The sequence below is a fragment of the Lapidilactobacillus gannanensis genome (assembly GCF_003946675.1).
Lineage (GTDB): Bacteria > Bacillota > Bacilli > Lactobacillales > Lactobacillaceae > Lapidilactobacillus > Lapidilactobacillus gannanensis.
This window is the reverse complement of sequence record NZ_RHOT01000003.1, coordinates 1-57,671: the sequence shown is the minus strand read 5'-3', so window position 1 is coordinate 57,671 and position 57,671 is coordinate 1. Positions and strand designations below refer to the sequence as shown.

General features: G+C 40.6%; 57 protein-coding genes, 2 tRNA genes and 1 other RNA gene (1 of these 60 running past the window's edge). 51 read left to right on the top strand and 9 right to left on the bottom strand.

From position 1 onward, the window contains the following. The 4 genes from cdaA to glmS all read left to right on the top strand — a co-directional run. Positions 1 to 300, top strand: the 3' end of a protein-coding gene (gene cdaA / locus EKM81_RS01655; RefSeq protein ID WP_125647464.1) for a diadenylate cyclase CdaA. 543 nt of this gene lie to the left of the window's left edge; only the last 300 of its 843 coding nucleotides appear in the window; its start codon lies off the left edge, out of view; the stop codon is at positions 298 to 300. Further along, entirely contained in the window at positions 297 to 1,373 is a 1,077-nt protein-coding gene (locus EKM81_RS01650; protein ID WP_125647461.1) for a CdaR family protein, read from the top strand. The genes cdaA and EKM81_RS01650 overlap by 4 nt, the downstream gene beginning before the upstream one ends. Positions 1,374 to 1,474: 101 nt before the next feature. Then, on the top strand, positions 1,475 to 2,839 hold the full coding sequence (glmM, locus tag EKM81_RS01645; RefSeq protein WP_125647458.1) for a phosphoglucosamine mutase: 1,365 nt from the start codon (positions 1,475 to 1,477) through the stop codon (positions 2,837 to 2,839). A 383-nt stretch (positions 2,840 to 3,222) separates the two neighbouring features. Continuing rightward, positions 3,223 to 5,037: a glutamine--fructose-6-phosphate transaminase (isomerizing) gene (glmS, locus tag EKM81_RS01640; protein ID WP_125647455.1), complete on the top strand. Its 1,815-nt coding sequence runs from the start codon at positions 3,223 to 3,225 to the stop codon at positions 5,035 to 5,037. A 291-nt stretch (positions 5,038 to 5,328) separates the two neighbouring features. Here the strand turns inward: glmS and EKM81_RS01635 are convergent, their stop codons facing one another. Continuing rightward, entirely contained in the window at positions 5,329 to 6,105 is a 777-nt protein-coding gene (locus EKM81_RS01635) for a sulfite exporter TauE/SafE family protein (protein ID WP_125647451.1), read from the bottom strand. Positions 6,106 to 6,354: 249 nt separating this feature from the next. On the opposite strand from EKM81_RS01635, the gene EKM81_RS01630 reads away from it, so the two are divergent. The 5 genes from EKM81_RS01630 (at position 6,355) to EKM81_RS01610 (ending at position 11,067) form a co-directional block, all read left to right on the top strand. After that, positions 6,355 to 7,233: a DegV family protein gene (locus EKM81_RS01630; RefSeq protein WP_125647448.1), complete on the top strand. Its 879-nt coding sequence runs from the start codon at positions 6,355 to 6,357 to the stop codon at positions 7,231 to 7,233. A 1-nt stretch (position 7,234) separates the two neighbouring features. Further along, entirely contained in the window at positions 7,235 to 7,966 is a 732-nt protein-coding gene (gene sfsA / locus EKM81_RS01625; protein WP_125647581.1) for a DNA/RNA nuclease SfsA, read from the top strand. Positions 7,967 to 8,356: 390 nt separating this feature from the next. After that, complete coding sequence (locus EKM81_RS01620; protein WP_125647445.1) at positions 8,357 to 9,328, top strand: ABC transporter substrate-binding protein; 972 nt, start codon at positions 8,357 to 8,359, stop codon at positions 9,326 to 9,328. A gap of 25 nt (positions 9,329 to 9,353) precedes the next feature. Continuing rightward, complete coding sequence (locus EKM81_RS01615; RefSeq protein ID WP_125647442.1) at positions 9,354 to 10,265, top strand: ABC transporter permease; 912 nt, start codon at positions 9,354 to 9,356, stop codon at positions 10,263 to 10,265. Next, positions 10,258 to 11,067, top strand: coding sequence for an ABC transporter ATP-binding protein (locus EKM81_RS01610; protein WP_125647439.1), 810 nt, complete (start codon positions 10,258 to 10,260; stop codon positions 11,065 to 11,067). Before EKM81_RS01615 ends, EKM81_RS01610 begins: the two co-directional genes overlap by 8 nt. A gap of 177 nt (positions 11,068 to 11,244) precedes the next feature. On the opposite strand, the gene EKM81_RS01605 is transcribed toward EKM81_RS01610, so the two are convergent. Then, complete coding sequence (locus tag EKM81_RS01605) at positions 11,245 to 12,471, bottom strand: DUF4097 family beta strand repeat-containing protein (protein WP_125647436.1); 1,227 nt, start codon at positions 12,469 to 12,471, stop codon at positions 11,245 to 11,247. Between the two features lie 236 nt (positions 12,472 to 12,707). Here EKM81_RS01605 and EKM81_RS01600 point away from each other — a divergent pair, with 236 nt between their 5' ends. The 16 genes from EKM81_RS01600 to EKM81_RS01525 all read left to right on the top strand — a co-directional run bounded on the left by EKM81_RS01600 (position 12,708) and on the right by EKM81_RS01525 (position 25,147). Next, on the top strand, positions 12,708 to 13,199 hold the full coding sequence (locus tag EKM81_RS01600; protein WP_125647433.1) for a VanZ family protein: 492 nt from the start codon (positions 12,708 to 12,710) through the stop codon (positions 13,197 to 13,199). Between the two features lie 144 nt (positions 13,200 to 13,343). Then, positions 13,344 to 14,081, top strand: coding sequence for a YebC/PmpR family DNA-binding transcriptional regulator (locus EKM81_RS01595; protein ID WP_125647429.1), 738 nt, complete (start codon positions 13,344 to 13,346; stop codon positions 14,079 to 14,081). Between the two features lie 169 nt (positions 14,082 to 14,250). After that, complete coding sequence (gene comGA, locus EKM81_RS01590; protein WP_125647425.1) at positions 14,251 to 15,258, top strand: competence type IV pilus ATPase ComGA; 1,008 nt, start codon at positions 14,251 to 14,253, stop codon at positions 15,256 to 15,258. After that, positions 15,212 to 16,246, top strand: a complete 1,035-nt coding sequence (locus EKM81_RS01585; RefSeq protein ID WP_125647422.1) for a type II secretion system F family protein — start codon at positions 15,212 to 15,214, stop codon at positions 16,244 to 16,246. The genes comGA and EKM81_RS01585 overlap by 47 nt, the downstream gene beginning before the upstream one ends. 2 nt (positions 16,247 to 16,248) lie before the next feature. Beyond that, entirely contained in the window at positions 16,249 to 16,575 is a 327-nt protein-coding gene (gene comGC, locus EKM81_RS01580; protein ID WP_125647419.1) for a competence type IV pilus major pilin ComGC, read from the top strand. Further along, positions 16,550 to 17,002: a prepilin-type N-terminal cleavage/methylation domain-containing protein gene (locus EKM81_RS01575; protein WP_125647416.1), complete on the top strand. Its 453-nt coding sequence runs from the start codon at positions 16,550 to 16,552 to the stop codon at positions 17,000 to 17,002. Before comGC ends, EKM81_RS01575 begins: the two co-directional genes overlap by 26 nt. Before the next feature lie 95 nt (positions 17,003 to 17,097). Next, complete coding sequence (locus tag EKM81_RS01570) at positions 17,098 to 17,664, top strand: ComGF family competence protein (RefSeq protein ID WP_125647413.1); 567 nt, start codon at positions 17,098 to 17,100, stop codon at positions 17,662 to 17,664. Then, positions 17,664 to 17,843 carry a hypothetical protein gene (locus EKM81_RS01565; protein ID WP_125647410.1) on the top strand — a complete coding sequence of 60 codons (180 nt, stop codon included), beginning with the start codon at positions 17,664 to 17,666 and terminating at the stop codon, positions 17,841 to 17,843. Before EKM81_RS01570 ends, EKM81_RS01565 begins: the two co-directional genes overlap by 1 nt. A gap of 94 nt (positions 17,844 to 17,937) precedes the next feature. Beyond that, complete coding sequence (locus EKM81_RS01560) at positions 17,938 to 18,951, top strand: class I SAM-dependent methyltransferase (protein ID WP_164509155.1); 1,014 nt, start codon at positions 17,938 to 17,940, stop codon at positions 18,949 to 18,951. A 13-nt stretch (positions 18,952 to 18,964) separates the two neighbouring features. Further along, positions 18,965 to 20,164 (top strand): acetate/propionate family kinase, encoded by a 1,200-nt coding sequence (locus tag EKM81_RS01555; RefSeq protein WP_125647404.1) that lies wholly within the window; start codon positions 18,965 to 18,967, stop codon positions 20,162 to 20,164. A gap of 111 nt (positions 20,165 to 20,275) precedes the next feature. Further along, entirely contained in the window at positions 20,276 to 20,740 is a 465-nt protein-coding gene (locus tag EKM81_RS01550; protein WP_125647401.1) for a hypothetical protein, read from the top strand. 82 nt (positions 20,741 to 20,822) lie between these two features. Further along, the gene (locus tag EKM81_RS01545) at positions 20,823 to 21,599 is read left to right on the top strand and encodes a Cof-type HAD-IIB family hydrolase (RefSeq protein WP_125647398.1); all 777 of its coding nucleotides are present in this window, start codon (positions 20,823 to 20,825) and stop codon (positions 21,597 to 21,599) included. A 194-nt stretch (positions 21,600 to 21,793) separates the two neighbouring features. Next, positions 21,794 to 22,160, top strand: a transfer-messenger RNA (tmRNA) gene (gene ssrA / locus EKM81_RS01540). A 254-nt stretch (positions 22,161 to 22,414) separates the two neighbouring features. Continuing rightward, positions 22,415 to 22,768 (top strand): hypothetical protein, encoded by a 354-nt coding sequence (locus EKM81_RS01535; RefSeq protein ID WP_125647395.1) that lies wholly within the window; start codon positions 22,415 to 22,417, stop codon positions 22,766 to 22,768. Between the two features lie 115 nt (positions 22,769 to 22,883). Next, positions 22,884 to 23,618 (top strand): response regulator transcription factor, encoded by a 735-nt coding sequence (locus EKM81_RS01530; RefSeq protein ID WP_125647392.1) that lies wholly within the window; start codon positions 22,884 to 22,886, stop codon positions 23,616 to 23,618. Then, on the top strand, positions 23,618 to 25,147 hold the full coding sequence (locus EKM81_RS01525; protein WP_125647389.1) for a sensor histidine kinase: 1,530 nt from the start codon (positions 23,618 to 23,620) through the stop codon (positions 25,145 to 25,147). The genes EKM81_RS01530 and EKM81_RS01525 overlap by 1 nt, the downstream gene beginning before the upstream one ends. Positions 25,148 to 25,300: 153 nt before the next feature. On the opposite strand, the gene EKM81_RS01520 is transcribed toward EKM81_RS01525, so the two are convergent. Then, positions 25,301 to 27,502 (bottom strand): LTA synthase family protein, encoded by a 2,202-nt coding sequence (locus tag EKM81_RS01520; protein ID WP_125647386.1) that lies wholly within the window; start codon positions 27,500 to 27,502, stop codon positions 25,301 to 25,303. Positions 27,503 to 27,769: 267 nt separating this feature from the next. Between EKM81_RS01520 and EKM81_RS01515 the strand changes: the two genes are divergently transcribed. The 3 genes from EKM81_RS01515 to EKM81_RS01505 all read left to right on the top strand — a co-directional run bounded on the left by EKM81_RS01515 (position 27,770) and on the right by EKM81_RS01505 (position 30,995). Further along, the gene (locus tag EKM81_RS01515; protein WP_125647382.1) at positions 27,770 to 28,387 is read left to right on the top strand and encodes a VanZ family protein; all 618 of its coding nucleotides are present in this window, start codon (positions 27,770 to 27,772) and stop codon (positions 28,385 to 28,387) included. A 164-nt stretch (positions 28,388 to 28,551) separates the two neighbouring features. Beyond that, positions 28,552 to 29,433, top strand: coding sequence for a class II fructose-1,6-bisphosphate aldolase (gene fba / locus EKM81_RS01510; RefSeq protein ID WP_125647379.1), 882 nt, complete (start codon positions 28,552 to 28,554; stop codon positions 29,431 to 29,433). A gap of 221 nt (positions 29,434 to 29,654) precedes the next feature. Further along, positions 29,655 to 30,995, top strand: coding sequence for a glucose-6-phosphate isomerase (locus EKM81_RS01505; RefSeq protein ID WP_125647376.1), 1,341 nt, complete (start codon positions 29,655 to 29,657; stop codon positions 30,993 to 30,995). Between the two features lie 233 nt (positions 30,996 to 31,228). Here EKM81_RS01505 and EKM81_RS01500 read toward each other — a convergent pair whose 3' ends face one another. From EKM81_RS01500 to EKM81_RS01490, 3 genes are all read right to left on the bottom strand, one after another. Continuing rightward, entirely contained in the window at positions 31,229 to 32,170 is a 942-nt protein-coding gene (locus tag EKM81_RS01500; RefSeq protein WP_225420142.1) for a DNA/RNA non-specific endonuclease, read from the bottom strand. 9 nt (positions 32,171 to 32,179) lie between these two features. Further along, a complete protein-coding gene (locus EKM81_RS01495; RefSeq protein WP_125647373.1) occupies positions 32,180 to 32,881 on the bottom strand; it encodes a hypothetical protein in 702 nt (233 codons plus the stop codon). A 259-nt stretch (positions 32,882 to 33,140) separates the two neighbouring features. Then, the gene (locus EKM81_RS01490) at positions 33,141 to 33,809 is read right to left on the bottom strand and encodes a histidine phosphatase family protein (RefSeq protein ID WP_125647370.1); all 669 of its coding nucleotides are present in this window, start codon (positions 33,807 to 33,809) and stop codon (positions 33,141 to 33,143) included. A gap of 75 nt (positions 33,810 to 33,884) precedes the next feature. Between EKM81_RS01490 and EKM81_RS01485 the strand changes: the two genes are divergently transcribed. The 4 genes from EKM81_RS01485 (at position 33,885) to EKM81_RS01470 (ending at position 34,633) form a co-directional block, all read left to right on the top strand. Continuing rightward, positions 33,885 to 34,211 (top strand): hypothetical protein, encoded by a 327-nt coding sequence (locus EKM81_RS01485; RefSeq protein ID WP_125647367.1) that lies wholly within the window; start codon positions 33,885 to 33,887, stop codon positions 34,209 to 34,211. Then, on the top strand, positions 34,204 to 34,398 hold the full coding sequence (locus EKM81_RS01480; RefSeq protein ID WP_125647365.1) for a hypothetical protein: 195 nt from the start codon (positions 34,204 to 34,206) through the stop codon (positions 34,396 to 34,398). Before EKM81_RS01485 ends, EKM81_RS01480 begins: the two co-directional genes overlap by 8 nt. Positions 34,399 to 34,483: 85 nt before the next feature. After that, positions 34,484 to 34,555: transfer RNA gene (locus tag EKM81_RS01475), tRNA-Glu, on the top strand. Positions 34,556 to 34,560: 5 nt separating this feature from the next. Beyond that, positions 34,561 to 34,633: transfer RNA gene (locus EKM81_RS01470), tRNA-Gln, on the top strand. A gap of 268 nt (positions 34,634 to 34,901) precedes the next feature. On the opposite strand, the gene EKM81_RS01465 is transcribed toward EKM81_RS01470, so the two are convergent. Then, complete coding sequence (locus EKM81_RS01465; protein ID WP_125647362.1) at positions 34,902 to 36,185, bottom strand: ISL3 family transposase; 1,284 nt, start codon at positions 36,183 to 36,185, stop codon at positions 34,902 to 34,904. Between the two features lie 261 nt (positions 36,186 to 36,446). On the opposite strand from EKM81_RS01465, the gene EKM81_RS01460 reads away from it, so the two are divergent. From EKM81_RS01460 to EKM81_RS01440, 5 genes are all read left to right on the top strand, one after another. Continuing rightward, a complete protein-coding gene (locus EKM81_RS01460) occupies positions 36,447 to 37,097 on the top strand; it encodes a TetR family transcriptional regulator (protein WP_125647359.1) in 651 nt (216 codons plus the stop codon). After that, positions 37,094 to 38,830: an ABC transporter ATP-binding protein gene (locus EKM81_RS01455; protein WP_125647356.1), complete on the top strand. Its 1,737-nt coding sequence runs from the start codon at positions 37,094 to 37,096 to the stop codon at positions 38,828 to 38,830. The genes EKM81_RS01460 and EKM81_RS01455 overlap by 4 nt, the downstream gene beginning before the upstream one ends. After that, positions 38,823 to 40,715: an ABC transporter ATP-binding protein gene (locus EKM81_RS01450; protein WP_125647353.1), complete on the top strand. Its 1,893-nt coding sequence runs from the start codon at positions 38,823 to 38,825 to the stop codon at positions 40,713 to 40,715. The genes EKM81_RS01455 and EKM81_RS01450 overlap by 8 nt, the downstream gene beginning before the upstream one ends. Positions 40,716 to 40,733: 18 nt before the next feature. Then, complete coding sequence (locus tag EKM81_RS01445; RefSeq protein ID WP_125647350.1) at positions 40,734 to 41,474, top strand: hypothetical protein; 741 nt, start codon at positions 40,734 to 40,736, stop codon at positions 41,472 to 41,474. Between the two features lie 319 nt (positions 41,475 to 41,793). Then, positions 41,794 to 42,795 (top strand): serine hydrolase domain-containing protein, encoded by a 1,002-nt coding sequence (locus EKM81_RS01440; protein ID WP_164509153.1) that lies wholly within the window; start codon positions 41,794 to 41,796, stop codon positions 42,793 to 42,795. Here the strand turns inward: EKM81_RS01440 and EKM81_RS01435 are convergent. Beyond that, the gene (locus tag EKM81_RS01435) at positions 42,792 to 44,138 is read right to left on the bottom strand and encodes a Mur ligase family protein (protein ID WP_125647345.1); all 1,347 of its coding nucleotides are present in this window, start codon (positions 44,136 to 44,138) and stop codon (positions 42,792 to 42,794) included. The genes EKM81_RS01440 and EKM81_RS01435 overlap by 4 nt on opposite strands. Before the next feature lie 653 nt (positions 44,139 to 44,791). On the opposite strand from EKM81_RS01435, the gene EKM81_RS01430 reads away from it, so the two are divergent. The 14 genes from EKM81_RS01430 to EKM81_RS01365 all read left to right on the top strand — a co-directional run bounded on the left by EKM81_RS01430 (position 44,792) and on the right by EKM81_RS01365 (position 57,122). Beyond that, positions 44,792 to 45,394, top strand: coding sequence for a thymidine kinase (locus EKM81_RS01430; RefSeq protein WP_125647342.1), 603 nt, complete (start codon positions 44,792 to 44,794; stop codon positions 45,392 to 45,394). Further along, positions 45,394 to 46,491 carry a peptide chain release factor 1 gene (gene prfA, locus EKM81_RS01425; RefSeq protein WP_125647339.1) on the top strand — a complete coding sequence of 366 codons (1,098 nt, stop codon included), beginning with the start codon at positions 45,394 to 45,396 and terminating at the stop codon, positions 46,489 to 46,491. Before EKM81_RS01430 ends, prfA begins: the two co-directional genes overlap by 1 nt. Further along, entirely contained in the window at positions 46,469 to 47,317 is an 849-nt protein-coding gene (gene prmC / locus EKM81_RS01420) for a peptide chain release factor N(5)-glutamine methyltransferase (protein ID WP_125647336.1), read from the top strand. The genes prfA and prmC overlap by 23 nt, the downstream gene beginning before the upstream one ends. Positions 47,318 to 47,377: 60 nt before the next feature. Beyond that, positions 47,378 to 48,403 (top strand): L-threonylcarbamoyladenylate synthase, encoded by a 1,026-nt coding sequence (locus tag EKM81_RS01415; RefSeq protein ID WP_125647333.1) that lies wholly within the window; start codon positions 47,378 to 47,380, stop codon positions 48,401 to 48,403. A 123-nt stretch (positions 48,404 to 48,526) separates the two neighbouring features. Beyond that, positions 48,527 to 49,765 (top strand): serine hydroxymethyltransferase, encoded by a 1,239-nt coding sequence (glyA, locus tag EKM81_RS01410; RefSeq protein WP_125647330.1) that lies wholly within the window; start codon positions 48,527 to 48,529, stop codon positions 49,763 to 49,765. A gap of 68 nt (positions 49,766 to 49,833) precedes the next feature. Next, a complete protein-coding gene (upp, locus tag EKM81_RS01405) occupies positions 49,834 to 50,463 on the top strand; it encodes a uracil phosphoribosyltransferase (protein ID WP_125647327.1) in 630 nt (209 codons plus the stop codon). Positions 50,464 to 50,635: 172 nt separating this feature from the next. Then, positions 50,636 to 51,346 (top strand): F0F1 ATP synthase subunit A, encoded by a 711-nt coding sequence (atpB, locus tag EKM81_RS01400; RefSeq protein ID WP_125647324.1) that lies wholly within the window; start codon positions 50,636 to 50,638, stop codon positions 51,344 to 51,346. Positions 51,347 to 51,377: 31 nt separating this feature from the next. Then, positions 51,378 to 51,590, top strand: coding sequence for a F0F1 ATP synthase subunit C (gene atpE / locus EKM81_RS01395; RefSeq protein WP_164509161.1), 213 nt, complete (start codon positions 51,378 to 51,380; stop codon positions 51,588 to 51,590). Between the two features lie 47 nt (positions 51,591 to 51,637). Continuing rightward, on the top strand, positions 51,638 to 52,156 hold the full coding sequence (gene atpF / locus EKM81_RS01390; protein WP_191987256.1) for a F0F1 ATP synthase subunit B: 519 nt from the start codon (positions 51,638 to 51,640) through the stop codon (positions 52,154 to 52,156). Further along, positions 52,137 to 52,694, top strand: coding sequence for an ATP synthase F1 subunit delta (gene atpH, locus EKM81_RS01385; protein WP_125647315.1), 558 nt, complete (start codon positions 52,137 to 52,139; stop codon positions 52,692 to 52,694). The genes atpF and atpH overlap by 20 nt, the downstream gene beginning before the upstream one ends. Before the next feature lie 29 nt (positions 52,695 to 52,723). Beyond that, positions 52,724 to 54,238, top strand: a complete 1,515-nt coding sequence (gene atpA, locus EKM81_RS01380; protein ID WP_125647312.1) for a F0F1 ATP synthase subunit alpha — start codon at positions 52,724 to 52,726, stop codon at positions 54,236 to 54,238. 57 nt (positions 54,239 to 54,295) lie between these two features. Then, entirely contained in the window at positions 54,296 to 55,228 is a 933-nt protein-coding gene (locus EKM81_RS01375; RefSeq protein WP_125647309.1) for a F0F1 ATP synthase subunit gamma, read from the top strand. Positions 55,229 to 55,258: 30 nt separating this feature from the next. Beyond that, positions 55,259 to 56,674 (top strand): F0F1 ATP synthase subunit beta, encoded by a 1,416-nt coding sequence (gene atpD, locus EKM81_RS01370; protein ID WP_125647306.1) that lies wholly within the window; start codon positions 55,259 to 55,261, stop codon positions 56,672 to 56,674. Positions 56,675 to 56,687: 13 nt separating this feature from the next. After that, on the top strand, positions 56,688 to 57,122 hold the full coding sequence (locus EKM81_RS01365) for a F0F1 ATP synthase subunit epsilon (RefSeq protein ID WP_125647304.1): 435 nt from the start codon (positions 56,688 to 56,690) through the stop codon (positions 57,120 to 57,122). A 144-nt stretch (positions 57,123 to 57,266) separates the two neighbouring features. Here EKM81_RS01365 and EKM81_RS01360 read toward each other — a convergent pair. Further along, positions 57,267 to 57,671 (bottom strand): IS30 family transposase (locus EKM81_RS01360; protein WP_125647302.1); only part of this gene is annotated, 405 nt, incomplete at its 5' end.

Below are 57,671 nucleotides of genomic sequence, written 5' to 3'. Positions count from 1 at the left end.
ATTGCTGTTGCGGCGGCCTATTTACCGTTATCTGAAAGTAATATGATCCCGAAAGAATTAGGCACACGTCATCGTGCCGCCGTCGGGATCAGTGAGGTAACTGACGCGGTGACCTTAGTTGTCTCTGAGGAAACTGGGGCTGTGACGATCACGAAGAATAGTCAATTGATGCATGATTTAAGCCGTGAAGATTATTTGAAATTCTTACACGTGCAATTAGATAGTCCTGAAAAGGAAAATACTTGGTGGCAAAACGTCCTCGACTTCTTTAAACCTAAGAAGGGAGGGGCCAAGAAATGAAAGATTTCTTTGATCGACCATGGGTATATCGGGTGATTGCCTTAGGATTGGCAGTTTTATTGTTTATTTATGTGCAGAATAATAGCTTAGGCTCAACCATTTCTAACAATATGAATCAGGAACAAACCGCAGCCGCAGACACAAAAATCACGTTGAAAGAATCGTTACAAGTTGAAGTGGATACTGATAAATACTTTGTAACTGGTTATCCTGAAAAAGTTGATATCACTATTGAAGGTGCTAAGTCTTTAGTGGCAGCAGCTAAAAATACCAATAATTTCCGAGTTTATATTGATTTACGAGATTTGAAGACTGGTACGCATACTGTCAAGGTTAAAGTTTCTGGCTTGAATAAATCGTTGAAGTATTCAATTAAACCCGATACAACAAAAGTTAAAATTCAAACTCGTTCCGATCGAACTTTCCCAATTCAAACAAAATATAATAGCAATCGAATTGCGGATGGCTATCTTGTTGGTACGCCAGAAATCAGTCCAGAAACAGTTCATGTTTCTGGTGCTAAGACTGAGGTGGCCCAAGTTAAACAAGTGGTCGCACAATTAGATTTGAGTGCAAATGCGAACGCGACTTACCAACAGGAAGTTCTTTTGCAAGCATTAGATAAAGATGGTAAAACTGTAGATGTACTTTTGACGCCGCAAACTGCTCACGTCAAATTACCGATTTATTTACCAAGTAAAAAAATGAATGTTGTCTTTAGACAAAGTGGCACCGGTGTTTCGGGCAGAACTTATTCGTTTTCAAGTTCAGTGACTGAAGTGAATGTTTCAGCACCACAATCTGTTTTGAATAACTTATCAAGTACGTTAACTGTCCCAGTCAATGTAAACGGCTTAACTAGCACCACTCAAAAGACGATTACGATTCCTAAGTCAGACGGTGTGATTGCAGTTGATCCAACTGCTGTTTCAGTTAATATTACGGTTAGTCAAGATAATGACGATGATGATACTAACACGAATAGTAGTAGTAGTAGTAGTTCCAGTTCCAGTTCAAGTAGTAGTTCTAGTTCGTCGGGTGCCTCGTCAAACACTAACAGTACTTCGCACTGAGATACTACGACTGCGACCACTGATGATGCAGATGACAATTAAACAAAATCAATCTAAATTCGATTAATAACTGAATTAAAGTGAGATAGGAGAAAATAATTATGGTGAAGTATTTTGGTACGGATGGTGTTCGTGGTGTTGCAAATAAAGAATTAACACCAGAATTGGCATTTAAATTGGGTCGTGCAGGTGGCTATGTTTTAACCCAACATGCGGATGACAAGGCCAATCGGCCAGCACCACGAGTTCTCGTTGCTCGCGACACGCGGGCTTCGGGACAAATGTTGGAATATGCCTTGATTTCCGGCCTACTTTCAGTAGGAATTGAAGTGTTAAAACTTGGTGTCATTACCACACCAGCAGTGGCTTACTTAGTTCGCGCGCAAGGTGCTGATGCTGGTATCATGATTTCAGCATCGCATAATCCAGCTGCCGATAATGGGATTAAGTTCTTTGGGTCTGATGGTTACAAACTACTGGATAGCGAAGAAGAAGAAATTGAAGCTTATCTGGACGCCACTAACGACGAATTACCTCGACCAGCCGCAGAAGGATTAGGTGTAGTTGAAGATTATCCCGAAGCTTCTCAGAAATACTTACAATTTATCGAACAAACAGTTTCTGAAGATTTTGGGGACATTAAAGTCGTTGTTGATGGTGCCAATGGTTCGACTAGCGGTTTAGTTAATCGTTTATTTGCCGATATCGATGCAGATTTCACAACAATCGCTACTTCACCAGATGGTATCAACATTAACGATCATGTTGGTTCAACTCATCCAGAAAAATTAGCGGCAACTGTTGTTGAAAAGGGCGCTGACCTTGGTCTAGCGTTTGACGGTGATGGTGATCGTTGTATCGCAGTTGATGAGAACGGTCAAATTGTCGATGGTGATAAAATTATGTATATTCTAGGGACGTTCTTTGCTGAACGCGGTCGTCTCAAGAATGACACGATTGTCACGACTGTCATGAGTAATATCGGTTTGTACAAAGCCATCGAAAAGGCCGGCCTAAAGTCTGTTCAAACTCAAGTTGGTGACCGTTATGTGGTTGAGGAAATGCGTGCTAATGGTTATAACTTAGGCGGCGAACAATCTGGTCATATTATTTTGTTTGATTTTCATAATACTGGTGATGGGATGTTAACGGGGATTCAATTGCTAAACATCATGAAACAAACCGGCAAGAAATTATCAGAATTAGCGGCGCCAGTTCAGACTTACCCACAACGGTTAGTCAATGTGCCAGTCACTGATAAGAAGAACTGGCAAGCGCATCCCGCAATTGTTTCAATTATTGACACTGTCGAAAAAGAAATGAATGGGGATGGTCGGGTTTTGGTTCGCCCTAGTGGCACCCAATCATTATTACGAGTCATGGCCGAAGCACCAACTCAAGAATTAGTTGATAAATATGTTGATCAAATTGCTGATGTTGTGCGCAACGAAATTGGCGTTGATTAACCAAATGATTTAGTCGTCAAAAAAAGAGTCTGACAAAAGGCGGTCAGCCAGTGAGCCTTAACATAAAATGTCGAACAATTCGTTAGAATTGTTCGGCATTTTTTTCGTTAAGCAGAACCGGGTACCTTTTGAGAACACATTTCAGCAACGAAAGTTCGTATTATTTTTTTGGAAATAGACTTATGTTCCAGACTCTTTTTGTAGTCAATTAACTTGCAAGTCCAATTAATTCTTAAATAAAATTGATAGACCAATATTATATTAAAATCATACCAATGCGTAAAATAAATTTGACATTGTCAATATAAACCAATAAAATAGCAATTGTTTTAAATGATGAAGTTTAAGAATGATATATACCAATTTTAAGGAGATAACTAGACATGTGTGGAATTGTTGGTGCGATTGGTTACGATGAAACAACAGAAATTTTATTAAAAGGATTAGAACGATTAGAATATCGTGGCTATGATTCTGCCGGATTATATGTTAATGATCAAACTGGTCATGATTATTTGGTGAAGACCGTGGGGAAAATTGCCGCCTTACGTGCTGCCGTTGACCAGCAGGTAAATGGCCAGCTCGGTATTGCCCATACGCGTTGGGCAACGCATGGACAACCTAGCGAGGCAAATGCGCATCCACAGTTTTCGACGTCACAACGTTTTTATTTGGTGCATAACGGGGTCATCAGCAATTTTACAGAACTGAAGCAACAGTATTTGCCAACAACTGACTTTGTGAGTCAAACCGACACAGAAGTTTTAGTTCAGTTGGTTGCTAAATTTGTTGAGCAAGAACAGTTATCTACTTTAGCGGCCTTGCAGAAAACTTTACAATTGGTTAATGGCTCTTATGCGTTGATTTTGGTTGATCGCCAACAGCCAGATCGGTTATATGTTGCCAAAAATAAAAGCCCACTACTGATTGGGCTGGGACAACAAGGCAACTTAGTGACTTCAGATGCTTTAGCTACTTACGATTTAACTGATCAATATTTGGAACTTCATGATCAAGAAATTGCTATTGTAACCGCTGAACAAGTCCAACTTATGAATTTACAAGGTGTTAGTCAAGTCAGAGAAGCAATCACAATCAACGTCACGGCTGGTGAAGTTTCCAAAGGTGCTTATCCAACATTTATGCTAAAAGAAATTGATGAGCAACCCGCGGTGATGCGGCGAATCAGTCAAGAGTATTTAACAACCAGTGGTCAACCACAAATTGAGCCTAAATTATTGCAAACTTTAGCACAGGCCGATCGGCTATATTTTGTGGCCGCTGGGACAAGTTATCATGCCAGTTTGGTTGGTAAACGGTTATTTGAAAAGTATACTCAGATTCCTGCAGAAGTAGGTGTTGCCAGTGAATTTGGTTATCATTGGCCGATTTTGTCGCAGCAACCAGTTTTTATTTTCTTATCGCAAAGTGGTGAGACGGCTGATAGCCGCCAGGTCCTAATTGAGGCGAAACGGCGTCATCTACCAACACTAGTGATTACTAATGTGGCTAATTCGACTTTGGCCCGAGAAAGCGACTATTCATTAGTTTTACATGCTGGTCCAGAAATTGCGGTTGCTTCGACCAAAGCCTATACGGCTCAAATTGCAGTTGAGGCAGTTTTAGCCAAAGCGTTAGGCGAGTATTTAGCGATTCCAGCAGCGCTTGCCTGGGACTTGCAAATGCAGTTGAGTTTAGCTGCTAATGGGATGGCAACCTTAGTTGATGATAAACAAGGTTGGGCTGATTTAGCGGCCAATTTCTTGGGAGCAAGTCAGGATGCGTTTTATTTGGGACGGGGGATTGACTATGATGTTAGCTTAGAAGCAGCCTTGAAATTAAAAGAGATCTCTTATGTCCACACAGAAGGTTTTGCTGCTGGTGAATTGAAGCATGGGACCATTGCTTTGATTGAACAGGATGTACCTGTGATCACATTTATTACCGAAAGAACTACCGCTAGTCATACTCGAGGGAACGTGCAAGAAGTTTTAGCCCGTGGTGCGCAGGTATTAGTTATTGCTAGTGAGGCTTGTCAGCAGGCAACGGATCAGATTGTTTTACCAGAATTAACTCCTGAACTAATGCCGTTATTGACTGGCGTTTGTGGGCAATTATTAGCTTATTATGCAACGTTACAGCGAGGATTGAATGTGGATCAACCGCGTAATTTAGCTAAAAGCGTTACTGTTGAGTAAATTAAATCAGGTTCTGCTAAGCATAGGCAGAACTTTTTGGTCATAAAACCAGTCAAGGTCAAGTAGCATCAGTAGCGACTGTGCTTGTAGCCGGTTAAAATTTGCAGTTGAAAAATATCTGACGAAAAGTTATTCAAAGTTATTCAATAAAGGTCAACATAAAATTAGAGTCTGACAAACGGTGGTCAATCTCATTGGGCGGACAAGCGTGCTTATGGAAACTACGATCACCCCAAAATTGACTGATTTACTAAAGGCTACTTGCATTGCAGTTACCGTTAATGAAGTTGGTTAGCGCCAGAAGGCTTGAACAAATAGAGTGATCGCTAAAATTAGTGATCCTAGACCAATCACTAATTTAATGATTCGTTCAGGAATTCGCCGAACTAATACGGGACCGATTAAACCACCAATTAGAAAACCTAACGCAAGCGGAATAATGTAGTGCCACTGGATAGTTGTTTGGGTGGCATAAATAATAGCTGAAATCAAATTTGCTAACCCTAAAGTGACATTCTTTTCAGCATTATATTCGGCAAAAGTAAGGGGACTGATGACCGCAAGTAACGACAACAGTAACACACCGCTAGCAGCACCGAAATAACCGCTGTAAACGCCAACTAGAAAAATCCCGCTCCAAGTGACTATGGTGACCAATCGTTGGTGAGGGGCGGTGGTGCTTAATTGTTTTTTCTGATGGTAGTTATGTGGCCAGAGGACGACGACTGCCGCTAAAAGAATAAAGAAAGGGACAACTTTTTCAAAAGTACTAGCTGGAATCATGAAAAGAATCAAGGAGCCGACCACACAGCCCACTAGGGTTAGCGGTAAGATGATTTTTAAGTCATGTTGGTGACCATGGAGTTCTTTTCTTGAAGAAAGCGTGGCACCGAATTCTGCAAAAAATAATGAATAAGTATTGGTCACATTCGCCACAACCGGGGGTAAGCCAATTGCTAATAGAATTGGGTAGGAAACTAAAGAAGCTAGGCCAGTTGCTGAGCTGACAATTCCGGCGGCGATACCTGTTGGTATCAACATCAGCCATAGCTGCCATAATGTTGGCATGGTAAATCAGTCCTTTACATTGTTAGCTTCTATCATACCGCGTTTTCCAATGCTTTAGTGAGTCAGCTGAGTATTTAGCGCTTTCAAGCAATAATGGCTATTTTTTCGCATGGCATGGTCCTCCCAGAATAGTCATGAAAATAAACTGTACATTCAGTGATAATCCAGTAGAATGAAGACAGTAACTGCTGAATTATTTTGTTGGCAATTTGCTTGGCAGTCGACTAAATCAAGAAAAGTGAGTGACTCATGAAAACAGCTATTTTAACTGACAGTGCTTCTTATCTAACACCCGCAGAAGCTGATCAATTACAGGTAACCATGTTACCAATTACGGTCATTTTTGGCGAAGAAGTCTTTTTAGAAAATCAAACGATTACCGCTGCTGATTTCTATCAACGGTTACATCAAGTTGACAAGTTGCCTACCACGGCACAGATTACCATGCAGCAAATGGATCAGGCTTTTGACCAACTAGCAGCTGCTGGATTTGATGAAGTTATTTGTATTAATCTTTCTAGTGGTATTACCACATTTTACGAAAATCTCTGTCAGCATGTAGCCGAAGTGACGGCAATTAAGGTCTATCCTTTTGATTCACTGATAGCGAGTGCTGGTGAAGCAGATTTAGTACGTTATGCCCAATATTTAGTAGCCCAAGGTCAACATGCAGCTGAAATTTTACCACGCTTAACGGCTTTTCGAGCAACGATTGGGGTTGATTTTGCGGTTGATAACCTACAACATTTATTAAGAACCGGCCGTTTATCTAATGCTAGTGCTATTTTAGGCAGTTTATTACAAGTAAAACCAATTCTGCAGTTTGATCAAGCTGGTAAAATTGTTGCCGTTGCCAAAGAACGCACGATGCGGCGAGCATTAACTCACGCCTTGCAGGATTTGGACCAAGCTCAAGCAGCCGTTGATTTTCCGCTTCAGGTGACGGTGATTGATGGCAACGCCCCGTTAACGTCGCAACATTGGCAGGAACAAGTGCATACCAAGTTTCCCGAAATGTCAGTTCATATCAGTCATATTGGTCCTACAATTGGTGTTCATACTGGTGAAGGGGTCATGGGCTTGCTATGGTCGCGCGACTGGCAAAAAGAATTGGTCGCTGGTAAATAAAATGCGCTATGCAACTATTAAATTGGCTACTTTTATAAGTCGGCCCAATCGCTTTATTGCCCACTGTCAACTAGCTGGCGAATTGGTAGTGGTTCATGTTAAAAATACCGGTAAATGTCTAGAATTATTAATTCCTGGGGTGCTGGTTGCTTTGAATTATCTGCCTAGTCCGCAGCGGAAAACTGATTATGATTTGGTGGCAGTAAAAACTGTGACGCGCTGGATTAATATTGATTCACAGATTCCTAATGCGCTTGCTGCAGCAGCACTTAATCAAGGACAAATGACCTTGCCTCAGCTTGATGCGATTAGTCTGGTTAAACGTGAGGTTGTTTTCAGGGATGCGCGGTTTGATATCGCTGGAACAACTGGTCACGGCCGAAATTTTTTCGTAGAAGTTAAAGGGGTCACTTTAGTTAATGGTAAAGTGGCGGCTTTTCCCGATGCGGTAACGACCCGTGGTCTCAAACATGTTGAAACGCTAATTCAAGCGCAACGACAGGGCTATCAGGCTTATTTGCTATTTATTATTCAGGTACCACAAATTGAAGTGATGACGATCAATCGGGCATTACAACCAGAATTAGCCGCAGCAATTGCGACTGCTCAAGCTAATGGGGTTCAAGTGCTGGCTTATAATTGCCAAGTCTCAGCAGCAGAAATCACTATTGATCGCGCCGTGCGTTTTGATTTGCAACAACCATTTGAATTGCCGCCAATTCCAGAACCGTGATAGGGCGATCGATTATGTCATGACAGGCATTACTGTTAGGTCACAACTCGTTTATTTTTGCTTGACTTTTTCTTTTTAGTTGCGTATTGTTAGATTCATCTTATTAGTTGGAGTGATTGCCATGTTACATTTAGCAAAATTACAACTGAATAATAGTTATTACTACGTCTATTATGGTTAGCGGATTGTATCTGTTGGATGCAAGCCGCGTACGCGAGCTTTGCATCCATGATGGTCGTAGTATTTAGTACGAAAAACAACCACATGGATCTTAATGATTTCATGTGGTTGACTGGGTTTTAGTTGTGTAAACTAAACGACTTTCTCAAGCAGTCACAGAAATCATTTCTGTGACTGCTTTTTGTTTATTCAATTGGAGGAGACGAAGGTATGCGAAAGAAATTTTTAATTATTTTATTGGTATTATTATTAGGGTTAGTTTTCTGGACCGATTATCAAAGCAAACGTCCTCAAGCGAGTGGAGAAATTCGGATTGGTATTTTGCAGTTGATGGATCAGAGCGCACTGGATCAGGCGCGCAAAGGTTTTTTGGCAGAGGTTAAGCAAAATGGTGGTAGCCTGGGCAAAAAAATTAAAATTGATTATGTTAATGCCCAAGGTGATCAAGCTAATTTGCGAGCTATGAGTGAGCGTTTAGCCAATCATCATAACACTTTGAATTTAGCGATTGCCACACCAGCAGCGCAGGCCTTACTGGCAGTTGACCAAAAGACACCGCTATTATTTACAGCGATCACAGACCCCGTCGATGCTGGTCTGGTCAAAAACTTACAAAAACCGACGGGAAATGTTACCGGCGTCACGGATAGCGTACCAGTGACAGCACAACTCACTTTAATGCGACAATTATTTCCTCAGGCCAAGAAAGTAGGTCTTTTATATAATGCTGCTGAGCCGAATTCAGTTATTCAAATCAAACGGGCCCAAACAGTTCTGAAAAAGCAGGGCTTGCAAATCGTTACACGCACGGTCGCAACGACTAATGATGTTGAGCAAGCCGCAACTAGTTTGGCGCGGCAGGTCGATGTGATGTATTTACCAGCAGATAATGTTTTGACGGCCGCCATGCCATTGATGGGTAAGGTCTCTCAAAAGACCAAAACACCGATCATTCCGGCGACAACGCCTATGGTGAAATTAGGTGGCGTTGCCACGCAAGGCATTAATTATTACCAATTAGGCCAACAGACTGGCAAAATGGCCTTGGCAATCATTCGCGGCAAGGCCGTTCGGGATTTACCAGTTGAAAAACCAGCCAAGACGCAGTTGGTTTTTAATCACCAACTAGCTGATTTCTTTAAAATTGATTGGCGTCGTTGGCAGTTGCCAAGTAAAAAATAAAAAAGTTTTTGAAGGGATGATTTGAATGGATTTATTAATTTCTAGTTTGTCATTGGGGTTGTTATGGTCGATCATGGCGATTGGTGTTTACTTAACTTTTCGAATTTTGGATATTGCTGATATGACTGCTGAAGGTAGTTTTCCCTTAGGTGCTGCAGTGACGGCTAGACAAATCGTGGCCGGGGTAAACCCATGGTTAGCGACTTTGTCAGACTTACTAGCTGGTTGTTTAGCTGGCTTTGTTTCAGGATTTTTGCATACGAAACTAAAGATACCAGCGCTGCTAACTGGTATTTTAACCTTAACTGGATTGTATTCAGTTAATTTATTAATTATGGGTCAGTCGAATATTTCCTTGTTAGGTCGTGTTTCGACTGTCATTACACAATTGTCTGGGTTATCACCAACTTTTGCCGCCATTTTAATTGGTGCTTTGGTGTTAGCAGTGGTGATTTTCTTACTAGTGACTTTTTTCAATACTGAAATTGGTTTAGCAGCCCGAGCAGTTGGTGATAATGAGCAAATGAGTGCCGCTAACGGGATCAACGCTGATAATATGAAAATTATTATTTACATGATTTCCAATGGTTTGATTGCTTTAGCCGGAAGTTTAATGGCTCAAATTAATGGTTACGCGGACAGTAGTATGGGGATTGGTACAATTGTGATAGCCTTGGCAGCAATTATTATCGCTGAAGTATTGGTCCAGAATTTATCTTTTGGTTGGCGCTTGATCACGATTATTGGCGGGGCAATTATTTACCGCTTGATTATTGCGCTGGTGTTGCAATGGGGCGTTGATCCTAATAATTTACGTCTGTTTTATGCCCTAATGTTGACTGTCTTTTTAGCAGCACCTCTGTTACAGCAGCGTTTTGCTCAGCAGCGCCGGCGTCAGAAAAATATGGCTAGTTTTAAGGAGGAACAACATGACTAATCAAGCTTTGGAAATCAAAAGATTGCATCAATATTTCAATCGTGGTACGTCTAACGAACGGCATATTTTACGAGGGCTAGATTTAACATTAGACTCGGGAGAATTTGTGGCCGTCATTGGCGGTAATGGTGCTGGAAAGTCAACCTTGATGAATAGCATTGCTGGTAATTTGCCGGTCGATGAGGGCCAAATTCTGATCAATCAAGAGGATGTTACTTATGAATCAGTGGCCCAAAGAGCACGGTTGATTGGGCGTGTTTTCCAAGATCCACAAATGGGCACTGCACCGTTATTAACAGTTGAAGAAAATCTGTCTTTAGCAATGCTTCGGGGGCAACGTCGTAAAATCCTGACACCAGGTGTGAAACGCCGCCAACGTGCCTTCTTACAAGAAAAGCTAGCCTTATTAAACTTAGGATTGGAAGATCGGCTCGGTGCTGAAATCGGCTTATTATCTGGTGGTCAACGCCAAGCAATCACGTTATTGATGGCCACTTTGCAGAATCCGGCGATTTTATTATTAGACGAACATACGGCAGCATTAGATCCTGAGACTAGCCAGATTGTCATGAATTTGACGGCTAAATTAGTGGCGGAACAACATTTAACCACTTTAATGATCACTCATAATATGGCTGCGGCGTTACAATTTGGTAATCGCTTGATTATGTTGGACCATGGTAAAATTGCAGTTGATATCCGTGGTGCTGAGAAGGAAAAATTGACGGTGCCTGATTTGCTAGCTTTATTTAAGCAACGTAGTGGACAAGAGCTAACGGATGATGCGATGTTGTTAAGTTAGTTGTTGCAGCTACTTAATCACCCACTTGCGGTTGCGACATAAGTCTTGCCACAAAAAATAAAAAGAATGTTAGCAGCTGTTACCTTTTCTCAAAGAGCAACTAGTTCTGCTTAACGCAAAAATACCGAGCAATTCGTGAATTGCTCGGTATTTTACGTTAATGCTCAGCGGCTGACTTTAGAAGATTTTGATTGAGCCACTAGTAGTTTTCGCATTGACGGTTATTTTAGGATTTTCACCGACTAGACCATTTTGATGGCGCTGTTGACGCGGGGTTAAATAAGTAGCCCCATATGGTAAACTAACGCGACCAGAATTACTATTGGTTTGAAAATGATAGCTGCTATCAGTTGGCATTTTGATGACGACTGAACCACTGGTAGTGATCACGGTTAGGTCAGCATTGATCTGACTGAAAGAAAGACTTAAATTGCCACTGCGGCTGGTGAAATGGCCACTACCGACTAGGCCTTGACCCTGGACATTACCAGAATGATCGGTGAGATTTAACTGTTTGGCAGTCAAGGTGTGACTATCGACATTGCCACTAAGACACTCAACATTGATTTCATCAGCGGTTAAATGAGCAAAATGAATCTGACCACTTTTTACTTTGCCGCTGATCATACTATTGGGGTGAAGACCAGTACTTTCGGTTAATTTAAGATCACCAGAATTACTAAGCAGTTGAATTTGTTCTGCTTGCAAGAAAACACCCTGGATTGAGCCTGAAGTTGTTTGTAAGTGAATCTGGTTGAGTTGTAAGTTATGGCTGGTAATTGTCCCATTGGTCAAACTTGTTTCCAAAATATAAGCGCCGCTCAAATCATCAATTTGCAAATTACCGTTTTTATTTTGTAAATAAACAAATCCAGTGAATTGGTTAGGAATCAGCACTTCAATGCGTTCGCGAAGAATCGCCAAGGGAATTCTTCGCGGTTGTTCAACTTTTAATTTATCACCAATGATTTTACCGGTGGCATAACCATTGGTACGATCAGCATTCATGTATTCATTAACGATTAACTTGTCACCAGTTGTCGGTGCCAACGTGATTTTCGCATAGCGATAATCAATAAAAATTTGATTCAGTTGCTCGATCGAGTAGCTGAGGGTGTGAACTAATTTAGTGGCAAAAAAACGGTCATACAAACGATTAAGTTGACTATTATCAAAATGGGTCGTTTGCGGTTGGCTAGCAATAGTCGTCAGAATTTGATCAAGATCGGTTAAAGTAGCAAGTGAAGCTGCAACGGCATTTTCCGGTGTTTCGCCTTGATTGACGCGATCCTCCGTTGCTTCGTTAAGATCGGCTAATAAATCGTTATATAATTCGGTGGTTTCCGGGGTTGCATTGAATTTTGAAAAATGTTTTTTTAAAGTTTGTTCAATTTCTGGAAACATATTAAAACCTCTTCCAAACTACTAAATCTTAGCTTCAAGTAGATGTGCCTTGAAATTTAGGTTTAGGGCTTTTTTTTTAATCTAAAAATTGGTTATACTATAATAAAATAAATTAATAAAATAAATTGCTATTTGATGAAGTTGGCGTAAATGGTCGTAATTACGTTAGACACGCCAATATTTTAGCATAAAATTTAGGTGCTGTCGCCGTGATAGCGCTAAGGGAGTTCAGTTCAGTGCCAACACGTCGAGAAAAGATTTTTCTAGGGTTAGCTTTAGGTATGATGGTGATTTTATTTATTAGCTCAGCCATGACCTATCAACAACAAACTATTGTTCCAGAATTGAAACACTTTAATTGGGCTTGGTGGCATCAAGTGTTAGATCACATAAAATTTGATTATGCTGGCCGGACCATGAGTGTTGCAACTCAGGGTTATGCAGGAATGACTGAATTTTTGATTCGTAAATTAGCCCATTTTGGCAGTTATTTTCTACTTGCTGGTTTTGGTTATTTAGGGTTACTTTCGGTGATTCCGTTTTGGGGTTTTCGCGTGCCGCTTACTTGGTTGGCTGCCACAGGTTATGCAGCTTTAGATGAATTTCATCAGTTATTAACTTCTGGTCGTTCACCAATGATTCAAGACGTGATGCTAGATAGTTGTGGCGCAATTGCTGGCTTGCTGGTGGCGTTACTGATTGTTGGGCTGCACCATCACCGTCAATAGAGGCGGTTTAGCCGCTTTGCTGGGGCGACAATGATTTCTCCAATCGGGCGCTAGAAATTATTGCGTCAAGCCTCAGTTTTTGGTATGATAGATGAGGTTTTTATCTTATTTTACCAAGTTTGTTAATGAAAGAAGGAGAAGCGAATGTCAGGACATTCCAAATGGCACAATATCCAAGGTCGTAAGAATGCACAAGATTCAAAACGTGGAAAGATTTTCCAGAAATTATCTCGGGAACTTTACATGGCCGCAAAGGGTGGTGATCCTGATCCCGCGAACAACCCTTCATTACGCTTGGTGATGGACAAAGCGCGGGCTGCCAATATGCCGAAAGACAATATTGAGCGAGCAATTAAAAAGGCTCAAGGTGGCGAAGGCGAAAGTTACGATGAGGTTACTTATGAAGGTTATGCACCAGGTGGGGTAGCTGTCTTAGTTGAAGGTTTAACTGACAACAAGAATCGGACTGCTTCTGATGTGCGAGTTGCATTCACCCGTAATGGTGGTAGTCTTGGGGCGACTGGTTCAGTTAGTTATATGTTCGATCGTCGTGGTTATTTTGTAATTGACCGGACGACAACTGATGCTGATGAAGATCAGATGTTGGAAGACGTGATGGATGCTGGCGCAGACGATTTACAAACATCTGATGATGCTTACGAAATCTACACTGATCCCACTGATTTTGCAACGGTTCGAGATTCTCTTGAGGCCAAGGGTTATAAATTTGCTGAGGCTGAATTGACGATGGTACCACAGAATACGACCCCCGTTCCTGCTGATAAAGTCGAACAATTTGAACGGATGATTGATTTACTTGAAGATAACGATGACGTTCAGAATGTCTATCATGCTGGTGATTTACCAGATGACGAGGACTAAATATTAACATGATTTAGCGTGTGACCCAAGACAGTTAGCCGGTGGTCACTAGCGTAAAAGCACGTAATTCGTCAGAATTGCGTGCTTTTTTTGTCGTCAATTTTAATGACGCTTGGAAATAAAAATTTTGAACCGCTTTCTGCGTAATTAAACTTAAGGAGGTGAGAAAGTGACGATTGCAGATGAGGTTATCCAGTTGTTACAACAAGCTGTCCGCCGCGGTGATCAAGATATCTTTTTTCAAGGGCAAGCAAGTGGTTGGTTAGTTTTTGGGCGTCGGGGCAGTGAACGTTACTTTATTGCTGACCTTGATTTGACTCATGGTCGTGCCATAATCAATTACTTCAAATATCAAGCGCAAATGGACTTAAGTGAACAGTGGCGACCGCAAATTGGTGCCTGGCATTATCAAACAACCCAATTAGAACTTGATTTACGTTTGACCAGTGTAGGTGACTTTCATCATCAGGAGACTTTAGTCATTCGCCTATTGACCGAAATTCCGAAAACTTACCGGTTTATTAATGCTGCCCGCTATACTTCATTAACTAAATTATTGAATCGGCGCGGCCTAATTCTTTTCTCTGGCCCTACTGGTTCAGGGAAAACAACCTTGATGTATTATTTGGCGCAAAAATTAGCTGCCAGCCAAACGATTCTAACTATCGAGGATCCACCGGAGATGGTGGCCCCGGAATTTATTCAGCTACAAGTTAATTCTCAAGCGCTAATGTCTTATCAAGCCTTACTGCAAATCAGTTTACGATTACGTCCAGATGTTTTAATTATTGGTGAGATTCGTGATGAGCTTTCGGCACAAATGGCTGCTCAGGCTGCTTTAAGTGGACATTTGGTTTTAGCAACCGTTCATGCGCGTACTAGTGGTGGCGTTATTCAGCGTTTGCAAGAATTGCAATTGAGTGTAACAACGCTTAAAACTTGTTTAACAGCCTGTTGCTATCAACGCTTAATTCCGCTTAATTTTCAGCAGCAGTCTGATGATCAGGACCGTCAGGGCGAGTTGGCACTTAATTTAGATCTGTTATGTGGTGACCCGCTGCTGGCGACTATTATCCAACCACAACAGACCTTACAAAATTGGCAGGCAGATCTGCAGGCGGCACGAAAAGATGGTCTTATCAGCGCAGAAACTTTTCAGAAATTCCAATACGGCTAAGCAATTATTCCTTAAACCGGCAGAACTGGTCGATTTCTTAACCCTCAGTGGTCAATTATTAGCTGGTGGTTTTACCCAGAATGAGTTACTTCTAATTACTAGTGATTTACAGGTGCTTAAGGCTGAACAGATTCAAATTGTTGAGCAGCAGTTACAAGCTGGTGCTAGTTTGGCAACGGCGTTAAGTCCCTTGATCAAGTCGCAAAATTTACTAGCGCAATTGCAAATTGCTGAAGGTCAGGATGCGTTAAGTCGTTGTTGCTTAGATAATGCGAATTTATTGGCGGAACAACAGAAACAGCGGCGTCAATTGCATAGTCTTTTGATTTATCCAATTATTTTATTTACGCTATTGCTAGGTTTAACAGGCTTTGTCCGGCTCTTTTTGCAACCGCAATTAGCTGTTTTGAATGATGGCCCGATGTCCACGCCGCTGGCAATTAAAATGTTGCGAATTGCTGGTTTAATTTTGCTGGGGTTTGTTTTTGTGGGCACGGTTTATTATGCGCGCTTATCCAAACTGGCCCGATTACGACAGCAACTACACTGGCCACTTGTTGGCCATTTGTACCGTTATTATTTGAGCTACGTGATTTGTACCGACTTAAGTCATTTACGAAAGAGTGGTCGTTCACTGGCAGAAATTCTCGCGTTGCTAAGCGATTTACAGCCGAAGTCATTACAGGCAATTTTAGCGCGACAAACTCAAGAAAAATTACTGACTGGACAGTCATTGAAGTGCATTTTACAAGCCGAATCGTTATTACCATCGGAATTAAACTTACTGCTAGGTGCTCATGCAACTGCTGCGATTCAGACAGTCGAATTACAGACAATTGCACAGCAAAATTATCAAAAACTAGTTCAAGGTTTAGAACGGCTTTTAGATCAAATCCAACCCTGTTTATTTGTGCTGATTGCATTATTTTTAGGCGGTACTTATTTACAAATTCTTTTGCCAATTTATCAGATTATGAAAGGATTTTAACTATGAAGAGTAAATTATTTAACCGACACCAACCACGAGCAGCATTTACTTTAATTGAAATGAGTTTGGTGCTACTAATTATTGCGTTATTATTGTTGATTATGATTCCAAATATTGCCCAACAGAAAAATAAAGCCAGTGCCCAAATTGACCAGGCCTTTGTTAAAAATATGGAGACGCAAACAACACTTTACCAAACATCGGAAAATGGGACTGCTAGTTGGGATACACTCGAAAAATCAGGCTACATCAGCGGTGATCAACGCAAAAAAGCTGAATCACTTAATTTAGTCATTAAAAGCGATGGTAGTATTGCGACTAGTAAATAATTCATCGCGCTGCTCAGGCTTTACACTTTTAGAAATGAGCCTAGTTCTGCTGATTATTAGCAGTGGGTTATTTGTTTTAGGTGCTAATCATGCTTGGCAGCCTGCCAGCAAATTGCAGGAAAGATTGGCGGTACAACAATTTATTAGACTGTATGAGAATGCTGTTAATTACAGTTTGACTCACCGAACAAGGACCACAATTGTGGTGCATGACAGCGAAAAGAAAGTCTTAGTTGCCGATACAACGGGTAAATGGCATCAGAAAATTTATTATCCAGCTAGTTTAACGTTTACGAGCCAAGGCAGTACCAAAATAGAAATTTACAAAGGTAAAGTCAAAACACCGAAGACTTTAAAATTTTCTGGTAAAAATGGTGTGTATGTACTAACAACTCAATTATATTGGGGGCGATTGCGTGTTAAGTAACCGTAAAAAATCAGCATTTCTATTATTAGAATCGTGCCTTAATTTGAGCATAATGCTGGTGCTTAGTTTATTGTTATCCGGATTGGTGCTGACAAATGAATATCAAATGCAACAAAATCGACAAACGTTCCAAGAATTGGTGGCAGAAAATAAACAGCTTAAATTGGAATTGGCGGATGGCCAACGGGTTCCCTAAGTTTGACTCAGAACGACGAGCTGCATTTACATTGCTAGAGACGGCGCTCGCATTATTTATTTTGTGTTTGTCGCTGCAGCTAGCCTGTGGTCATTTGACCCTCGCCAAGAAGCTACAGACTAAGATTACTCAGTCTGATCATATTGAAACGCAATTAGCGACAATCCAGTTAGAACAATTTTTAGCAGAAATGGCTATTGTTGATATTAAATTAAATGGTCGTGAGGTTTGTCTGGTCAATCGTCAGCAGGCCGCTAAAAGCTATAAATTACAACTGCGAAAAAAAGCGCATGAAGTGATTGTAACCAATTGGGATAATCAAGGCTATATGCTGCTGTGGTACCGCGTGGATACAGTGAAATTTACTTATCAGGCACCACTTCTAAAAATGACCTTAACAATGACCGATGGTGAAAAACTGCAGCATTATTTCTTAGTACCGCCAAAGCAATCATTGGAGGAGTGATGAAACAACAACGAGGAAGCCTTACCATTTTAACTTTAGTCATGTTAACTTTTAGTTTACTACTCATTTATTTTGTAAATGATTATTATGCTCGCCAAAATTTTGACTATCAAAATTTGATTTATTATTATCGCCAGCAAAACGTTAAATTAAAGCGCTTAATCAATGATGAACAGTGATTTTTACTAAGAAACGTTTTTAGAAAGATGCTTGCATATCTTTAAACTTATCGGTAAAATGGCTACTAGGTTCATCATTGATTGGAGTGACTGGATGGCAACGCATTTAAATGACATAAAAAAAATTTATCAACAAACTGATGAAGCTGTCAATCTTTTACAATCAGCGTTGAATACTGATTATCTAACTGCCTTAAGTGAGACATTGGCGAATCTTGTTCAAAAAACAGTCCATGTAGAGAATGAGGCGCCAAATCAGGAAACAGTTGCAAAATTACATCAATTATATCGGGAGATTAAGTGGGCTAATTTAACTAGTGAGCAGCGGCTGGCATTAGGTCAATTATTGATTTTTCGCCGACAACAGGTTGATAAGCCTCAAGCCAATTTTCAAGCAACCCCGAGCACAATCGGTGTTTTAATTAGCTTAGTAGCAACAGTCGTATTTGGTCGGCAACAGTCATCATTAAAGATTACTGATCCAGTAGTGGGGACGGGCAGTTTATTACTAACTGTTGGTCAACAATTACAACGGATTTATCCCGAACTATCCCTAATTGGTTTGGATAATAATGATGAACTATTAGCGTTAGCCGCTGCTTGGGCTGACTTTCTAAACGACAAGTTAATGCTAGTTCATCAAGATGCTTTAACGCCTTGGTTGACTGAACAAAAACCGAATTTAGTGATTGCTGATTTACCAGTGGGCTATTATCCACTAGATTCTCGGGCCAGTGAATTCGAACTGCATGCCAAAAGTGGTCATTCGTTTGCACACTATTTGTTGCTAGAGCAAAGCATTAATGCTTTGCCTAACGCTGGTTGGGGAATCTTTGTCGTGCCAGCTAATTTGTTCGAAAGTGATGCTGCTTTAACGTTGTTACGTTGGCTCACCAAGCATGCTTTCTTGCAAATGTCCTTAAGCCTACCTAAAAGTGCGTTTCAGGATGGTACGGCTGATAAAGCAATTATTGTTTTGCAAAAGCATGGTGCGCGAGCTAAGCAAGCTAAAGAGGTATTAATTGCTAATGTACCTGATATGAATCAAATTGATGCAATGCGCCGTTTTTCCCAGCAGATGCAACTTTGGGCAACGGAAAATTTATAGAGGAGATTGACACATGGTTAAAATTTTAGCAGTAAACGCAGGAAGCTCAACTTTAAAATGGAAACTATTTGAAATGCCGGCTGAACAGGAAATTGCTTCAGGGATGGTTGATCGCTTAGGATTACCAGGATCAGTTTTTTCAGTTAAATTTAATGGTCAGAAAACAAAAGAAAAAATCGATATTCCTGATCAAGAAACTGCTGTTTCAATGTTACTGCAGCGTTTATCAGACTCAGGTATTATTAATGATTTAAGCGAAATTAAAGGTGTTGGCCATCGAGTTGTTGCTGGTGGTGAATTCTTCAAGGAATCGGCCGAAGTTACACCAGAAAATTTGAAAAAAATTGAAGAGCTAGCTGATTATGCACCACTTCATAATCCTAACGAAGCCAAGGGCATTATTGCCTTTGAACACAAACTCCCTCATGCAAAGCAAGTTGCCGTTTTTGATACTTCTTTCCATACGACTATGCCCGAAGAAAACTATTTATACAGTATCCCGTTAGATTACTATCATAAATATGGTGCCCGTAAATATGGGGCGCATGGTACTAGTCATCGTTATGTTTCCGCTCGTGCTGCTGAAATCCTTGGTGTGCCATTAGCACAGCAAAGAATGATCACAATGCACTTAGGTAGTGGTGTATCTTTGACGGCAATCAAGGATGGCAAATCATTTGATACTTCAATGGGCTTTACCCCATTAGCAGGTGTGACCATGAGTACGCGTTCTGGTGATATTGATGCTTCGCTGGTCGCCTTCCTGATGGAAAAGTTAAATATTACTGATCCTAATCAAATGGTTGATATTTTAAATAAGAAATCTGGCTTACTCGGCTTATCTGGTTTGTCACCTGATATGCGTGACTTACTAGCTAGTCGGTCTGAACGACCAGAATCTGACTTAGCGATTAAGGTTTTTGTTAATCGAATCGTGAAGTACATTGGTTCATATATTGCCGAAATGGGTGGCGTTGATACTTTAGTCTTTACTGCTGGGATGGGTGAAGGTTCAATTCCAGTTCGGAAGATGATTGTTGATCAACTTGGCTTCATTGGTGCCAAGCTCGATGAAAAGGCCAATGAAGTTCAAGCCGTTGAGCAAATTATTTCCGCACCTGATTCAAAAGTTAAAATTATGATTGTGCCAACAAACGAAGAGTTAATGATCGTTCGAGATGTGGTTCGACTAACCGGATTGGCCGCTAAATAACAATTTAAATAATAGGGCAGCTAGCTCAGCTAATTGAGTTACTGCTCTTTTTGTTTTAGACTATAAGTAATAAGTTGAAAACAGGTGTGAATTTTGTGGGGAGTGTTGTTAATGTCACCAACATATTTATGGTTGGCGCTGGTAATTGTTATCTTTGATTTGGTGGCGTTATTTACGAATTTAGTCAAACTCACATATCACGCACGTTGGTCGTTGCCACGTTTAGTGATTGGGACTGTTCTGGCGGCTGGATTAGTTGCGCTAATTGTGACAGTTCAACAGCATCAAGATTTAGTTCAACTCATCATTTTGAGTACTTTTTTATTAACGGTCTTAACTTGGATGCTCATTCGTAAAGGTTTGGGTAAGAAGTATGTGCTCCTTTCGTTAAGTACCAATGGCCTAAAAGATTGGCGGGCAATTCGTGATTTTCGAGTGACTAAATTGACTGAACAAACAAGTCAATTAATTTTGATTGATTTTACACAGCGTGAGTATAAATTGATTATTAATCAAAGTGTGACAGGTTTGACCGATTTTGTGCAACACCATTTATCTAGAAGTAAGCTACATTAATTGCAAAATAAGCATTGATTAATCGCTTTAAATCATGACTTACTGGCGCCATTAGCACTAGCAAAAAAATGGAGGATTTAATTTGAATAACGAATATCGCGGGGTTGTTTTCTTTGATCTAGATGGTACTTTACTTAATGAAAATTCAGTGGTCAGTCCGGCCGTTGGTCAAGCAATCAAAGCTTTACGTAAAAACGGTTATTTACCAGTAATTAATACTGGACGGTCACCACTGGAAATTGTGGCTGCTCGAGAAGCAACAGGAATTGACACCTTTGTTTCCTTAAATGGTTGTTATATCGAACATCGGCTGCAGTCAGTTTATCAAGGAAAAATTGAAACAGAAATCATTCAGCGAGTGGTCGCTTTAGCCACTAAACTAGGTGACCAAGTTGCTTTTTATACGACTGATCAAATTAAAGCAACGGCTCATAGTGAGCGTCTGGCTAGCGCGTATAATTTGATTCATACGCCAATTCCAGCAGTTGCACCTGATTTTTATCTGCATCATGATATATTAATGCTATTGTTATTGACGGCTGATCACGATCAGGACTATCACCAGCAATTACCTGAGTTAACTTATTATCGTAATAGTCCTTTTTCAATTGATACCGTTCGCCGTGGCAATTCTAAAATGCATGGTATCAAAACGTTGATGAACAATCTGAATTTGAATGGTTTGCCGACGTATGCTTTTGGCGATGGCCCTAATGATATCCCAATGTTGAGTTACGTTGATCATGCAGTTGTAATGGCAAATGGGATTCCTGAAGCTAAGGCACAAGCAGAATTTATTACGCAAAGTAACCGTGAGGATGGAATCGTTGCTGGGTTACGGCATTACGAATTAATTTAGTGGCGTGAGCTGAATGAAGCTGAACCTGAATTGGCGACACTGTTTACAAGGAGCCGCCGTGCTGCTACTGACAATGGCAATCTTGGAATTAAGCCCACAACATCAAGTTAAGTAAGTTGTAGTGAGACGATTTCCTGATCGTTGGCCACTGCATTTTTGGTAGCTTCATGTTATAATATTGAAGTGCCAAATTTGGGGGTGTTCTGGATTCGACATGTGTATCTGTGCGCGAATTGCATTCCGTAGGTTACGTCTACGTTAAAACGTTACAGTTTATATAACTGCAAACAAACAAAATTCTTACGCAGTAGCTGCCTAAAAACCAGCTAGCGTGATCCTGCTGAATTTGCCTAAGGTTCAGATTTTGGGTCTCAAATTAATTAGGCTACACTTAGTTACGCGGTCCGAATAATTAAGAGGAGCTTAGCAGACTCGTTGTTAATGGTTAGCCCGGTGGTGCGGCGCGCATTAATGACTAAATTTTAAATAGTACTACTATGAATGTAGACGTTGGCGTGGCAGTACGCATGGACAGGGGTTCAATTCCCCTCACCTCCATACTAAAAAAGTCTGATTAATCTTAAAAGATTAATCAGACTTTTTTAGTATTTCATTAATATTAGGCGCGTTTCTTTTTCGATAATCGGGGTGTGTTTATAATAGTGATGTCGTAGTCGGTTTATAATAAATTAGAAATGAATAAATATTCTGAGAACTGATTGAGAAAACGGTTTATTTTTTATAAATTCCTTGGCTTGAGTTAATAATTCAGCGGTTAAACATGATATACTAGAAATATCTAGGAGGAAATGCGTATGATCAATGCTCTTTTTGGTGGTGGCTTATTTTTATTTGGGTTAGTATTTTTGTTTCACCCAGCTAAGCAACCAACTAATATGTTAAGTTATAAAACGGCTTTGGCAACGAGCACATCTAGTGGCTTTTATTTGGCACAACGTTGGTGCCGTAATACTTTATTGTTACTTGGTCTGATTCAGATTAGCCTTGGGGCGATGATCAACCATTTTCAATTAAATAATCTGGTACTATTATGGTTATTGGCAATCGTTATCGGCTCTTGGTTAAGTTTTCGTTACTTAGAGCATAAATTACGCCAGTATCTAATGCGAATTGGTCACTTGCCACAAAAGTATCAGTTCCATAAATAAATCGTCAAATATTTTTCACATTAAGCTGGCTTTTTGAAAAAAACTGGGTATTTACATGAATATCCCCAAATTGCTAGTTTTTTTATTTATAATGAATTAAACGGGGGCATGAATTATGAAATTACTTATGGTGGAAGATAATACGTCAGTTTCAGAAATGATGGGTATGTTTTTTCAAAAGGAAAATTGGCAGGCTGTGTTTGCCTATGATGGCAACGAGGCAATGGCCAAGTTTAAAGCAGATCCTGATGGTTGGGATATGATTACGCTTGACTTAAACTTACCCGGAAAAGATGGTATGCAAGTTGCCAAGGAAATTCGGGAAATTTCTAAAACTGTGCCAATTATTATGTTAACGGCACGTGATAGTGAAAGTGATCAAGTGCTTGGTTTAGAACTAGGGGCTGATGATTATGTAACGAAGCCATTTAGTCCAATTACTTTGATTGCTAGAATCAAGGCAATTCATCGCCGAGCTGATTTGGCTAATGACCAGCATGAGTCAAGTTCAGAAGAAGTTGAACTTAATCAGGGTCAGTTTGATGTGATGACTGATCATTTTAAGCTAAGCTCTAAAACACGCGAAGCTTTCTTAAATGGCAAAGAAATTCCTGGTTTGACACCAAAAGAATTTGACTTACTGAAAACCTTGGCCAAGAAGCCACGTCAGGTTTTCTCACGCGAACAATTGTTAGAGTTAGTTTGGGACTATGAATATTATGGTGACGAGCGTACCGTTGACGCCCATATTAAAAAATTAAGACAAAAAATCGAAAAAGTTGGGCCACAAGTGATTCAGACCGTATGGGGGGTCGGTTATAAATTCGATGATTCGGAAGTAGGTCGTTAATGAAACTAATTTATCAACAAATGATTGGCTTTTTTGTCGTCATTTTTACCACTTTACTGATCGTTAGTGCGGCGATTATTAATTATAATAATCGCCAGGCATACGAAACAAATTGGCGTCAACTGGAAGGTTACGCTCGTAATTTTGGTGAAATTTTTACGGAAAAAGATGCCCAAACGGGATCGTATACCCCAATTTCAACAGACTTCTTAAATGAAGTTCAAGTTGTTTTGCAAGACGATCAAGTCGTTTATGTTGTTTATAGTGCGGATAATCAAGTGATTTATCCCAATACTGTGATCAATAAGGCCTTGCCTGAAAGTGTTTGGAAAGAGCTAAAGGCCGGTAAAGTTATTCGAATGCAAACCAATCGAACCTCCAATCAGACAACGACTGAAAAGGGTCCTGCAATTGGTAATGGCGCTGAACTTTCTTATGTGATTTATCCGTGGTTTGATAGTAATAAGAAGTTTGTTGGTGCCATGTACATTGGTTCGCGAGTGACGCGCATCAAGTCCAGTATGCGAGAAATGGAACGTAATTTATTGGTAGCACTGGGTATCTCACTACTGGTTGCTTTGGCATTAAGCTATTTGTTGGCACATTTTTACATTCGGCGAATCAATCGGCTTCGTTCGGCAACTAGAGCTGTCGCTAACGGCAACTTCGATGTGGAATTAGTTTCTCGCGGTCGTGATGAAATTGATGATTTGGCCAGTGATTTCAACAAAATGGTTCATTCATTGGATGAGTCCAATCGTGAAATTGCTCGCCAAGAGGAACGGCGTAAAGAGTTTATGGCAAATGCCGCTCACGAAATGCGGACGCCATTGACAACTATCAATGGGTTATTAGAGGGGTTAGCCTATGATGCAATCCCTGAAGCAGCCAAGGGTAAAAGTATTGAGTTAATGCAAAATGAAACTAAGCGGTTGATTCGTTTGGTCAACGAAAATCTTGATTATGAAAAGATTCGCGCTAATCAAATTGTCTTGAATAAGCGAACTTTTAATGGGACTGAAGCATTAAGCAATATTGTGAGCCAGTTAACCAAAAAGGCAGCTGCTGCTGGTGATCAACTAGTGTTAACCACTACTGAACCGGTTAATGTTTATGCAGATTATGACCGCTTTGTGCAGGTGATTTTCAATATTACTCAAAATGCTGTTCAATTTACTGAGAACGGCCAAGTAACCTTAACCATTAAAGCTTTAGCGACTGGTACTGAAGTTAAAATCAGCGACAATGGCTTAGGGATGAGTGATGATCAACTGAAGAATATTTGGGAACGGTATTATAAGGCCGATCCGTCACGGAAAAACACCAAGTATGGTGAGTCTGGTTTAGGTCTGGCAATTGTTCATTCTTTAGTGGAACAACACTATGGTCAAATTACCGTCGAAAGTGAACTTCATCAAGGCTCGACCTTTACCGTCACTTTCCCTAATGAAGTTGAGGCAGCACGCTTAGCTGGTCATTCAAAACGAATTAAGCCTAAGCAGGATGAGGCTGATCAAGGCAGTAATTAAGGTGTCACGTTGATCCTCTAGATTAGTTCTTCCTGTTCAGAGAAGCTGAATCGACATAAAAAAAGACTTGTAAAACCAAATTTGGTTTTACAAGTCTTTTTTTTTAGCAGTAGGCTGGAAATGACTGCGTAGATTTAGAACAAAGCAATTTAATTATTTTTGCGAAGTAGTCGTTGCCTTTTTACTGTTCGTTTTATCTTTTGTACTTGTTTTGTTCTGACTCATATCGGGAAATTCTTCAATGTCGGCCTTAGAATCAGTCATTTCCGGTGCATCAGTATGGTACATCCCGGTAGTGCTGTGGCCAAACTGACTATACAGTGAGGTCGAGCTATTGCCCAGGGCCTTACGCTTATTAAGTAGTTCATTAATTTGATCAAGATAATTATAATTCTCTGGATTAACAGGAATGAAGTTATTCGGCGTGTAAAACCGTAGTAAATTTTTGTAATTCAAAGAGTCTGAAAGTGAAAGGGCTTCGGTCACTTGGTCTTGGAGCTGATCAATTTCGTTGACCTGCTCCTCAGTTAAATCAGTTAGGATAGCGCCAGTTTGATTATCATAAACGGTACTTTTAGCACCTTTTCCACCAAGGACAGTATACTTGTCAGAAACAAAATTGTTATTTCGGAAGGCCACTAATTGTTGATGCTGCTTAGAAAGAAGATCTTGACCGAACATAACATAATCGTCGGTTTTCTGTCCGAGCAAGTGGAGAAGGGTTGGTAAAACGTCAATTTCACCGCCGTATTGTTTTTGGATACCACCTTTTAAGCCATCCATATGGAAAATCAAGGGCACTCGTTGCAGTTGCGCATTGTCGAAGGCGGTCCAAGTATCTGTTTGCTCTTGGTTATTTGTTTGGTCAAGTAAGGGGGCCAAGGAAGTGTTATCTTTATTAGAAAGGCCATAATGGTCACCATAAAGCATAATTAAAGAATTTTTGGATAAGCCGGAAGTATCTAGATAATTGAAAAATTCCTTTAATGATTCATCGAGATAGTGAGCAGTTACGAAATAGTTATTGACCACGGTATCAGAAGTATCAGTGGTTTGAAAATTAGTATCGTCCTCGGAAAGGGTAAAAGGCGTGTGATTGGTGACGGTTAAGAATTTGGTATAGAACGGTTGCTGGAGTTGTTCTAAATATTTAATACTTTCCGCAAATAATAATTTATCTTTGATGCCGTAAGCTGTCAGTGTATTTGGGGCGGCGTCATAATAATTTTGATCAAAGAAGTAATCGTAGCCAAAATTCTTATAAACATGATTACGATTCCAGAAACTGCCGACATTGCCATGGAAAACTGCGCTAGTATAATCGGCATTTTGCTTGAGGATTGTTGGTGCTGCCTGATAAGTGTTATCAGAACCTAGCGTTGTAAAAGCTGAACCCTCAGGTAGGCCAAAAATACTATTTTCTAGCATATTTTCTGCATCGGCAGTTCGTCCTTGACCAACTTGGTGGAAGAAATTTTCGAAGCTAAGCGAATTTTTATCGTGATACAAACTATTTAAGAACGGGGTTACTTCTTGACCATTCACTTTAAAGTCAATTAAGAATTGCTGAAAACTTTCCAAATGAATGATGATGACGTTTTTGCCGTTAGCCTTGCCAAAATAATTGACATTGGCTGGCACCTGATGCTTTTTAGTGTAATCAAGAATTTTATTAATATCAGTCCCATCAGCGGACGCACGAATCTGATTATTCTGGGCTGTTTTCACACTGTCGTAAACCATGAATGTATCGATCCCCAGATATTTAACAATGTAATTACGATCGAAAGTTCTAGTCAACAATTGTGGCCGATTAGTCTCACTTAAGGTTAAGTTTAACAGGAAGACAAAAACACCAATGGTCGTGGCTGTGAAAGCCCGTTTGCTGGTGAACTTGTGCGGATCAAACTTCAGCCAGCCCCGAGCCAATGCCAAAATTAACACCACAATATCGCCTAAAAGAAAAATGTCATGCCATTGCAGCAGCGAAGCAGTACTTTTGCCAAGGCCGTTAGCAACTTTGCCAACACTAAAAATGGTGTTAAAGGTTAGAAAATCAGTTGCTGACCGATAGTAGACAACATTGCTAAAGAGGATCAGACTGCTTAAAATATAGATAGATAGCATGACAATGTAACTGACTTTTGGCCGTTTAAAATAAAGCCCAAATGAGATCAGTAGGACTGAAGTGCCAAGTGGATTGAAGATCATTAACAAATGTTGCAGAATATCCGCGGCACCTAAGGAAAAGTCAACGTAGTAAGCTAGGGCAGTTTTGACCCACAGTAAAAGAACTAGCAAACCGAAGAAACCGAGTCGCGTTTGTAGCCAGCGACTAACTAGATTTTTTTTCAAAGTTAAAACCTCACACATATAATGTCTATATTTTACAATTTTTTAGCAGTGATTAGCAATTTTTACGAGAAATCGGTTAGATTCTTAATGATTTTACAAGCAAAATAGTCAGCTTTTTACTAAATTAACCACTCAGCTCTCATTCTTTAACAAGTCGCTGGCGGGGATTCTCAGGCGAAATCTTTAATTTTTATAAAATAAGTAAAATTGCGCTGTTTTTTGAACAAGTTTTGGTAAACTTAGGCATGACATAAGGGAAGGGTTGCCATGTATTTATTAGGTCCGCTTTATCGTGTGGTGGCAGATAACTATCAAGCACGAATTAATCATTTTCCATTAATTAAGCTTATTTTTTATAGCCTTGATAAGGCCTTGATTTATTTTATTCTATTTTTAATCCTGCGAATTATTTACTTGCGCGTCAAACAACGGCCTTGGCATTGGCGACGAGAAATTTTAGTGGGGTTCTTTACCTTTTATTTGCTATTATTGTTGGCGTTGACCGTTTTTCGAGGAATTTATTTTCCTTGGCAAATGACAATTTATTGGCAGCGTCCTTTGAGCGTGATCAATGTTCAGCCGTTGACTGAAACGATTAAATTACAATATGGTCAATCAATTATTGATTTTGTTTACAATTTTTATGGGAATATTCTTTGGTTTATTCCTTTTGGTATGTTGCAGCCCTTGTTACAGCACCGCCGACCTCATTTTTTCAGTACCGTTCTACTGGGGATGCTATTATCTCTTTCCATTGAAACGCTGCAGTTTTTCTTAGCAACAGGTGTCGCCGATATTGACGACTTAATTTTTAATACGCTGGGGACAGTTTTGGGCTATGGGCTCTATTGGCTGTTTTTACGACCATTTTTCCGTTGTAATTGATGGTTTTCATTAATTATGGCTTGTCCGATCGTTAAAAAAGCGAGCTTGTTTTCAGAAACGAAACATAAAATTAAAAAAGTTTTTCAAAATATTACCATTTTGCGTCAAAAAATGATAAAGTAACAATGTAGGTAAAATTAGATTTACTAGGAGGATTTTTTTCAATGACATTAGTACATGGTACAGAAATCTTCGCCGCTGCACGTAAGGGCCATTATGCAGTTGGTGCGTTCAATACAAACAACTTGGAATGGACTCGCGCAATTTTGAGTGCTGCTCAAGAAAAGAATGTTCCCGTTTTGATCCAAACATCAATGGGTGCTGCTAAATATATGGGTGGCTACGAACTTTGCCAACAATTAATTGCTGCTGAAATGAAGAGCATGGCAATTACTGTTCCTGTTATTATTCACTTGGATCATGGTAACTACGAAGCTGCTAAAGAAGCTATTGCTGCTGGTTACAACTCAGTTATGTTTGATGGTCATGACTTACCATTCGCAGAAAACTTAGCTAAAACTAAGGAAATCGTTGAATTGGCTCATGCTAAAGGCATTTCTGTCGAAGCAGAAGTTGGTTCTATTGGCGGTGAAGAAGACGGTGTTGTTGGCGAAGGTGAATTAGCTGACGTTAACGAAGCTAAGCAATTAGCTGCAACTGGGATCGACTTCTTAGCTGCTGGTATTGGTAACATTCATGGTCAATACCCAGCTAACTGGAAAGGCTTGCACTTCGATCGTTTACAAGAATTGGCTGACGCAATTTCGATTCCATTGGTATTGCACGGCGGTTCAGGTATCCCTCAAGACCAAGTTGAAAAGGCTATCTCAATGGGTGTTGCTAAATTGAACATCAACACTGAATGCCAATTAGCATTTGCTAAAGCAACTCGTGAATATATCTTGGCTAACAAAGACCAAGAAGGCAAAGGTTACGATCCTCGTAAGTTATTGGCTCCTGGTACACAAGCTATCAAAGATACTGTTGAAGAAATCATTGGCTGGATGGGTACTCGTCCAATCAAATTGGTTCCTGAAGAATTATAATTCTTTGATTTTAAATTAAAAAAGTCTAGGCTTGTCCCTAGGCTTTTTTTGTTTGGTTTTCATGATGGCTTAGTGTTGATTCTTTGCAAGCCACTGCGCAAATCATGAAAGCGATAAAATGTTCCCGGTAACTTTCTGCAAGTATCTTGCATTTAGCCCAAAAAACGGCTAAAGTTAGTTACTGAAAGAGAGTTTACTTTTCATTAGGAGGATAATTAATAATGGCTCATATTTCTTTTGATAGTAGTAAATTACGCCCATTTGTTCATGAAAACGAATTGGCAGAAATGCAAGCATTAGTTACGGCTGCTGACACTGAATTACGTGAAGGTACCGGTGCTGGTAATGATTTCCGTGGTTTCATCGACTTACCAGTTGACTATGATAAGGATGAATTTGCTCGGATCAAAGCCGCTGCTAAGAAAGTTCAAAGTGACTCTGATGTTTTCGTTGCCATTGGTATTGGTGGCTCATATTTAGGTGCTCGTGCTGCGGTTGATTTCTTAAACAGTACATTCTATAACATGGCGCCAGATCGTAAAGTACCACAAGTTTTGTTTGCTGGTAATTCAATCAGTCCTAACTATCTTTATGATTTGTTAGAATTAATTGGTGACCGTGATTTCAGTATCAACGTGATTTCTAAATCTGGTACAACAACTGAACCTTCAATTGCTTTCCGGGTTTTAAAGGAAAAGTTAATTGCTAAGTATGGTGCTGCTGAAGCCCGCAAGCGGATTTATGCAACAACTGACCGTGCTAAGGGTGCTTTGAAGTCTGAAGCCGATGCTGAAGGTTATGAAGAATTTGTTGTGCCTGATGATATTGGCGGTCGTTTCTCAGTCTTATCTGCTGTTGGTTTGTTACCAATTGCTGTCGCTGGCTGTGATATTGATCAATTAATGACTGGTGCTGCTGATGCTCGTTCTGAATATTCAAGTGCTGACTTGAACAAGAACGAAGCTTATCAATATGCCGCTTTACGGAATATTTTGTATCGTAAGGGCTACACGACTGAATTGTTGGAAAACTACGAACCAAACTTACAATACTTTGGTGAATGGTGGAAACAATTAATGGGTGAATCAGAAGGTAAGGATCAAAAGGGTATTTACCCATCATCCGCTAACTTCTCGACTGACTTACACTCATTAGGTCAATACATTCAAGAAGGTCGTCGTAACTTAATGGAAACTGTAGTTAAGATCGACGCACCTCGCCATGACGTGGCTATTCCTAAGGAAGAATCTGACCTTGATGGCTTAGGCTACCTTGAAGGCAAGACAATGGACTTCGTTAACAGCAAAGCTTACCAAGGTGTTGTTTTAGCACATACTGATGGTGGCGTGCCAGTGATGACGGTGCGGATTCCTAAGCAAGATGCTTATACTTTAGGCTACTTGATGTACTTCTTCGAAATCGCTGTTGGCATTTCTGGTTACTTAAATGGGATCAACCCATTCAACCAACCAGGTGTTGAAGCTTACAAGAAGAACATGTTCGCCTTATTAGGCAAACCTGGCTTCGAAAAGCTTGGCGATGAATTGAACCAACGCCTATAAGATTATTAATAGCACCAACAAAAAAGACCTCGATAATCGAGGCCTTTTTTTGTTCTTTCCTGCACGCTGGTGGTGTTAACTCTAAAATCTAGTACTGCTGCTTGGACGGAAATTAAAACCATTGGCTGACAAGCTATGCCCGCCAAATCGCCAGGTACCTGCCGTTCCACAACTAAGGAACGACTTAATGACATTATTAGGAAGAATTATCTTTTTTTTAAATAATTATCAATTTATTGAGCAGAACTGGTGCCGTCTGCGTAATTAATATTGTAGCCTGCTTCAACATTAAAAATGTAAGCATTGAAGTGAATATCATTATTGCCAATTGACTGTGCTTGTAATTGGACACCACGCGCGACCAATTCATCGCCACGATAAATTGGCGTGACGCGATAACGCACAAAATTGTTGGCGCTCTGTTTTAAATAATAGGCAATATCCATTTCATAATGTAGCATACCAGGATTATTTAAAGATTGTGTGCCTGTAATTAAATTTTTAGGATTGTTATTTTCGCCGGCTAGTTGAAAACCAATTAAATGACTGCGGTTATATAGCCAGCCGTGAGCAGTTTTTTTATTGTGCCAGCCGGTTGGATCCCAAGTTAATGCCGTCCGTTTGCTTGTAGGCATCAAAGATTGATTAAGCAGTGCGTCAGCTTGGACCGCACGATTGTGGGTGTCAAGATTAGTATAATTCTCCCAAGCGCCTTTCGCAGTGTTTAAGTCATCGGCAGTAAAGACCGGATTATTATTATTAACAGTGATTTCTTGATCTGTTTGATAATTTAAATCAGCTAACTTATTTGCTGCACTATTTGGCTGTGCCGAAGTTGTGGTTGCATCAGTCGTGGCTTGTTTAGCAGCTGTAGATTTAGCCTGTAGATCAGTTAAATCTTTTTTTAGTTGAGAGATCTGCTCCTTAGTGGTTTGATTGTCAGCCTGTAAGTCAGCAATTTTTTCGGTGAGTTTTTCATTCCGTGCAGCTTGCTGTGAGACAGCTTTCTTCTCCTGCAGATAGGCTGATTTATGTTTTGAAGCCAGACGATATGATGATGAAGAACGTGATTTCGCTGCTGCTTGTTTTTGCTGAGCTTCAGAATTACCACAAGCTACTAGAAGGCCTGCAACTAACAGGGTAGTGGTTAGCTTCATAATTTGTCTAATTTGCATGTTTTTACCTCAGCGCCTTTTGATAGCCGGCATTCTGTGCTTCTTTTCACTATTGAAGTAAACGGTGTTAGCAGAGCTCATATGATAGCCTGCTTGGCCGGGAACATGATAGATTTTAGAGCGTGAATTGCCAATGATTTGGCCAGCTTGTCCAGTGGTGACATCGCCTTGACTACCGCCAGTTGTGGCGGCAGCAGTGGTAGCAGCCTGGCTACTACTAGCAGCGCGACTAGCCTCTGCAGCAGCGGCCTGTTTACTTGCTTGTTCTGCGGCAACTTTACTAGAACTAATACTGCTGGCCTCACTACTAGCAGCATCGCTTGCCTTATCTTTATTACTTGAAAGTTCAGCTGCCTGATCTGATAAAGTCGTTGATTCTGATTTAGCCAGCGCATATTCTTTGCTTAAGTCATTTGCTTCGTTTTCAAGGCCAGTGGCTTTTTTGGCTAATTTACGTTGCTGGGTAGATGTAATTTCGGCAACCACTGGATAATGTTTCTGGTCTGCCTGACTAGTGTTGTTTCCAGTAACCCCAGCGCCAATAAAAGAAATAATTGTCACTGCAGATAGACTGATTAGCCACTTACTAGTACTTAAACCAATAAAGGCCGTTGCTTGGTGACGATGATGCTTGTACCACCATGCCCGCGATGGTATGAAAATTAACATGATTAGTGCCAATAAAAATAGCACTACAAAAAAATTACTCATAGGACTCCTCCAAAATTAATTTGCGCTGATCAAAATATTCTGGGATTGTAGCGCTTACAACAATATTGATGCTACCGCTATTTTTGGCAGCTGTAAATAAGGTTTTTAAATTTTTTTGGTTCTAGAAGTAATTAATTAGTGTTAATTGTCATATTCAATCATAGCAAGATAATAAAAAAGTTATTGGCATTATAACGAAGAAATTCGGAATTTGCCATCGTTGTAAGCTTAATAAAATGACCTAATCCAAACTAGTATATTAGGTTAGACGCTGTCGAATTTCATTAGTGTTGCTAAGATTGATGCCATTCGTATTAAAACCAGAGTTAGTTGGTGTTAGAATTGAAACACTGGTATTGCGTAAGAGCGTCCGTGGTAGTTTGCTTGGGGCCACCAAATAAATGAGCATACTCAATAAGACACTGTGGGCAACTAGCAAGACATTACCCTGATGCTGGTCAGTATGCAACTGCTGTAGAATCATTTCTGCACGATTTTTAAGCGTCGTATAATCTTCGGCCTGTTTTGTCGGGTCTGCGGCAGCAAAACTTTCAACCATTAGCGGAAAACCTTGATGTTGATGCCAATAGCTGAAAGTGTTTTTAAGGCCATAACTTGTGATTGCATGACTAAAAATTTGCATATCTGACTGACCTTCAAGACTACCAAAATAATATTCTCGTAATAGTGATGAGGTTAATAGTGGCACTGCTGGCTGCCGGTTAGTCAGAATAATTTCTGCCGTTTCATGCGCTCGGCTTAGGTCACTACTATAAGCAATCGTTAAGGGGATAGGGGCTAATATTTTTTGAACTTGATAAGCACTTTGCTGGCCTTTTTTATTTAAGGGAACGTCCGTTAATCCTTGCAAACGACCTTTTGCATTCATTGCGGTTTGACCGTGACGGACTAAAATTAAGTTTTTCATTGAGAACCTGTCCTTTTTTAAATTAGTGGTGAGTATGCTACAATTTAAGAAGGTAAAGAGAGGAGTTGAATGAGTATGGATCGTTTAGAAATTGTTCAAGCAATTATGACCTTTATTTTAAATAATCAAGATGTTGTTCGGGAACCACGTGTTTACACCAATCAGGTAACTTTTGCGTTTGATGATCGGTTACCAGTTGCCGGTAAAGGGGTGCTTTTTCCAGAGATGCGGCTACATGTTTTTCGCTTGGAACCAAGTTTTGTTAAAGCAAATCGTGATTTAGTTAATCAGATCTTTGCCCAAACAGAAGAAGGACCAACAGCTAGTTATGATCAAGTCTGGTTTACCAGTTCGCATCTTAGTGATCGCAAATTAAATTTGGTGGAGTTTTCTTTTGAATAAGTGGCATTTATTTGGCGATAGTACTAGTTCAGCTGTTTCATTAGCAGTGCTGACAATTGTGTTGTGGTTATTGGAGCAGATGCTGGACTGGTCGTGGTTACACTTCTTTGTTTTGGCTGGCGCAGTGGCGACAATCTTAATGACACTATGGTTAATTCTACAACAATGGTTACGGCATCGCGATTAATTTGTGTTTTTTAGCGGTAAATAGGCAATTTAGACTTGACGTGTCATTTTAGATACGCTAAAATATTTCTTGTGCCTTGATCAATTGCCCGTTGGTCAAATGGTTAAGACGCCACCCTCTCAAGGTGGAGTTACGGGTTCAATTCCCGTACGGGTGATTTATTGGGATATAGCCAAATTGGTAAGGCGGTGGACTCTGAATCCATAATTTCTAGGTTCGAACCCTAGTATCCCAATTAACTTTGAACAGTCGTTTTAATTGACGGCTGTTTTTTTGTGCGCTAAATTGAGGATAACATATTTGGACCAAGTGTTCCGTGGATCAGAGTGTGACAATAGATGGCTGCCTTTTGCGAGTGAGTTTTAGCTGGTTGAAGTCTGTTCTATTTTTTGGTAAAGGGCCTGCTGTCATTATCTTGAGGCAAAAAAATTTTTTAGTGAAATAAAAGAAAAAAAGGCTCTTTGTCAAATCCTGTTGATGAATAGCTTTTACAGAGTTGAAAGTCATGCGACTTTCAACTCTGTTTTTTTCATTGGTTTTGTTCTCATTTGCCGTAACTTAATACGTGAAATCATATGATGATAATTACGGAATCCAAATGCTGTGCGTTGAATTTGTTTAATCATTCGATTCATGCCTTCGACTGGGCCATTCGTATAGTCCGATTCACTGGCGTTGAGTACAACCACTAAGTTCTTTTTGAACGTTTGAAACACTGCTTTCATGTAGGGACTTATATTTTGATTTGTATATAGATCTTCCACAAGCTTGTCTTTGTCTTGATTCTTAAGGTTTTCCATGATGCTTTGCATCGACTCGTACGATGCTTTAAGTTCTTCGTTAATTGTCAGTCCTTGTTCTACACGTTCTAGTTGTGTGAGTTGTTTTCGCAGGTGTCGGTCATAAAAGACATGTTCCTCATCTAGATTTCCGGCATACTTCAAATAAAGCCGCCAGGCGAACTTTAACGTGCGATATTCATAGGATCTTTTATTGTACTTTTTCATGGTTTGCACCCGAGTTTGATTAAAAGCTCGAGTCATCATTGCAACGATGTGAAAGCGGTCGATCACAATTTTTGCCTGCGGAAACATTGCCTTGGCAATGTCTTGATAGTAACTATTTAGATCTACGGTAACTGTTTTGACACGTGCTCGAACACTTGCTGGAAATTGTTTAAAATAATCAGTAATACTTTGCTTGAATCGGTCTGGCAGAATTTGTTGAATTTCGTGCTCACCAGCGCCATTAATACAGATGAAATGGCGCCGACCACCAATTCCTCTAAATTCATCCATGGCGAGATGAACCGGTAGATAGTTAAGATTTCTGCGAAATAAGTCATCATAGTTGTCTAAGTAACGACAGACAGTGCTAGCTGATATGCCGGCATCGATCGCAATGCTAGCTTGAGTGCGGTCGTCTTGTAGACTCATAAACACTTTCTGACGCGTGGCTCGGGAGATACAACAGTACTTGTCTACCACATCAGAAGTAGCCATAAACGACGCTTTACAATTACGACAAATGACGCGTTCTTTATGGAGTTCTAAATAAACTGGTTCACTCGCATTCGCTGCCAGATAGGTCACGCGTGATACGTAGTGTCCATTATGACTTAGCTCGCAAAAGCCACAGTTAGCGCAATGTTTCTGGTCGAACTTAACCGTGGCTATATATACTTTTGCGCGCTTAGCTTTAATCACTTGATAGTTATATTTGTAAAAAACTACATTTGGGTCTTTAATACTGAGCGCAAATTTTATATTATTATCTACAGGGTCCATAAGTTTTCACGTCCTTTAAAAATGATGCTGTAGTGGGTGGATTTTTTAGGTGCGAGGCTTATGGGCCTTTTTTATTTTGCACTAAAAAATCCTGCTAATAGATTACCATGTTAAGTAAGCTATCAACAGGAAAAAGTATAGAACCGAAAAAAAGGGAATAGTACTTGTAAACGAGTGGTGGGATGCTATAATGACACAGTGTCATACGACACGGTGTCATTTTTTTATTTACAAAACATCAATTAGAAAGGAGTGGCTGATATGCCGAGCAGTACCTTTTTTGGACTTCCCGAGGCGAAGCAAGCAAAAATTATTGCTGCTGCTAGAGAGGCTTTTACAAGAGTACCAGCATCACAAGTTACTGTAGCTGATGTTGTCCAATTGGCGCAAATACCCCGTGGTAGTTTTTATCAATACTTTAAAGATAAAGATGATCTTTACTTCTATTTAATCTCTACTTTTAAGCAACATTTTCAAAAGCGATTTGTTGAAATACTTGATCAATTACACGGCGATTTATTTGCTGCATTGAAAGCCATGTTTCATCAAGAAATTTTTACTTTTGTGAATGGTCCCGATAAAAAGCTTTTACGTAATTTATTTATGGATCTTGATTATCGTAATTACCAGCGACTGTCACCAATGCATGTTCGACCTCATCACCATTTCTCACAATGGACTGAGGAAATTAAGGCGCACACAGATTTAAGTTTACTCAATGTAGATGAAGAACAATTCGATTTGTTGATTCATATCTTATTAGGCTTCTTAGGTCATTCAACGGCGCGTTACTTTATGTTACAGAACCAGGAGTTGCCAGTGACCTCTGATGATTTCGATGAACAATTTGATTTGGTTCTAAGCTGGTTTGAAAATGGTGTTTTGAATTCGACAAGGGGGAATCAGGCATGATAAAAATTGCTAAGAATCGTGTGTCCGTTTGGGCAGTTATTGGTGCGGTTCTCTTTATGATTGGTCAAGTTGTGACTAATCTTTACTTACCAAATCTGACTTCGGATTTGGTAAATGATGGTGTTGCCAAAGGTGACGTCAGTTATATCTGGAGTGTTGGCGGTAAGATGTTGCTTGTGTCACTGCTAGCTGTTATTTTTGCCTTCGGTAATGTGTTGTTGGCGGCACGTACTTCACAAACGTTAGGTAAAAATTTACGTCGAGATATTTATCAAAAAGTTTTAAATATGTCTGATGATGAATTTGATCAAGTTGGGACTTCTTCGCTGATTACGCGGACCACAAATGATGTTATTCAAATTCAAAACGTGGCGATGGTGGCTTTAAGAATGATGATTATGGCACCAATCACGTTAATTGGTGCTAGTTTCATGGCCTATCAAAAGGATGCACAATTAACAAGTATTTTCATTGTCGTTATTCCAATTATTGTTGTCTTTATCGGCATTATTATGTATTTTGCAGTGCCATTATTTAAAGCAATGCAAACTAAGACTGATAAATTAAACTTAGTCTTCCGTGAAGGTTTAACGGGGGTAAGAGTTATTCGTGCGTTTGTCCGTGATAATTTCGAACAAAATCGTTTTGATGGTGTTAACCGTGATTATACGAATAATGCTCGGAAAGTATTTTCAATTATGGCCGCAATGTTTCCTGTGATGACTTTGGTCATGAGTGGGACCAACATTGCAATTACTTGGTTTGGTGGTCATTTGATTGCTAATCAGGCGATGCCGATTGGGAATATGATTGCTTTCATGACGTATGCGATGCAGATTTTAATGAGTTTTATGATGTTAGCAATGGTCTTTGTCTTTATTCCCCGTGCACAAGCTTCAGCTGATCGGATTCAAAAAGTCTTTGATTTGAAGACTCGGATTCTTGAACCTAAAGATCCTAAGAAGTTTAGTACTGACGAACCAGCTCAATTGGATTTTGATGACGTCGTTTTCCGTTATCATGGGGCAGAGAAGCCAGCGTTAATTGACGTTCATGCGCATATGAAGGCTGGTCAAACCTTAGCAATTATTGGTGGGACAGGTTCTGGTAAATCAACATTGATCAACTTGATCCCTCGCTTTTATGATGTTGAACAAGGTGCGGTGCGGGTCAATGGGTTAAATGTTGAATCCGTCAGCAAACATGATTTGCAAGATCAAATTGCTTTAGTGCCACAAAAAGCAGTTTTGTTCAAGGGTTCCTTGCGAGATAACTTATTATATGGGAATGCTCAGGCGACTGATGATGAATTGTGGCATGCCTTAGAAATTGCTCAAGCAGCTGACTTTATCCGCGAAAGTGATGGCTTAGATACTTTTGTTGAACAAGGTGGCGATAACTTCTCTGGTGGTCAGAAACAACGGCTAGCAATCGCCCGAGCATTGGTTAAAAAAGCTTCAGTTTATATTTTCGATGATTCTTTCTCAGCCCTTGACTTTAAGACTGATGCTCTATTGCGTCAGGCACTACGTCAAGACAAGACTGTCAATCAAGCCATTATTGTCATTGTAGGTCAACGAGTGTCAACTGTTGCTGATGCTGATCAAATTATTGTTCTTGAAGATGGCAAGATGGTGGGTTTAGGCACACATCAAGAATTAAAAGAAAATAATGAGGTTTATCGCGAAATCGTTGATTCACAAATTAAGGAAGGGAGTGCTTCTAATGAGTGAACAAAATAATCGCAGCAATTCCCATCCAGCTCGACCAATGGGGGGTCACGGTCCCGGCGGTGGGATGGCGCTTCCTGGTGAAAAGGCTAAGAATTTCTGGGGCACTGTTGGCCGTTTGTTTAATTACATGGCTAAATATCGAATTGCGTTAGTAATTGTGATGATTTTCGCTGTGGGCTCGCAAATTCTTCAGGTACAAACGCCGAAGATTTTAGGAAAGGCAACTACAGAACTTTTTAAGGGTGTGATGAGTGGTACGGCAATGCAAAAGGCCGGGATTGCCATGAAAGAATACCCAATTGATTTTACTAAAATTGAATCAATTATCATGACGGTCATTATGATGTATGTGGCTTCGGCACTGTTAAACTTTATCATGCAGTTCATGATGACGCGGATTTCACAGGAAACTGTTTATCGGTTACGCCGAGAAATGAAAGCCAAAATGAAGACGTTACCGATTAACTACTACGACACCCACTCTAATGGTGATATTATGTCGCGGGCCATTAACGATATGGATAACATTGCCGGAACTTTGCAACAAAGTTTGACGCAGTTGATTCAAAGTACGGTGATGTTCATTGGGACTTTGTGGATGATGTTAACAATTAGTTGGCAATTAACTTTAGTCGCAATTGCCACGATTCCGTTAAGCCTAGTTGTTGTTGGTGTTGTTGCACCACGGTCGCAACGGTTCTTCGCAGCCCAACAGAAGAGTTTAGGATTATTAAATAATCAAATTGAAGAGAACTACGCTGGTCATATTATCAATCGTAGCTTTAATCATGAGACTCAAGCCATTAGTGAATTTAATGAAGAAAATGAGCGTTTGTACGCTGCTTCATGGAAAGCACAAATGATCTCTGGATTAATTATGCCATTAATGACTTTCATTAATAACTTAGGGTATGTGTTCGTTGGGGTTCTTGGTGGTATCCAAGTAGCTAATGGGAGCATGTCATTAGGTGATGTGCAAGCATTCTTGCAATATACGCAACAATTCTCGCAACCAATCACCCAATTGGCTAACTTAACTAATACGATTCAAGCAACCGTTGCTTCTGCTGAGCGTGTCTTTGAGGTACTTGATGAGGATGATATGACTGATGATCAGGTTGATCTTCCTGACGTAGCAGCTAGCAAAGATATTTTGACGATGGCACATGTTAAGTTTGGTTATCAAGGCAAAGATTTGCTAATGACTGACTATAATTTAGCTGTTAAACCTGGTCAGATGATTGCTATTGTTGGACCAACTGGTGCCGGCAAAACGACCATTATTAATTTGTTAGAGCGCTTCTATGATGTGGCTGGTGGTTCTATTCGCTTAAAGGGTGTTGATACGCGGAATATGAAGCGCGAAGATTTACGCCGTCACTTTGCGATGGTACTTCAAGATACTTGGCTCTTTACTGGGACAATCTATGATAATTTGAAGTATGGGCGTGAGGATGCCACTCATGATGAAATTATTGCTGCAGCTAAAGCAGCTCATGTTGATGAATTTGTCCGGCAGTTGCCAGATGGCTATGATACAGTCCTAAATGAGGAAGCTTCTAATATTTCCCAAGGACAACGACAATTGTTAACTATTGCGCGGGCTTTTGTTGCCGATCCTGAAATTCTAATTCTTGATGAGGCGACATCTTCTGTTGATACACGGACTGAATTACACATTCAACATGCAATGGGCCGTTTGCTTAAAGGTCGGACTAGTTTTGTTGTTGCCCATCGTTTGTCAACAATTCGTGATGCCGATAATATCTTAGTGATGAACCACGGCTCAATTGTTGAAACTGGGAATCACGATCAGTTAATGGCTAAGCAAGGATTTTATGCTGATTTGTATAATTCACAGTTTACTGGCAACGTGGAAATTTAATGGGGAAGGAAGTCAATCATGAAAATTAAAAAGCTTGTGGCTAGTCTTGCCCTATTAGTAGTTGGTGTGATTGGTTTAGCTGGGTGTCAAAGTAAGCAGCCTAGTTTAAAACCAAGTGCTCAGACATTTAAGCCTGATGGCATTGTCACTGTAGTTAAGGGAACAGCTTCAAAAAATGCTGCTTTAACTTATCAAATTGGTGCTGGACAAACGAAAAAAGTTAATAATCAAGATGGTACTTTTGTGATCCAAGTACCTAGCCAATTAAAAGCGACAAAAGTTAAACTGGCGGCCAAGCGTCGCGGCGTGACCACGACCAAAACAGTGACCGTTGCTAAAGCAAAACCATTAGCAAGTTATCCTAAATTTGCGATGACCTATAATGTTATTAACCAGCAAATGAAAACAGGTGCTAGTGTGTTGCCGATGCAAATTAAAGATGGGCTGACTGATTTAGTTAATGCTGATGGCTTGCGGATTCGCGTCAATGTTCAGAATCAACAATTGGTTGGTGTGGCCTATGTGTTTAGTGTTAGCAAAATGAAATCAAAAACTGAAATGAAAAAGTTTGCATTACAACTGGTTGCCTTATCAAACAGTGTTGGTGCAGATGGTAAACAGGTTTTGAAAGATTATCAAAAACTTGCTAAGAAAGCCGAAAACGGGCAAACCACGATTGATAACATTCATAGCAAAGGGGTTACCTTTGAAACTAATTTCTCGACTAAAGCACTTTATATGTATTTAGTAAAGAAATAGGCTGAGCTGATTTTAAACGAAATTTATAATCAAATAATAAAGTGAACTTTGGCTGCTGAAACGTGTTCTCAAAAGAACAGTCAGTGCCGCTTAGTGACACAAAGAGCGTCCAATTCGTCAGAAGAATTGGGCGCTCTTTTTACGTTACTGCTGACCGGCTGACTGCCTTTTGTCATATATTAGCTAGCGTTAGAACCAGTTAACTTTTTTTGAAGAATCACCGAGCTAATTAGCGTTAGTCTGCTTTTATATGACCCAACGCTAATTTTTATTTGGCCTTGCTTTGAAAATGCTATACTAAAAGTTAGAGGGTGATGTGATGTATCCAAGGACGCAAGCACTATTAAATAGCTTATTACAGCAGCAGATTGTTCCTGGCTTAAGTTATGCACTGATTAATGGTCAAACAGTTATGACGAAAGTGCAAGGAGATAAACAATGGTTCCCAGAGCCGGAGCGCTTACAACCAGGCTTACTTTATGATTTAGCTAGTCTGACGAAAGTGGTCGGAACGGCGACGGTTGTTTTTGAACTCATTGCGGCAGGTAAGTGTCAGCTTGATGATTCGGTGCAACAATATTTACCAGCTTTTAAGGACCACCGTGTGACCTTGCGACATTTATTAACGCATACGTCAGGTATTGCAGGCTATATTCCGCATCGCAATCAATTAAGTGCAATTGATTTGCAGGCGGCTTTGTTGGCTTTACCAGTGACGGCCACTTTTGAGCGCCAAATGGTTTATACGGATGTTGGTTTTCTGTATTTGGGTTGGATTGTCGAAGCAATTTGTCAGCAACCAATTCAGACAGTTATTACGGAACGAGTCCTTCAGCCACTACGTTTATTCAACACGACCTTTAAACCAGTTGCTAGTCGCTGTGTCCCGACTACTTATCAGGCTGGTTACTTGCGTCAAGGACAAGTTCATGATCCCAAAGCTCAAATTTTAGGGATGCATTGTGGTTCTGCGGGGCTATTTGCTGATTTAAATGATTTGGTGACGTTTAGTCAATGGTATCTTGGTCAGCGCCCTGATTTACCGGACTTGCTGAGTGCAGAATTTCGGCAAAGTTTGCTGCAAGACTGGACTGGACACCAACTGGGCCGATCCTTGGCTTGGGCTTTGCGATCGGCAGTCGATGGGCATCAATTGCTATTTCATACTGGCTTCACGGGGACATTTTTGTTATTAGATTTGCAGCGACAGCAGGGGTTGATTGTGCTAAGCAATCGCGTTCATCCCCAACAAAAAAACGATCGCTTTCTCATCGCTCGAGAAGCCATCGTTCAATCGTTTATTCAGGAACTAACAGATTAATAGCCTGCTGCGATAATACCCTGTTCTGCCAGTTTTTTACGTAAAGCTAACATTGCTGTATAGGTTGTCAAGATGTAAAGATGTTGATTGGGAATAATCCCAGCTTGGTCAATAAAAGCGTCCAGAGAATCACTAGTGATCAATTGCGCATCACTGGCACCAGCAACTTGAAAACGTAAATGAATATCAGGCTCCCGCTCACCACTTAAGATGATTTGCGGGATTTTTTGATAGGGCAGGTTTTCAAATTCACCATCCCAAATCCAACTCGTGTCACGACCATCAGCTGGATTGGCATTTAGCAAAAATCCTAGCGAAAAAGGTTCGGTGTCTGTTTTGATCAAATCAAAAACTTGATTTAAGCCAACCGGATTTTTAACAAGAATAATGGTTGCATGTTTGCCATTAAGTTTAATTACTTCCTGACGACCGAAAACTTGTTCATCATGATTAAAAGCCGCAATTATTTTTTCAGTGGGAATGTTAAGAAAATGGGCTGCACTAAAGGCGGCTAGGGCATTATAAATATTATACATGCCACCGACGTGAATAGTTAAGTCGGTGTTATTGATCCGAAACTTTGAGAAAGTTGGTCGTAACTCTTCAATGGCAGTCACTTCGTCAGTTAATTCAGGTCGCTCGAAACCACAATTGGGGCAAAAATAATCACCAAGATTGGCATAAGTAATACTGTGGTAATGTAAAATGTGTTGGCAAACTGGGCAAAGCACGCCATCAGAATTAAAACTAGCCCGTAAATCTGCCGCAGAACCGTTTTTATCGGCAAAGCCATAGTAGACAATTGGATTTTTTAACTGCGCGTCATTAAAAATTGGCGCATCACCATTGACGATTAGCGTTGCGGTAGGTGCCAGTTTCACGCCATCAATAATTTTCTTGTAGGTGGTATAGATTTCACCATAACGATCCATTTGGTCACGGAAAATATTGGTCAGGACAAAGGCTTTCGGGGTGATTTGGGCACAGACCGGCGCGACGTTAGCCTCGTCTACTTCTAGAATAGCCAGTGGTTTGGCGCCAGGCTTTGGTGCCGCCAGAAAAGAAGTGACGATTCCCTGAAGCATATTTGAACCACTGGGATTTGTCAGCACGTCTGGCTGTACTTGCTTGATGATTTTAGTCAGTAGTGAGGTCGTCATGGTTTTGCCATTGGTACCTGTAACGATAATCACGTCATATTTGGCACCTAAATGTTTAAGGACTTGTGGGTCAATTTTGGTGGCTAATTTACCTGGCAAGGAACTGCCACCACTGCGAAAAGTGTGCAGAAACCAGTAACTACTACGGCCAACTGCTTTGGCTAGGACAGAATTTAAAGACATGAACTTTTCCTCGTTTATTTAAAATTTCTTCGTTAAGTTAATATTATTTAAGTATGGTTAGTTTTTATCAGTGTTAACCGGCTGATAATTAAACTAATCGCTTTTTATTTTACCATATTGAACCGATTTTTTTACTGATTAGGTGTTGGCAAACTGGATAAGCCGATTGTTGCTGGCTAGGTTCACTGAGGGTTAAATATTTTCTAAGTTTTGAAATGTGTTCGGGCTGGTAAATGGCTAGGCTTAACTTAAATAATGCTTCGATCTGGTTGCACCAGCTCAAATCATTATTTGAAGTTAGGCTACGCCAAAAAAACACCAGCCCTCACACTCTATCTGAAACGTGTTCGGGTTGCCAAATGGCTATGGCTAATTTAAATAATTACTCGATCTGCTGTGCAGCTCAAGCAATTATTTGAAATTATCCTACGCCAAAAGATCGGCACCCCTCACACTCTGGTTGAAACGTGTTCAGGCTGGTAAATGGCTAGGTACAATTTAAATATTCACACGATCGGTTGTACCGCTCATGCAAATATTTGAAATTGTACTACGCCAAAAAACCACCAGCCCTCACACTATGTAATTTTAGTTAGGCAATTTGTTGAAAATCGTTTATACTTAAAAACGAATGAACTTCAGGAGGCAAACTAATGGCACAGTTATTTTATCGCTATGGGGCAATGAACTCTGGCAAGACGATTGAGATTTTAAAAGTTGCCCATAACTATGAAGAAGAGCACAAACCAGTTTTATTAATGACCAGCAGCCTTGATTCTCGGGATGGTGTTGGTTATGTGGCTAGTCGAATTGGCTTGCGCCGTAAAGCCGAATCTATTTTTCCATCAACAAATATTTTTGATGAAGTGGCCAAGATTAAGCCACAGCCTGCTTGTGTTTTAATTGATGAGGCCCAATTTTTGGAGAAGCATCATGTCTACGAAGCAGCGCGAGTTGTTGATGAATTAGGAATTCCAGTGATGACTTTTGGCCTAAAAAATGATTTTCGGAATGAATTATTTGATGGCTCCCGTTATTTATTGCTTTATGCTGACAAAATCGAAGAAATTAAAACGATTTGCTGGTTCTGTCAACGCAAGGCAACGATGAATTTACGGGTCAACAATGGTCGGCCGGTTTATGAAGGTGAGCAAGTGCAGATTGGTGGTAATGAATCTTATTACCCAGTTTGTCGCGAACATTATTATCATCCTGATCTCCATGAGTTTGAGGAAAGTGAGGCTGATCAAGCCTAATGGACAAGATTTTAGCACAATTAGATGGATTGGTTGATCGTTACGATGAATTAACTGAAATGATGGCTGATCCAGAAGTAATTGGCAATACTAAGCGTTATTTGGAAGTTTCCAAGGAAGCTGCCGGAATGCTTGATGTGGTCAACAAGTATAAACGTTACCGTGAAGTGGTTCAGGAAATTAGTGACAATGATGAAATCATGCGGGAAAGCAATGATAAAGAATTAGCTGATTTAGCTAAAGCTGAAATTGACGATTTAACTGCCGAACGCGATCAATTGGAACATGAAATCATGTTGTTAATGATTCCTACTGATCCTAACGATGATAAAAACATTATTATGGAAATTCGTGGCGCTGCTGGTGGCGATGAAGCTTCACTCTTTGCTGGAGATTTATTGAATATGTATCATCATTATGCTGAACGTCAGAATTGGCAATTTGAAATTGTTGATGAGAATCGGACTGAAGTTGGCGGTTTTAAAGAAGTTGCCGTCATGATCACTGGTGAAAATGTCTATTCAAAATTAAAATATGAAAATGGCGCCCATCGAGTTCAACGAGTTCCTGAAACGGAATCTGCTGGGCGAGTTCATACCTCTACGGCAACAGTTGCGGTGATGCCTGAATATGACGCAGTTGATTTAGATATTGATCCTAAAGATATTCGAGTTGATGTTTATCGTTCGTCTGGTGCTGGTGGTCAGCATATTAATAAGACCAGTTCTGCGGTGCGGATGACCCATTTACCAACAGGGATTGTTGTGGCAATGCAAGATCAACGGTCACAACAGCAAAACCGTGAAAAGGCGATGCAAATTTTACGTTCACGGGTGTACGACTATTATGAAAGTCAAAATCAAAACGAATATGATGCTAATCGTAAGTCAGCTGTCGGGACGGGGGATCGTTCAGAGCGAATTCGGACCTATAATTATCCTCAAAATCGGGTAACTGATCATCGGATTGGTTTGACGTTGAATAAACTTGATCGAATCATGAACGGTGAACTTGGTGAAGTGATTGATGCCTTGATTGTTTGGGATCAAACCAAGAAGTTGGAGCGAATTACTGATGAATCGACCGACGTATTATAAGGCCCTTAAGTGGGCTTTTTTGCTACTAAAAGAAAAACAATTAGATGAGCAAGCAGCGGAGTACATTTTATTGGAACGACAAAAATGGACTAAAACTGATTTGATTTTTAAAGAGCGGTCCGAAATGCCGGTAGCTGCTTGGCAGCAGTTTCAAGCTGACGTTGCCACTCTGCTAACAGGTCAGCCAGCACAATATATTTTAGGACAAGCTTGGTTTTACGATTTACCGCTTAAAGTAACGCCAGCAACGCTGATCCCGCGGCCAGAGACCGAACTGCTGGTGGCTTGGCTGTTAGAAAGTACGCCAGCAACGAAAGCGTTACGGATTTTGGATGTGGGGACAGGTTCTGGTGCAATTGCCTTGGCAATCAAGCATGAGTTACCAGCCAGTGATGTTTGGGCCTCTGATATTAGTGAGGCTGCACTAGCAGTTGCCCAGGAAAATGCTCAACATTTACAGTTAGCCATTCATTTTAGACAGGGCGATTTGCTGGCTGCCGTGGATAATGAACAGTTTGATATCATTATTTCTAATCCACCCTATATCAGTCGATCAGAAACTAGGGTAATGGATTACTCAGTTAAAAATTTTGAACCACAACAGGCTTTATATGCCGATAACCAGGGATTGGCTCTGTATCAGCAGTTGGCGCAAACAGTCGCAGCTCATTTAAAACCGGCGGGACAACTTTTTCTAGAATTTGGGTATCAACAAGCAGCGTCAATTCGTGAGATTTATCAGCAAGCCCTCCCGCAAGCAACCATTCAGATCAAGCAAGATCTGGCTGGTTGGCCACGAATGGCGCGGATTAAATTGCCGGATTAATCAAGGACAGCAATTAGAAATTAAGTTTTATGTATCAAGAAAGAAGTTGTGAGGTTATTTATGGAAACAAAAATTTTTAATACGCAAGAGATTTCTGCAGCAGCAGCGTTATTACGGCAAGGTGAACTAATTAGTTTTCCCACAGAAACGGTTTACGGTTTAGGCGCAGTTATCAACCGTGAAGCTTCAGTTAAGGCTGTTTATCAGGCTAAGGGCCGTCCAAGTGATAACCCATTGATTGTCCATGTGAATTCGCCGGAGATGGTTTGGCATTACGCCGCTAAGAATGCAGCTGCATTAGCTTTGATGAAGGCCTTCTGGCCAGGTCCACTGACGATTATCCTGCCGATTTTACCTGGTAGTTTATTACCTTGTGTAACTGGTGGTTTGCAAACGGCGGCTTTTCGAATGCCTAACAATGCGGCTACTTTGGCTTTAATTCGGGAAACTGGCATTCCCATTGTAGGTCCTTCTGCGAATACTTCAGGTAAGCCAAGTCCAACTACAGCACAGCATGTCTATCATGATTTAGGTGGTAAAATTGCCGGTATTCTGGATGATGGTCCGACTAAGGTCGGCTTGGAATCAACAGTGATTGATTTAAGTGTCCAGCCTGCGGCAATCTTGCGGCCAGGCTTTATTAATGCTGATGATTTGGCGCCAATTATTGGGCCAGTTGAAACTGAGCAACACCATGTTAAAAAAGACGAAATACCTAAGGCGCCAGGAATGAAATATAAACATTATGCGCCGAGTGCGCAAGTCTTGATAGTTGCCAATCAATCTGACTTTAAAGCAGCTGTGGCTCAGGAGCTGACCCAACAAACAGCACCTTTAGGCATCTTGGCTTTTGACCAACAACTGGCGCAATTAAAGCTTGACACAAATTCTCATCAAGTCCTCACTTATTCACTTGGCGATAATATCACGACAGCGGCTCAAGATCTTTTTGCCGGGTTACGTTTTTTTGATGATCACCCTCAAGTCAAAGTTATTTTAGCTGCCGGTGTAGCTGAACAAAAACTAGGCTTAGCCTATATGAATCGCTTAAAGAAGGCCGCCGGTGGTCAATTTTATCAAAAATAATTTAGTCTTTTCCACGAAAAAATATGGCAGAACTCGTGGGGAATAATTCGGTGTTAGTTATTAGGCAATAACGTTTAGAATTGAGTAAAATATCAGTATAATGTGAATCAAGGGGGTTATCGAATGGAATTTAATAATCGTGATCAAGCTGTCTGGACAGCAATTCATCATGAAGAAACGCGGCAGCGACAAAACATTGAGTTAATTGCTTCAGAAAATGTTGTGTCGAATGCAGTTCGAGCTGCTCAAGGCAGTGTGCTAACTAATAAATATGCAGAAGGCTATCCTGGCCATCGTTTTTACGGTGGTTGTGAGTATATTGATCAAATTGAGCAGTTAGCGATTGATCGGGCGCGCGAATTATTTGGGGCCGAGTATGCTAATGTGCAACCACATTCTGGCTCGCAAGCCAATGAGGCGGTTTATCGTGCTTTGTTAAAACCAGGCGACAACGTTTTAGGGATGGATTTAACGGCTGGTGGTCATTTGACTCATGGTTCGCCAGTTAATTTTAGTGGTGAGACTTATAATTTCCATAGTTATGGCGTGGATCCCGAAACAGAACAACTTGATTATGAAGAAATTCTGAGAATTGCCAAAGAAGTTCAACCAAAATTAATTGTTGCAGGTGCTTCTGCGTATAGTCGGCTGATTGATTTTCCGCGCTTACGGGAAATAGCTGATCAAGTCGGTGCACTATTAATGGTGGATATGGCGCATATTGCTGGTTTAGTTGCTGCCGGGGTTCATCCTAGTCCGGTACCCTATAGCGACGTGGTGACGACGACTACTCACAAAACATTACGGGGACCTCGTGGTGGCATGATTTTGGCAAAAGCAAAATATGGCAAAGCAATTAACTCAGCTGTTTTCCCAGGTACTCAAGGTGGTCCTTTGGAGCATGTGATTGCAGCCAAAGCTATTGCGTTAGGCGAAGCCTTGCAGCCAGAATTCAAGACTTATGCACGCCAAATTGTTTTGAACGCTCAGGCGATGGCAGCAGTCTTCAATGCAGATCCAACTTTTCGGGTTGTTTCTGGTGGGACAGATAATCATCTAATGTTATTAGATGTGACGGGCACCGGCTTGTATGGTCGTGATGTTCAAGAATTATTAGATTCTTTACAGATTACGCTTAACAAAAACACGATTCCTTTTGAACAGAACGGGCCTTTTAAAACAAGTGGTATTCGAATTGGGACGCCAGCGATTACTACCAGAGGAATGAAGGAAGCAGACGTCACCCAAATTGCTCACTTCATTATCGCGGCTATCCAAAATCGCGAAGATGACGTTGAATTGAAGCGGTTACATCAAAAAATCAATGATTTTGCCGAAAGTTTTCCAATAAATTGGGGCTAATCAGGTAGATATTTAAGGGCAACTAGCTTATCATTGATATGATTTGGAAAATGAAAGGTGGCAAAGGTATGGGAAAATTTACCGTTTTGAATCATCCATTGATTCAGCACAAGTTAACGATCATTCGTGATAAGTCAACGGGGACAAAAGTATTTCGCGAGGTTGCGAATGAAATTGCCGAGTTGATGGTTTACGAAATTACCCGCGATTTACCTTTACAGGATGTCGAGATTGAGACACCAATGGGTAAAACTGTGCAAAAGCAATTAGCTGGTAAGAAATTAGCAGTTGTGCCAATTTTACGTGCTGGTTTAGGGATGGTCGATGGTGTTTTAGAGTTAATTCCAGCGGCAAAGGTTGGTCACATTGGCATGTATCGTGACGAGAAAACTTTGGAACCGCACGAATATTTTGTCAAGATGCCGCCTGATATTGATCAACGAATTTTATTTATTGTTGATCCAATGTTAGCAACTGGTGGTTCAGCTAATATGGCAATTGACGCTTTGAAGAAGCGCGGTGCCAAAAGTATGCGGTTGGTCGTTTTAGTAGCTGCACCAGAAGGGGTCGAGGCAGTTCAGAAGGCTCATCCTGATGTTGATATTTATGCAGCGGCCTTAGATGATCGCCTAACTGAAACTGGTTACATTACGCCTGGACTTGGCGATGCTGGTGATCGTTTATTCGGCACCAAATAAAACACCGTGCGATAAAGCCTTTTCATGCGAACTTTCCTTTGAATTTTAGTTTTGTTGGTGTTAAGATTTAGTCTGTGTTTTCTGAACTTGTTTAGAGACTGAAACACCAGTTTCGAGAATAAACCTCGTTTTTTCTTGAAACTTTCAGATTGTTTTGGGAAGGAGGCGCGCTTTGGACGAGAAATATCAATACCTAACTTTCATGGGGCTCAGGTTTAACACAGCTAACTGTATCTCGACCCTGCTGACGGCACTGCTGGTATTTTTGTTTGTTTTCTTTACATCAAGAAAATTGGCAATGAGACCAGGTAAGGGTCAGAACTTGTTAGAGTATTTGATTGATTTCACTAATGGAATCGTGAAAGCGATTATGCCAGGTGATGAAGGCAAACCATTTTACTTCTATATCTTCGTGTTGTTTACATTTATTTTGTTCTCTAACACATTAGGGTTATTCTTAGAAGTTAAATTTAATGGGATTACTTTCACCAAGTCGCCGACTGCAGATCCAATGGTCACGATGCCATTAGCCATGGTTACCTTGTTAATGTCGCACTACTACTCAGTTGAGAAGTGGGGCTTCAAGGGTTACATGAGCAATTTTATTCGCCCGGTAGGATTCTTATTGCCAATAAATTTGATTGAAGAGTTTACGAACTTTTTGACCTTATCATTACGGCTGTATGGGAATATCTTCGCCGGAGAAGTTCTAATCGGTTTATTGTTAAACGTTGCTAGCAGTTTTGGTATTTTGACTGCAGTAGTAGCGGCACCAATGACCATGATTTGGCAAGGCTTTTCAGTCTTTATCGGTGCCATTCAGGCTTATGTTTTTGCAATTTTATCTTGTGTTTATTTTTCACGTAAATTAGAACGTGAGTAGGATTTCAAATTTAGGAGGAATTTCGAAAATGATTAAATATGTTGCCGCAGCCATCGCTGCAGGTTTAGCTGCCTTAGCTACTTCTTATGGTAATGCGAAAGTTATTTCTAAGACTGTTGAAAGTATGGCTCGCCAACCAGAATTAGCTGGTCAATTGCGTAGTACAATGTTCATCGGTGTTGGTTTGATTGAAGCCGTTCCTATCTTGGCTATCGTTGTTGCCTTCTTGATTCTCTTTGTTTAATCTTGGCAATTTTGTTTGTTAATTTTAAATAGAAGGGAGCGTTGTTCATGGCGAATGGATTAGTTATTGCTGCCAATGCCAGCTTAGGCGATTCGATTTTCTTAATTGTGACTTTCATCCTGTTAATGTGGTTAGTTAAACACTTTGCATGGGGTCCGGTAACGAAAATGATGGATAAGCGGGCCCAAAAGATTTCCGATGATCTTGACGGTGCCGCTGAATCTCGAAGCAAAGCTGAGCAGATGGCAGCACAACGACAGTCTGAATTGAAGAATTCCAAGTCGGAAGCAATTCAAATTGTTAATACAGCCAAAGAAAACGGTGAGAAAAGTCGTCAAGAAATTGTCACCGCTGCGCAAACTGAAGCTGCCCAATTGAAATCAAAAGCTAAGGTTGAAGCTGAACAAGTTAAAACCGATGCCTTAAATGGTGCTCGCGAAGATGTTGGACAAATTGCGGTCAATATCGCCGAAGCGCTCATTAAAAAGGATCTCAACGCAGATGATCAGAAAGAGTTGATCGATGCCTATATAAAGGGGTTGACGAATGCCGATGAAACTCGATAATACGACAGTTAGCAAACGTTATGCCAAGGCATTGTTTGAGCTTGCCAATGAGCAGCACGAGATTGAACCACTTTTTCAAGAGTTATTAGTTTTGCGGCAAGTGTTACAAGATAATCCTGATTTTGACGCAGTGATGGCTAGTTCTAGCGTGACACTGGCTGATCAGGCCCAACTTGTTAGCACGTTGAAAAAGCCGTTTTCGCAGACGATTCAGAATTTTTTACAAATGCTTTTCGACTATAAACGAATGGCCGACTTAGGGTTGATCATTGATGAGTTCGAAAAGCGCTATGATGCTGCTAATGGTCGAATTTTGATCAAAGCGGTCACAGCGACACCAATGACGACTGAACAAACAACCGCTTTAGGGCAGGCTTTTGTTCAAAGATTTGATGGTAAGATCGCTAGTGTCGTTAATACCGTCGATCCTGAAATTATCGGTGGTGTCATTGTTCAAGTTCAAGATCGTCGAATTGATGGCAGTATTCGCACACGATTAAATCAAATGCGAGAGTTATTAGCTCAGCCATTAAGTTAGGATTTTAAGAGTAAAGCGAGGTGAATCGGTTGAGCATCAAAGCTGAAGAGATTAGTACATTAATTAAACAACAATTAGCAAATTATCAAGACCAGCTTAAGGTCGATGAAGTTGGGACTGTTACCTATGTAGGTGATGGGATCGCTCGGGCCCATGGTTTAGATAACGTGATGTCCAGTGAGCTGTTACAATTCTCTAATGGTTCATATGGGATCGCCCAAAATTTGGAAGTCAATGATGTTGGTATCATTGTTTTGGGTAAGTTTGATGATATTCGCGAAGGCGATACAGTTAAACGGACAGGTCGAATTATGGAAGTACCTGTTGGTGATGAATTAATTGGTCGTGTCGTTAATCCTTTGGGCCAACCGGTTGATGGTGCCGGTCCAATTAAGACAACTAAGACACGTCCAATCGAATCACCTGCGCCTGGTGTTATGCAACGTCAATCTGTTGACGAACCACTGCAAACTGGTTTAAAGGCAATTGATGCCTTGGTACCAATTGGTCGTGGCCAGCGTGAGTTGATCATTGGTGACCGGAAGACTGGTAAGACTTCCATCGCTATTGATACTATTTTGAATCAAAAAGGCCAAAACATGATCTGTGTTTATGTGGCTATTGGTCAAAAGGAATCAACTGTTCGGGCCCAGGTTGAAACGTTACGTAAATTTGGTGCGTTAGATTATACAATTGTTGTGGAAGCCGGTCCTAGTGAACCAGCACCACTATTGTATATTGCCCCATATGCTGGTTCAGCAATGGGTGAAGACTTTATGTATCGTGGCAAGCATGTTTTGATCATTTTTGATGATTTAAGTAAACAAGCTTCCGCTTATCGTGAAATATCATTGCTGCTCCGTCGTCCGCCTGGTCGTGAAGCTTATCCTGGTGATATTTTCTACTTGCATTCACGTTTGCTTGAACGGTCTGCTAAGTTGAGTGACGCTTTGGGTGGTGGTTCAATGAGTGCTTTGCCAATCATTGAAACTCAAGCCGGCGATATTTCTGCCTATATCCCAACAAACGTTATTTCAATTACCGATGGCCAGATTTTCTTGGAAAGTGATTTATTCTATTCAGGAACTCGTCCAGCCATTGATGCCGGTGCTTCCGTCTCTCGGGTCGGTGGTGCAGCACAGATCAAAGCAATGAAGAAAGTTGCCGGGACCTTACGGGTTGATTTGGCTTCTTATCGTGAATTGGAATCATTCGCTCAGTTTGGTTCTGATTTGGATGAAGCAACTCAAGCCAAGTTAAATCGTGGTCGACGGACTGTCGAAGTTTTGAAACAGCCTTTGCATCAACCACTACCGGTTGAAAAACAAGTTATTATTTTGTATGCCTTAACTCATGGTTTCTTGGATAGTGTCCCTGTTGATGATATTCAACGTTACCAAGATGAGTTATTCGCTAATTTTGACAGTAATCATACTGATTTATTGAAGCAAATTCGTGATACTGGTAATTTACCAGCTGACGATGATATTCAAGCAGCAATTAAGTCATTTAGTGAAGGCTTCAGTCCTAGTACTGCTAAGTAATTAGTGGTCAATTAGGGACAATCTGTTTTTTAAGTTAGCAAAGGAGTGGTGAGATCATTGGCTGAATCATTAATTGATATTAAACGGCGAATTGCTTCCACCAAAAAAACTGGTCAGATCACTAGTGCCATGCAAATGGTTTCAGGATCAAAACTAGTTCGGCTGGAAGATAAGTCTACTAATTACCAAGTTTATGCCAAAAAAATTCGCGAAATCGTCACCCATCTTGCTGCTAATAAAGTTTTGGAGCTTGCTCTCATGCGCCAACATGCGAAAAGCAAAACTGGGACAACTGAAGAGGATGTTTTATCATTAAACAATCTTTTAGTTGAACGCCCAGTTAAAAAGACCGGTTACTTGGTCATCACCAGTGACCGTGGTCTAGTTGGCGGTTATAACAGTAATGTACTCCGTTCAGTAATGGATATTTTATCTGATCATAAAGATCCCAGTGAATATGCCGTCATGGTTGTTGGTGGCATGGGTACTGAATTCTTTAAGACTCGTGGTATTCAATTAGCCTATGAGTACCGTGGTGTTAGTGATTCACCAACTTTTAACGAAGTTCGGGAAATTGTTAAGACGATGGTTACCATGTTTGATGATGGGGTCTTCGATGAGTTGTACGTTTGCTACAATCATCATGTTAACTCACTGTCATCAGCGTTTCGGGCTGAAAAGATGTTACCAATTACTGATCTTGATACTGATAAAGTACACAACACGGCGGCAACTGAATATTTAGCTGACCCGTCGGTTGATGTCGCTTTAAATGCAATTTTGCCTCAGTATGCTGAGAGTTTAATTTTCGGTGCAATTATGGACGCGAAAACGGCCGAACATGCATCGTCAATGACAGCGATGAAGAGTGCCACGGATAATGCCAATGACTTAATTCGTGACCTTTCCACCCAGTTAAACCGGGCAAGACAAGCACAGATCACAACGGAAATTACAGAAATTGTTGGTGGAGCTGCGGCTCTTGAATAAAATTTAGAGAGATGGGAGGAATTATAACGCATGAGTGTTGGTCATATTGTTCAAGTTATTGGACCAGTTGTTGACGTTGAGTTTCCCCTCGACGAAGGGTTACCAGACATCAACTCTGCATTAAAAGCAACGAAAAATGACGACTCAACCGTTGTCTTGGAAGTTGCCCTTGAACTTGGTGATGGCGTAATGCGTACCATCGCAATGGAGTCGACAGATGGCCTCCAACGTGGCATGGAAGTTGCTGATTCCGGCGCACCGATTTCGGTGCCAGTCGGTAAAGAAACTTTAGGTCGTGTCTTTAACGTTTTAGGCGAAACAATCGACTCTGGTCCGAAATTCGGTCCAGACTTCCATCGTGAAGGTATCCATAAAGCTGCTCCTAAGTTCGAAGAATTAAGTACTAGTTCAGAAATCTTGGAAACAGGGATCAAAGTTATCGACTTATTAGCCCCATATATTCGTGGTGGTAAAGTTGGTTTGTTCGGTGGTGCCGGTGTTGGTAAAACCGTTTTGATTCAGGAATTAATTCATAATATTGCCGAAGAACATGGTGGTATTTCTGTCTTTACTGGTGTCGGTGAACGTACTCGTGAGGGTAACGACCTTTATTTTGAAATGAAGGGTTCCGGTGTTCTGGAGAAAACCGCCATGGTGTTTGGTCAGATGAACGAGCCGCCTGGTGCCCGTATGCGGGTTGCCTTGACTGGGTTAACCATTGCGGAATACTTCCGTGATGTTGAAGGTCAAGATGTTCTGCTATTCATTGATAATATTTTCCGATTCACTCAAGCCGGTTCTGAAGTTTCCGCTCTTTTAGGGCGGATGCCTTCAGCCGTTGGTTATCAGCCAACATTGGCAACAGAAATGGGACAATTGCAGGAACGAATTACTTCAACTAAGAAGGGTTCTGTTACTTCAATTCAAGCCATTTATGTTCCTGCTGATGACTATACTGACCCGGCTCCAGCAACAGCTTTTGCCCATTTGGACGCTACAACTAACTTGGAACGTAAATTAGTTGAACAAGGTATTTACCCGGCTGTTGACCCACTAGAGTCTTCTTCTAGTGGTTTGGATCCTCAAATTGTTGGTGAAGAACATTACGCTGTAGCAACACGTGTTCAGCATGTTTTACAGCGATATCGTGAATTACAAGATATCATTTCCATCTTAGGGATGGATGAATTATCCGATGATGAAAAAGTCTTAGTTGCTCGTGCCCGGAAGATTCAGTTCTTCTTGTCACAGAACTTCTTCGTTGCCGAAGCTTTCACTGGTCAACCTGGTTCATATGTGCCTGTTAAAGACACTATTGCCGGATTTAAGGCTATTCTAGATGGTAAATATGATGATTTACCTGAAGATGCTTTCCGAAGTGTTGGTAAAATCGACGACGCCGTTGCTAAGGCAGCTAAAATGGGTTACAAACATCAAGACAATTAAGGAGGCATAAACAATGGCGGAATCTGTAAAGATGTTCACCGTTAACATTGTGACTCCCGACGGTGTGGTTTATGACCATCACGCCACGCTACTTGTAGCTTGTGCGGTTGATGGCGATCTGGGTATCATGGCAAACCATGAACCGATTATCGCACCACTTGCGATTGGTGAAGTTCGTGTTAAACGGACAGATAACCCTGATCATCAAGATGCAATTGCCATAAATGGCGGTTTTCTCGAAGTTAATGATAATGTCGCTTCAATTGTTGCCGATAGTGCCGAGCGCGCTCGGGATATTGACGTTTCTCGAGCTGAACATGCTCGTGAACGGGCGCAACAAGAAATTAAGGCTGCTGAAGCCCGACATGATATTGATGAAGTTAACCGTGCGCAAGTTGCATTAAATCGGGCTATTAATCGAATTAATGTTTCTAAGCGTCAGCGTTAATTTAATAAGAAGAGGTCACTGAGTTTTTTCTCAGTGATCTTTTTTTACGTCTAAATAACTGATGCCTAAGACTCAGCCGATTATTTTACCCGAATTGTCAAATCAAGTGCAACACTTTCGACCTATTCTTAGTTATTGGTCTAGTTAATCGAAGTCTGGCAGAACTGCCATTGCCGATTGATAGTTGAGAACCTTTCGTGGTCTTTGGTTCAGAGCGTTTTGGATTGCTTGAATCCCTGTTAAGGTCAATTGGCGCATTGAGCGGCCTTTAGGAATGAACTCACGGATCAGCTGGTTTTGGTTCTCATTAGTACCACGTTCCCAAGGTGAGTACGGATGGGCGAAGTACACTGTCGTACCACTCACCTTTGATAAATCCGCAAACTCTGAACCGTTGTCAAAAGTAACTGTCTTAAAGTATTCGGAACCATAGTCATTAATAACATCTTGCAGGGCTTGTCGACAAGTGTTAGCGTGATAGTCCGTAATCTTAACGATGATTTCATAACGACTAACACGCTCAGTCAAGGTCATAATAGCGGGTTCGCT

Bases quoted from the DNA above. Each gene is read 5' to 3' on its own strand.
- EKM81_RS01650 (WP_125647461.1), top strand. From the start codon at position 297: ATGAAAGATTTCTTTGATCGACCATGGGTATATCGGGTGATTGCCTTA.
- glmM (WP_125647458.1), top strand. From the start codon at position 1,475: ATGGTGAAGTATTTTGGTACGGATGGTGTTCGTGGTGTTGCAAATAAA.
- glmS (WP_125647455.1), top strand. From the start codon at position 3,223: ATGTGTGGAATTGTTGGTGCGATTGGTTACGATGAAACAACAGAAATT.
- EKM81_RS01635 (WP_125647451.1), bottom strand. From the start codon at position 6,105: ATGCCAACATTATGGCAGCTATGGCTGATGTTGATACCAACAGGTATC.
- EKM81_RS01630 (WP_125647448.1), top strand. From the start codon at position 6,355: ATGAAAACAGCTATTTTAACTGACAGTGCTTCTTATCTAACACCCGCA.
- sfsA (WP_125647581.1), top strand. From the start codon at position 7,235: ATGCGCTATGCAACTATTAAATTGGCTACTTTTATAAGTCGGCCCAAT.
- EKM81_RS01620 (WP_125647445.1), top strand. From the start codon at position 8,357: ATGCGAAAGAAATTTTTAATTATTTTATTGGTATTATTATTAGGGTTA.
- EKM81_RS01615 (WP_125647442.1), top strand. From the start codon at position 9,354: ATGGATTTATTAATTTCTAGTTTGTCATTGGGGTTGTTATGGTCGATC.
- EKM81_RS01610 (WP_125647439.1), top strand. From the start codon at position 10,258: ATGACTAATCAAGCTTTGGAAATCAAAAGATTGCATCAATATTTCAAT.
- EKM81_RS01605 (WP_125647436.1), bottom strand. From the start codon at position 12,471: ATGTTTCCAGAAATTGAACAAACTTTAAAAAAACATTTTTCAAAATTC.
- EKM81_RS01595 (WP_125647429.1), top strand. From the start codon at position 13,344: ATGTCAGGACATTCCAAATGGCACAATATCCAAGGTCGTAAGAATGCA.
- EKM81_RS01585 (WP_125647422.1), top strand. From the start codon at position 15,212: ATGGTCTTATCAGCGCAGAAACTTTTCAGAAATTCCAATACGGCTAAG.
- comGC (WP_125647419.1), top strand. From the start codon at position 16,249: ATGAAGAGTAAATTATTTAACCGACACCAACCACGAGCAGCATTTACT.
- EKM81_RS01575 (WP_125647416.1), top strand. From the start codon at position 16,550: ATGGTAGTATTGCGACTAGTAAATAATTCATCGCGCTGCTCAGGCTTT.
- EKM81_RS01570 (WP_125647413.1), top strand. From the start codon at position 17,098: ATGAATATCAAATGCAACAAAATCGACAAACGTTCCAAGAATTGGTGG.
- EKM81_RS01565 (WP_125647410.1), top strand. From the start codon at position 17,664: ATGAAACAACAACGAGGAAGCCTTACCATTTTAACTTTAGTCATGTTA.
- EKM81_RS01560 (WP_164509155.1), top strand. From the start codon at position 17,938: ATGGCAACGCATTTAAATGACATAAAAAAAATTTATCAACAAACTGAT.
- EKM81_RS01555 (WP_125647404.1), top strand. From the start codon at position 18,965: ATGGTTAAAATTTTAGCAGTAAACGCAGGAAGCTCAACTTTAAAATGG.
- EKM81_RS01550 (WP_125647401.1), top strand. From the start codon at position 20,276: ATGTCACCAACATATTTATGGTTGGCGCTGGTAATTGTTATCTTTGAT.
- EKM81_RS01535 (WP_125647395.1), top strand. From the start codon at position 22,415: ATGATCAATGCTCTTTTTGGTGGTGGCTTATTTTTATTTGGGTTAGTA.
- EKM81_RS01530 (WP_125647392.1), top strand. From the start codon at position 22,884: ATGAAATTACTTATGGTGGAAGATAATACGTCAGTTTCAGAAATGATG.
- EKM81_RS01525 (WP_125647389.1), top strand. From the start codon at position 23,618: ATGAAACTAATTTATCAACAAATGATTGGCTTTTTTGTCGTCATTTTT.
- EKM81_RS01515 (WP_125647382.1), top strand. From the start codon at position 27,770: ATGTATTTATTAGGTCCGCTTTATCGTGTGGTGGCAGATAACTATCAA.
- fba (WP_125647379.1), top strand. From the start codon at position 28,552: ATGACATTAGTACATGGTACAGAAATCTTCGCCGCTGCACGTAAGGGC.
- EKM81_RS01505 (WP_125647376.1), top strand. From the start codon at position 29,655: ATGGCTCATATTTCTTTTGATAGTAGTAAATTACGCCCATTTGTTCAT.
- EKM81_RS01500 (WP_225420142.1), bottom strand. From the start codon at position 32,170: ATGCAAATTAGACAAATTATGAAGCTAACCACTACCCTGTTAGTTGCA.
- EKM81_RS01495 (WP_125647373.1), bottom strand. From the start codon at position 32,881: ATGAGTAATTTTTTTGTAGTGCTATTTTTATTGGCACTAATCATGTTA.
- EKM81_RS01490 (WP_125647370.1), bottom strand. From the start codon at position 33,809: ATGAAAAACTTAATTTTAGTCCGTCACGGTCAAACCGCAATGAATGCA.
- EKM81_RS01485 (WP_125647367.1), top strand. From the start codon at position 33,885: ATGGATCGTTTAGAAATTGTTCAAGCAATTATGACCTTTATTTTAAAT.
- EKM81_RS01465 (WP_125647362.1), bottom strand. From the start codon at position 36,185: ATGGACCCTGTAGATAATAATATAAAATTTGCGCTCAGTATTAAAGAC.
- EKM81_RS01460 (WP_125647359.1), top strand. From the start codon at position 36,447: ATGCCGAGCAGTACCTTTTTTGGACTTCCCGAGGCGAAGCAAGCAAAA.
- EKM81_RS01455 (WP_125647356.1), top strand. From the start codon at position 37,094: ATGATAAAAATTGCTAAGAATCGTGTGTCCGTTTGGGCAGTTATTGGT.
- EKM81_RS01450 (WP_125647353.1), top strand. From the start codon at position 38,823: ATGAGTGAACAAAATAATCGCAGCAATTCCCATCCAGCTCGACCAATG.
- EKM81_RS01445 (WP_125647350.1), top strand. From the start codon at position 40,734: ATGAAAATTAAAAAGCTTGTGGCTAGTCTTGCCCTATTAGTAGTTGGT.
- EKM81_RS01440 (WP_164509153.1), top strand. From the start codon at position 41,794: ATGTATCCAAGGACGCAAGCACTATTAAATAGCTTATTACAGCAGCAG.
- EKM81_RS01435 (WP_125647345.1), bottom strand. From the start codon at position 44,138: ATGTCTTTAAATTCTGTCCTAGCCAAAGCAGTTGGCCGTAGTAGTTAC.
- EKM81_RS01430 (WP_125647342.1), top strand. From the start codon at position 44,792: ATGGCACAGTTATTTTATCGCTATGGGGCAATGAACTCTGGCAAGACG.
- prfA (WP_125647339.1), top strand. From the start codon at position 45,394: ATGGACAAGATTTTAGCACAATTAGATGGATTGGTTGATCGTTACGAT.
- prmC (WP_125647336.1), top strand. From the start codon at position 46,469: ATGAATCGACCGACGTATTATAAGGCCCTTAAGTGGGCTTTTTTGCTA.
- EKM81_RS01415 (WP_125647333.1), top strand. From the start codon at position 47,378: ATGGAAACAAAAATTTTTAATACGCAAGAGATTTCTGCAGCAGCAGCG.
- glyA (WP_125647330.1), top strand. From the start codon at position 48,527: ATGGAATTTAATAATCGTGATCAAGCTGTCTGGACAGCAATTCATCAT.
- upp (WP_125647327.1), top strand. From the start codon at position 49,834: ATGGGAAAATTTACCGTTTTGAATCATCCATTGATTCAGCACAAGTTA.
- atpF (WP_191987256.1), top strand. From the start codon at position 51,638: ATGGCGAATGGATTAGTTATTGCTGCCAATGCCAGCTTAGGCGATTCG.
- atpH (WP_125647315.1), top strand. From the start codon at position 52,137: ATGCCGATGAAACTCGATAATACGACAGTTAGCAAACGTTATGCCAAG.
- atpD (WP_125647306.1), top strand. From the start codon at position 55,259: ATGAGTGTTGGTCATATTGTTCAAGTTATTGGACCAGTTGTTGACGTT.
- EKM81_RS01365 (WP_125647304.1), top strand. From the start codon at position 56,688: ATGGCGGAATCTGTAAAGATGTTCACCGTTAACATTGTGACTCCCGAC.